Source organism: Streptococcus sp. CCH8-C6 (assembly GCF_001557225.1).
GTDB lineage: Bacteria > Bacillota > Bacilli > Lactobacillales > Streptococcaceae > Streptococcus > Streptococcus sanguinis_C.
Window position 1 is genome coordinate 1 of the sequence record NZ_LSJN01000060.1, and the last position, 50,533, is coordinate 50,533.

The 50,533-nt window shown below is 43.3% G+C and carries 53 protein-coding genes, 1 pseudogene and 1 other annotated feature; of the genes and pseudogenes, 14 read left to right on the top strand and 40 right to left on the bottom strand.

Annotated features, from left to right (window positions below):
* From AX677_RS05420 to typA, 12 genes are all read right to left on the bottom strand, one after another.
* The coding region (locus AX677_RS05420; RefSeq protein ID WP_156445993.1) for a DivIVA domain-containing protein at positions 1 to 258 on the bottom strand (258 nt) is incomplete at its 3' end.
* Between the two features lie 9 nt (positions 259 to 267).
* Positions 268 to 1,053: an RNA-binding protein gene (locus AX677_RS05425; protein ID WP_060976430.1), complete on the bottom strand. Its 786-nt coding sequence runs from the start codon at positions 1,051 to 1,053 to the stop codon at positions 268 to 270.
* Positions 1,050 to 1,325 (bottom strand): YggT family protein, encoded by a 276-nt coding sequence (locus AX677_RS05430; RefSeq protein WP_002896162.1) that lies wholly within the window; start codon positions 1,323 to 1,325, stop codon positions 1,050 to 1,052. Before AX677_RS05430 ends, AX677_RS05425 begins: the two co-directional genes overlap by 4 nt.
* Positions 1,326 to 1,330: 5 nt before the next feature.
* Complete coding sequence (locus tag AX677_RS05435; RefSeq protein WP_060976431.1) at positions 1,331 to 1,906, bottom strand: cell division protein SepF; 576 nt, start codon at positions 1,904 to 1,906, stop codon at positions 1,331 to 1,333.
* A gap of 9 nt (positions 1,907 to 1,915) precedes the next feature.
* Positions 1,916 to 2,587 carry a YggS family pyridoxal phosphate-dependent enzyme gene (locus AX677_RS05440; protein WP_060976432.1) on the bottom strand — a complete coding sequence of 224 codons (672 nt, stop codon included), beginning with the start codon at positions 2,585 to 2,587 and terminating at the stop codon, positions 1,916 to 1,918.
* 8 nt (positions 2,588 to 2,595) lie between these two features.
* A complete protein-coding gene (gene ftsZ / locus AX677_RS05445; protein ID WP_060976433.1) occupies positions 2,596 to 3,873 on the bottom strand; it encodes a cell division protein FtsZ in 1,278 nt (425 codons plus the stop codon).
* A gap of 16 nt (positions 3,874 to 3,889) precedes the next feature.
* Positions 3,890 to 5,248, bottom strand: a complete 1,359-nt coding sequence (gene ftsA / locus AX677_RS05450; RefSeq protein ID WP_060976434.1) for a cell division protein FtsA — start codon at positions 5,246 to 5,248, stop codon at positions 3,890 to 3,892.
* A 121-nt stretch (positions 5,249 to 5,369) separates the two neighbouring features.
* Positions 5,370 to 6,575, bottom strand: a complete 1,206-nt coding sequence (locus AX677_RS05455) for a cell division protein FtsQ/DivIB (protein ID WP_060976435.1) — start codon at positions 6,573 to 6,575, stop codon at positions 5,370 to 5,372.
* Positions 6,572 to 7,642: a UDP-N-acetylglucosamine--N-acetylmuramyl-(pentapeptide) pyrophosphoryl-undecaprenol N-acetylglucosamine transferase gene (locus tag AX677_RS05460; RefSeq protein WP_060976436.1), complete on the bottom strand. Its 1,071-nt coding sequence runs from the start codon at positions 7,640 to 7,642 to the stop codon at positions 6,572 to 6,574. The genes AX677_RS05455 and AX677_RS05460 overlap by 4 nt, the downstream gene beginning before the upstream one ends.
* A gap of 1 nt (position 7,643) precedes the next feature.
* A complete protein-coding gene (murD, locus tag AX677_RS05465) occupies positions 7,644 to 8,996 on the bottom strand; it encodes a UDP-N-acetylmuramoyl-L-alanine--D-glutamate ligase (RefSeq protein WP_060976437.1) in 1,353 nt (450 codons plus the stop codon).
* Between the two features lie 216 nt (positions 8,997 to 9,212).
* Entirely contained in the window at positions 9,213 to 9,482 is a 270-nt protein-coding gene (locus AX677_RS05470) for a DUF3165 family protein (protein WP_002898040.1), read from the bottom strand.
* 23 nt (positions 9,483 to 9,505) lie between these two features.
* Positions 9,506 to 11,353, bottom strand: coding sequence for a translational GTPase TypA (typA, locus tag AX677_RS05475; RefSeq protein WP_060976438.1), 1,848 nt, complete (start codon positions 11,351 to 11,353; stop codon positions 9,506 to 9,508).
* Between the two features lie 180 nt (positions 11,354 to 11,533).
* Here typA and AX677_RS05480 point away from each other — a divergent pair, with 180 nt between their 5' ends.
* Positions 11,534 to 12,259 (top strand): 16S rRNA pseudouridine(516) synthase, encoded by a 726-nt coding sequence (locus AX677_RS05480; RefSeq protein WP_060976439.1) that lies wholly within the window; start codon positions 11,534 to 11,536, stop codon positions 12,257 to 12,259.
* A 33-nt stretch (positions 12,260 to 12,292) separates the two neighbouring features.
* On the opposite strand, the gene AX677_RS05485 is transcribed toward AX677_RS05480, so the two are convergent.
* The 4 genes from AX677_RS05485 to AX677_RS05500 form a co-directional block, all read right to left on the bottom strand.
* Positions 12,293 to 12,532 (bottom strand): DUF4190 domain-containing protein, encoded by a 240-nt coding sequence (locus AX677_RS05485; RefSeq protein WP_002896181.1) that lies wholly within the window; start codon positions 12,530 to 12,532, stop codon positions 12,293 to 12,295.
* Positions 12,533 to 12,621: 89 nt separating this feature from the next.
* Complete coding sequence (locus tag AX677_RS05490) at positions 12,622 to 13,002, bottom strand: rhodanese-like domain-containing protein (RefSeq protein WP_002900929.1); 381 nt, start codon at positions 13,000 to 13,002, stop codon at positions 12,622 to 12,624.
* Position 13,003: 1 nt separating this feature from the next.
* On the bottom strand, positions 13,004 to 13,222 hold the full coding sequence (locus AX677_RS05495) for a YqgQ family protein (RefSeq protein ID WP_002898045.1): 219 nt from the start codon (positions 13,220 to 13,222) through the stop codon (positions 13,004 to 13,006).
* A 92-nt stretch (positions 13,223 to 13,314) separates the two neighbouring features.
* Positions 13,315 to 13,830: a DNA starvation/stationary phase protection protein gene (locus AX677_RS05500; protein ID WP_002911956.1), complete on the bottom strand. Its 516-nt coding sequence runs from the start codon at positions 13,828 to 13,830 to the stop codon at positions 13,315 to 13,317.
* Positions 13,831 to 13,996: 166 nt separating this feature from the next.
* On the opposite strand from AX677_RS05500, the gene AX677_RS05505 reads away from it, so the two are divergent.
* On the top strand, positions 13,997 to 14,656 hold the full coding sequence (locus tag AX677_RS05505; protein ID WP_060976440.1) for an A24 family peptidase: 660 nt from the start codon (positions 13,997 to 13,999) through the stop codon (positions 14,654 to 14,656).
* Here AX677_RS05505 and trpA read toward each other — a convergent pair.
* The 15 genes from trpA to AX677_RS05580 all read right to left on the bottom strand — a co-directional run bounded on the left by trpA (position 14,628) and on the right by AX677_RS05580 (position 27,830).
* Positions 14,628 to 15,407, bottom strand: a complete 780-nt coding sequence (gene trpA, locus AX677_RS05510) for a tryptophan synthase subunit alpha (protein ID WP_060976441.1) — start codon at positions 15,405 to 15,407, stop codon at positions 14,628 to 14,630. The genes AX677_RS05505 and trpA overlap by 29 nt on opposite strands.
* Positions 15,400 to 16,623, bottom strand: coding sequence for a tryptophan synthase subunit beta (gene trpB / locus AX677_RS05515; RefSeq protein ID WP_060976442.1), 1,224 nt, complete (start codon positions 16,621 to 16,623; stop codon positions 15,400 to 15,402). The genes trpA and trpB (AX677_RS05515) overlap by 8 nt, the downstream gene beginning before the upstream one ends.
* Positions 16,613 to 17,200, bottom strand: coding sequence for a phosphoribosylanthranilate isomerase (locus AX677_RS05520; RefSeq protein WP_060976443.1), 588 nt, complete (start codon positions 17,198 to 17,200; stop codon positions 16,613 to 16,615). Before AX677_RS05520 ends, trpB (AX677_RS05515) begins: the two co-directional genes overlap by 11 nt.
* Entirely contained in the window at positions 17,187 to 17,954 is a 768-nt protein-coding gene (gene trpC, locus AX677_RS05525) for an indole-3-glycerol phosphate synthase TrpC (protein WP_060976444.1), read from the bottom strand. The genes AX677_RS05520 and trpC overlap by 14 nt, the downstream gene beginning before the upstream one ends.
* Positions 17,951 to 18,955 (bottom strand): anthranilate phosphoribosyltransferase, encoded by a 1,005-nt coding sequence (trpD, locus tag AX677_RS05530; protein ID WP_060976445.1) that lies wholly within the window; start codon positions 18,953 to 18,955, stop codon positions 17,951 to 17,953. Before trpD ends, trpC begins: the two co-directional genes overlap by 4 nt.
* A gap of 10 nt (positions 18,956 to 18,965) precedes the next feature.
* On the bottom strand, positions 18,966 to 19,529 hold the full coding sequence (locus tag AX677_RS05535; RefSeq protein WP_060976446.1) for an aminodeoxychorismate/anthranilate synthase component II: 564 nt from the start codon (positions 19,527 to 19,529) through the stop codon (positions 18,966 to 18,968).
* A complete protein-coding gene (gene trpE, locus AX677_RS05540) occupies positions 19,526 to 20,884 on the bottom strand; it encodes an anthranilate synthase component I (protein WP_060976447.1) in 1,359 nt (452 codons plus the stop codon). The genes AX677_RS05535 and trpE overlap by 4 nt, the downstream gene beginning before the upstream one ends.
* A 401-nt stretch (positions 20,885 to 21,285) precedes the next feature.
* Positions 21,286 to 22,467, bottom strand: a complete 1,182-nt coding sequence (gene trpB / locus AX677_RS05545) for a tryptophan synthase subunit beta (protein ID WP_060976448.1) — start codon at positions 22,465 to 22,467, stop codon at positions 21,286 to 21,288.
* A 62-nt stretch (positions 22,468 to 22,529) separates the two neighbouring features.
* Positions 22,530 to 22,761: a binding site (T-box leader), on the bottom strand.
* Between the two features lie 75 nt (positions 22,762 to 22,836).
* Positions 22,837 to 23,376 carry a VanZ family protein gene (locus tag AX677_RS05550; RefSeq protein WP_060976449.1) on the bottom strand — a complete coding sequence of 180 codons (540 nt, stop codon included), beginning with the start codon at positions 23,374 to 23,376 and terminating at the stop codon, positions 22,837 to 22,839.
* The gene (gene rlmN, locus AX677_RS05555; RefSeq protein WP_060976450.1) at positions 23,363 to 24,451 is read right to left on the bottom strand and encodes a 23S rRNA (adenine(2503)-C(2))-methyltransferase RlmN; all 1,089 of its coding nucleotides are present in this window, start codon (positions 24,449 to 24,451) and stop codon (positions 23,363 to 23,365) included. Before rlmN ends, AX677_RS05550 begins: the two co-directional genes overlap by 14 nt.
* Positions 24,448 to 25,029: a YutD-like domain-containing protein gene (locus AX677_RS05560; RefSeq protein WP_060976451.1), complete on the bottom strand. Its 582-nt coding sequence runs from the start codon at positions 25,027 to 25,029 to the stop codon at positions 24,448 to 24,450. Before AX677_RS05560 ends, rlmN begins: the two co-directional genes overlap by 4 nt.
* A 180-nt stretch (positions 25,030 to 25,209) precedes the next feature.
* Positions 25,210 to 26,253, bottom strand: coding sequence for a SepM family pheromone-processing serine protease (locus AX677_RS05565; protein WP_060976452.1), 1,044 nt, complete (start codon positions 26,251 to 26,253; stop codon positions 25,210 to 25,212).
* A complete protein-coding gene (gene coaD, locus AX677_RS05570) occupies positions 26,240 to 26,734 on the bottom strand; it encodes a pantetheine-phosphate adenylyltransferase (RefSeq protein WP_060976453.1) in 495 nt (164 codons plus the stop codon). The genes AX677_RS05565 and coaD overlap by 14 nt, the downstream gene beginning before the upstream one ends.
* Entirely contained in the window at positions 26,724 to 27,272 is a 549-nt protein-coding gene (gene rsmD, locus AX677_RS05575; RefSeq protein WP_060976454.1) for a 16S rRNA (guanine(966)-N(2))-methyltransferase RsmD, read from the bottom strand. The genes coaD and rsmD overlap by 11 nt, the downstream gene beginning before the upstream one ends.
* A 69-nt stretch (positions 27,273 to 27,341) precedes the next feature.
* A complete protein-coding gene (locus AX677_RS05580; protein ID WP_002921995.1) occupies positions 27,342 to 27,830 on the bottom strand; it encodes a YcxB family protein in 489 nt (162 codons plus the stop codon).
* A gap of 141 nt (positions 27,831 to 27,971) precedes the next feature.
* On the opposite strand from AX677_RS05580, the gene AX677_RS05585 reads away from it, so the two are divergent.
* Genes AX677_RS05585 through AX677_RS05600 form a run of 4 tightly spaced genes read left to right on the top strand, consistent with a single transcriptional unit; the run spans position 27,972 to position 30,710 of the window.
* Entirely contained in the window at positions 27,972 to 28,649 is a 678-nt protein-coding gene (locus AX677_RS05585) for an XRE family transcriptional regulator (RefSeq protein ID WP_009659906.1), read from the top strand.
* A 3-nt stretch (positions 28,650 to 28,652) separates the two neighbouring features.
* Complete coding sequence (locus AX677_RS05590; RefSeq protein ID WP_060976455.1) at positions 28,653 to 30,068, top strand: Y-family DNA polymerase; 1,416 nt, start codon at positions 28,653 to 28,655, stop codon at positions 30,066 to 30,068.
* On the top strand, positions 30,065 to 30,439 hold the full coding sequence (locus AX677_RS05595) for a hypothetical protein (RefSeq protein ID WP_002932650.1): 375 nt from the start codon (positions 30,065 to 30,067) through the stop codon (positions 30,437 to 30,439). The genes AX677_RS05590 and AX677_RS05595 overlap by 4 nt, the downstream gene beginning before the upstream one ends.
* Complete coding sequence (locus AX677_RS05600; RefSeq protein ID WP_060976456.1) at positions 30,417 to 30,710, top strand: DUF5960 family protein; 294 nt, start codon at positions 30,417 to 30,419, stop codon at positions 30,708 to 30,710. Before AX677_RS05595 ends, AX677_RS05600 begins: the two co-directional genes overlap by 23 nt.
* A gap of 76 nt (positions 30,711 to 30,786) precedes the next feature.
* Here AX677_RS05600 and AX677_RS09430 read toward each other — a convergent pair.
* The 8 genes and pseudogenes from AX677_RS09430 to AX677_RS05640 all read right to left on the bottom strand — a co-directional run bounded on the left by AX677_RS09430 (position 30,787) and on the right by AX677_RS05640 (position 40,059).
* Positions 30,787 to 31,169 (bottom strand): annotated as a pseudogene (locus AX677_RS09430) (DUF6290 family protein).
* A 58-nt stretch (positions 31,170 to 31,227) separates the two neighbouring features.
* Positions 31,228 to 33,987, bottom strand: a complete 2,760-nt coding sequence (locus AX677_RS09540) for a hypothetical protein (RefSeq protein ID WP_060976457.1) — start codon at positions 33,985 to 33,987, stop codon at positions 31,228 to 31,230.
* Positions 33,988 to 34,058: 71 nt separating this feature from the next.
* Entirely contained in the window at positions 34,059 to 36,710 is a 2,652-nt protein-coding gene (locus tag AX677_RS05615; protein WP_060976458.1) for a valine--tRNA ligase, read from the bottom strand.
* Positions 36,703 to 37,281 (bottom strand): AAA family ATPase, encoded by a 579-nt coding sequence (locus AX677_RS05620; protein WP_060976459.1) that lies wholly within the window; start codon positions 37,279 to 37,281, stop codon positions 36,703 to 36,705. Before AX677_RS05620 ends, AX677_RS05615 begins: the two co-directional genes overlap by 8 nt.
* Positions 37,281 to 37,841 (bottom strand): GNAT family N-acetyltransferase, encoded by a 561-nt coding sequence (locus AX677_RS05625; protein ID WP_060976460.1) that lies wholly within the window; start codon positions 37,839 to 37,841, stop codon positions 37,281 to 37,283. Before AX677_RS05625 ends, AX677_RS05620 begins: the two co-directional genes overlap by 1 nt.
* 342 nt (positions 37,842 to 38,183) lie before the next feature.
* On the bottom strand, positions 38,184 to 38,438 hold the full coding sequence (locus tag AX677_RS05630) for a DUF1912 family protein (RefSeq protein WP_002899692.1): 255 nt from the start codon (positions 38,436 to 38,438) through the stop codon (positions 38,184 to 38,186).
* 26 nt (positions 38,439 to 38,464) lie between these two features.
* A complete protein-coding gene (locus AX677_RS05635) occupies positions 38,465 to 39,826 on the bottom strand; it encodes a DUF438 domain-containing protein (RefSeq protein WP_060976461.1) in 1,362 nt (453 codons plus the stop codon).
* A gap of 2 nt (positions 39,827 to 39,828) precedes the next feature.
* Positions 39,829 to 40,059, bottom strand: coding sequence for a DUF1858 domain-containing protein (locus AX677_RS05640; protein ID WP_002894544.1), 231 nt, complete (start codon positions 40,057 to 40,059; stop codon positions 39,829 to 39,831).
* 253 nt (positions 40,060 to 40,312) lie between these two features.
* Here AX677_RS05640 and AX677_RS05645 point away from each other — a divergent pair, with 253 nt between their 5' ends.
* The 4 genes from AX677_RS05645 to AX677_RS05660 all read left to right on the top strand — a co-directional run bounded on the left by AX677_RS05645 (position 40,313) and on the right by AX677_RS05660 (position 46,074).
* The gene (locus AX677_RS05645) at positions 40,313 to 41,740 is read left to right on the top strand and encodes a helix-turn-helix domain-containing protein (protein ID WP_060976462.1); all 1,428 of its coding nucleotides are present in this window, start codon (positions 40,313 to 40,315) and stop codon (positions 41,738 to 41,740) included.
* Between the two features lie 157 nt (positions 41,741 to 41,897).
* Positions 41,898 to 43,406, top strand: a complete 1,509-nt coding sequence (gene glpK, locus AX677_RS05650) for a glycerol kinase GlpK (RefSeq protein WP_060976463.1) — start codon at positions 41,898 to 41,900, stop codon at positions 43,404 to 43,406.
* Between the two features lie 68 nt (positions 43,407 to 43,474).
* Complete coding sequence (glpO, locus tag AX677_RS05655) at positions 43,475 to 45,301, top strand: type 1 glycerol-3-phosphate oxidase (protein ID WP_060976464.1); 1,827 nt, start codon at positions 43,475 to 43,477, stop codon at positions 45,299 to 45,301.
* A gap of 68 nt (positions 45,302 to 45,369) precedes the next feature.
* Positions 45,370 to 46,074 (top strand): MIP/aquaporin family protein, encoded by a 705-nt coding sequence (locus tag AX677_RS05660; RefSeq protein ID WP_002899687.1) that lies wholly within the window; start codon positions 45,370 to 45,372, stop codon positions 46,072 to 46,074.
* A 184-nt stretch (positions 46,075 to 46,258) separates the two neighbouring features.
* Here the strand turns inward: AX677_RS05660 and rlmD are convergent, their stop codons facing one another.
* A complete protein-coding gene (rlmD, locus tag AX677_RS05665) occupies positions 46,259 to 47,629 on the bottom strand; it encodes a 23S rRNA (uracil(1939)-C(5))-methyltransferase RlmD (RefSeq protein WP_060976465.1) in 1,371 nt (456 codons plus the stop codon).
* 55 nt (positions 47,630 to 47,684) lie between these two features.
* On the opposite strand from rlmD, the gene AX677_RS05670 reads away from it, so the two are divergent.
* The 4 genes from AX677_RS05670 to AX677_RS05685 all read left to right on the top strand — a co-directional run bounded on the left by AX677_RS05670 (position 47,685) and on the right by AX677_RS05685 (position 50,329).
* On the top strand, positions 47,685 to 48,461 hold the full coding sequence (locus AX677_RS05670) for an aminoglycoside 3'-phosphotransferase (protein WP_060976466.1): 777 nt from the start codon (positions 47,685 to 47,687) through the stop codon (positions 48,459 to 48,461).
* A 26-nt stretch (positions 48,462 to 48,487) separates the two neighbouring features.
* Complete coding sequence (gene recX / locus AX677_RS05675) at positions 48,488 to 49,264, top strand: recombination regulator RecX (RefSeq protein ID WP_060976467.1); 777 nt, start codon at positions 48,488 to 48,490, stop codon at positions 49,262 to 49,264.
* Between the two features lie 86 nt (positions 49,265 to 49,350).
* The gene (locus AX677_RS05680; protein ID WP_002896978.1) at positions 49,351 to 49,884 is read left to right on the top strand and encodes a DUF402 domain-containing protein; all 534 of its coding nucleotides are present in this window, start codon (positions 49,351 to 49,353) and stop codon (positions 49,882 to 49,884) included.
* Positions 49,885 to 50,011: 127 nt separating this feature from the next.
* A complete protein-coding gene (locus AX677_RS05685; RefSeq protein ID WP_060976468.1) occupies positions 50,012 to 50,329 on the top strand; it encodes a DUF960 domain-containing protein in 318 nt (105 codons plus the stop codon).
* The last annotated feature ends 204 nt before the right edge of the window (positions 50,330 to 50,533 follow it).

The window sequence follows — 50,533 nt, forward strand, 5'->3', positions numbered from 1 at the left end:
GTTGGCAGCAACTTTAACGCGCTCAGCCGTATCCTGAGCAATCAAGACAGACTGGCTGAGAGAGTCTTTCATCTCATCAAAATATGTCAGACGTTCTTCCAGATTACGAATTTTTGCTTCTTTTTCGTGGTTTTCACGAACCAAGTCCTCATAATCGCGGACAACGATGTCAAGGAATTCATCTACCTCTTCAACATCATAGCCTCTAAACTTGGTACCAAAGGATTTATCTTTAATTTCTAATGCTGTAAGTGTCATAGTTCCTCCTCATTTACTAGCTAATAATTCAACGGTTAACTTATGTTTTCCATTCTTGGAAAGGCCATTTTCTCTTAAAACCTTAAATCTTCCAAATCGTCTAACACTAATCAAGTCTTCAAGTCCGACCTGCTGGCTGGGATTGTCATTAACAGCATAGTTCATTTTCACATGCTTGCCAGAAATTAGCTGAGCAGCCTGGCTTCTTGACAACTTAAAGGTGCTGGCTACCAACTTATCCAAGCGAAGACTAGACGCTAAAATTTCTCTGGTGACAGCCTGCTTCTGCTCTTTCAGCAGCTCTGCAAAGGAAACTTCCTTTAGTTTGACAGGCATCTTTGCAACTTTGGAGACATGATCTATAAAATACTGAGCCAGTCTTTTATCTACAAAGAGCTGAGCACGGTCTCCAACTACAAGAATATCGCCAAAGGTCCGTCTTTCAATCCCTAATTGATTGAGAAGAGTCCCCATAATCTGCGAATGACTGATTTTATAAAATTTGCTTGCATAGGAAATTTCCAGCAAGCTCAATTCAAAATCATCCATATTCAGTTGGTAATAGGAAGGCGTCACAAGAACTCTTGCCAGTTCACTTGGAAAATAATCTGAACTAGCAAAGACTTGCACATCATATTGCTTGCCAATATTCTTCAGGATTGAGACCTGATGGGGATTCAGAAAAGACGTTGTTTCAAACACATAGGTATTTTGAACCCGCTGAAGCAGCTCCAGACTCCTATCAATAAACTCTCGATCCTCATGCGAAAAATGTTGATATAAATCTTTCATCATAATAACATTAGTAAGACGCTTATTAAATAAAAGACCACACGATTTAAAAGGTTTAAAGCCAGAATTGCAACCCAAACGGTAAAGTCCAGCCCTGCAAACTGCAAGGGAAGACGGCGGAAAAGTTTTAAATACGGTTCTACAATTCGTGTTAGAAACTCTCCGAATTTGGTTTGATAGGCTCCCGGAAACCAAGATAGAAGTGCATAGACAATCAAGGCAATGCTATAAAGATCAAAAAGATTAGAGATGGCACGAATTACAAAATATAACATATCTCTTATCTACTGCGCTTCATATCAAAGTCGAATTCGCTGATTTCAACATCGTTAGGCAGGCGGATATCTTCCACATTTACCACTACATTAATCGGAGTCAGCAAATACATAGTGCTTGCAACTTTTTTCAAATTTCCAGCCAAGACATAACGCGCACCGTCTAGGTAGTCTAAACAGCGACGAGCCTGTACCTCAGTCATATACTGGAAGTCAATCAGAATGCTTTCATTGGCCAAAAGCAGGTCAACAATTTCAGTCGCTTCCTCATATCTCCTCGGATAACGAACATCAATCGTAATCTTCTCATCCGCATTTGCACGGTGCTGAGCCAATTCCTGCTGACGTGCATGCAGTCTGGTAATATTCTCTGTCGAAGATTTCTGTTGTGGCTGTGGCTTCGCCGCAGCAACCGGACGAGGAGCTGGCTTGCTCTCTCTGACTTGCTTAGGCTGAACCAATTCAGGCTTCTGCTTAACAGGCGCTGCAGGTCTGCTGACAGTCTGCTCCTGAACCTCAGTCTCATCTCCATCTTCTGTAAAATAATCTATAAATTTATCAAATCTATCTTTTAATGACATATTTCTTTCCTATTTAAAAAATGCTGTACCGATTCTGACATAGGTCGAGCCATGGGCAATTGCTTCTGGATAATCACGGCTCATTCCCATGCTTAATTCAGAAAAGGGCATATTATTTAACTGTTTCTTTTTTAATTCTTTTTGTAGTTGATAAGCCTTTTCAAAAATTTGGTTCAGCTCTTCATGACTAGCGTCAAACGGAGCCATAGTCATCAATCCCACAATTTGAACATTTTCTAATTTTTCAAGTTCAGGCAGGACAACTTCAAGATCTTCAACTAAAAAGCCATGCTTGCTCTCTTCTTTAGAAATATTCACCTGTAGGAAACATTTAATCACATGTTCAGCCCGTTTGTCAATCTCCTTGGCCAATTTTACAGAATCTAAAGCGTGAAAGTAATCAACATAGTTAATCACATCCTTGACTTTTCTCCTCTGCAAACTGCCGATCAGGTGCCAGGTCAGATTCTCATCTTTCAGAGCATGGTATTTATCTAGAAATTTATCTACCCGATTTTCTCCGATATGCTGAATACCTGTACGAACAAGCTCCTGAGTTGTTTCGCAGTCAACATATTTGGTAACTGCAATGATATTTACTGAATCTTTCAAACGTTGTGCTTGCTCCGCCGCTTGAGCGACGGACTGAAACACAAACTCTTTATTATTCTGCAAATTCATGATTTAGATTAACGATTTCTGAAGAATGGAGGTGTCTCCAATTCATCATCATCTTCATCAGTTTGTGCATAGCGCTCCACGCGAGCTGACGAACTTGGTTCAGCCTGACGAACAATAGCTTCGCGGCGAAGATCCCAATCACCAAAGGCTGAACCTTTAGGCGCATCCGTTCTTTGACGGCTTGGAGCAGGAATATCAACCGTTTCGGTCATATCAAAGTTTCGTTCAAACTGTCCTGATCGAACTTCGCGATTTGGCTCAACTTGCTGCGGACGGCTTGGACCGGTAGGCTGCTGTGTCTGACGAATACCGCTGACATTTTCAACCTTGTCCTGACGGACACCAGTAGCTACAACAGTCACGCGGATTTCATCCTTCATAGACTCATCAATCGCAGTACCGAGCCAGATGTTCACGCCATGACCTGCTGCTTGGTTGACAATTTCTGAAGCTTCTTCAGCTTCAATCAGAGTCATATCTAGGCCACCAGTAACGTTGACAATTACGTCCTCTGCACCATCAATGGTTGTTTCCAAAAGAGGTGAGTAAATAGCTTTGCGAGCAGCTTCGATGACGCGTTCTTCGCCACTACCAACACCAATTCCCATCAAAGCATTACCCTTGTCTGCCATAACTGTTTTCACATCGGCAAAGTCAAGGTTAATCAGTCCTGGACTAGTAATCAAGTCAGTAATCCCTTGGACACCTTGGCGAAGAACATTATCTGCTTCGCTAAGTGCTTCAAGGAGCGGAGTCTTCTTATCTACAATTTCAAGCAAGTTGTTATTTGAGATAATCAAGAGTGTATCTACGTGCTCGCGAAGTTCATTGATTCCCTCTACCGCAAAAGTGCCACGCTTGCTTCCTTCAAAACCGAAAGGACGTGTAACTACAGCAACAGTCAGAGCACCAACATTTTTTGCAATACGAGCAATCACTGGAGCAGCACCTGTTCCAGATCCACCACCCATACCAGCAGTGATGAAGACCATATCTGCTCCTTGCAGAGCTTCTGTAAGAACTTCTTCACTTTCTTCAGCAGCCTTACGGCCTACTTCAGGCTGACCTCCGGCACCGAGTCCGCGAGTTAGCTTAGGACCAAGCTGAATAACTGTTTCAGCTTTGGCACTACTAAGCGCTTGAACATCAGTATTTGCTGCGATGAATTCAACACCCGCAACACCTTCATCAATCATTCGGTTGATGGCATTACCGCCACCTCCACCGACACCAATAACTTTAATTACTGCGCCTTGTGCAGCAGCAGCGTCAAATGAAAATGTCATATTCTCTGTATTCTCCTTAATCAAACATTTTGCCAATTAGGTTGCGCATCCGATCTGTAATACCGGTTTTTTGCTCTTGTTTTGATACATCAGCACTGGCAACTGGAACTTCCTGAATCGGTTCCTCAAGAATTTCAGCTGCTGGTTGAGGTTCAAAGTGTGGTACTGACTGAGCAGAACGCTCAAAAGATACAGGTCGATGACGCAACTGCTCATCACCATGGACAGCAACCTGAGCCAACGAGTCTACATCCGTTAAGTTCCCAGCGTATTCTGATAGGCTGATAACATGCGCAAAGGCTGGGTTACGAATTCCAATTTGATTTGGTACATATAGCTTGACATTTACGCCAAACACTTCGTGAGCAAGCTCAACTACTCCTGGAAGAATAGCTCCTCCACCAATAATCACAATGCCACCTGGTAAATCTAGAAGGTGTCTTCTATCCAAATCTCGTTTGATTTGCTCAAAAATGTGTTGGATACGAGCAGAAATAATCTCAGCCAAATACTTCTCAGTTACTTCAACCGGCTCAATCTCTCCAATCACTTCTACTTGGAAGGACTCTGTCCCAGCTTCTGGAACATAAGCAGAACCATAGTTAAACTTGAGACTTTCAGCCAACTTTTGCGAAGTCTTCAAAACCTTGGAGATGTCCTTGGTTACGTAGTCACCGCCTTCTTGGTATATATTCGTATATTGAAGTTCTTGACCTCTAACAGAAGCTACTGTAGTTTGGCCGCCGCCCATATCAATGACAGTTGCCCCAAACTCACGTTCCCCTTCGTTCAAGATTGACTTAGTCATAGCCAATGGGGAGATAATAACGTTCTCAAGCTGAACTCCCGCACGCTCCACTGTCTTGCGGAGGTTGTGGAGAATAGTCCGTGGTCCAGTATAGAGAAGACCACGCATTTCTAAGCGAATCCCCATCATGCCGCGTGGGTCACGAATCCCTTGGAAACCATCCACTACAAACTCTTCTGGGATGAAAGTAATCACTTCGCGGTCAGGAGTCATACTTTTAGTCAGAGCAGATCTAACAACATTCTCTACATCTGTATCTGTGATTTCCTTAGAATCACTAGTCACAGGAATCATACCCTGAGTAGGCTCAATCTGTAAGAGATTAGCCGGAAGTCCGACATTAACTAAACCAATTGAAATGCCTGCCTTTTCTTCTGCTTGAGAAATAGCTGTCTTAATGGCAGCAGCAGCAGCCTCAATATCAACAATAATTCCATCTTTAACGCCAGCACTTTTTGCATTGCTGACCCCAATAACATTCATTTCATTGTTGATGTGCTCTGCCACCAACACTTTAATTGAGCTAGTTCCTATATCTAATCCAGTAAAAAAGCCGTCTCTAGCCATTACACCAGTCCTCTCTATCTTCCATGTTTCCGGTCTATACTAATAACGCTAAAAATTAGAGTTACCCAAGCTTTATTATAACATAAAGAAAATGAAAATGTGCAGTTTTTCTACATATAATTTAGCGATTTTCGGTATTTCCCGGGTTTTCTGTCGAATTTTGCGGCTCTGCAGATTCTTGTTCTTGACTTTCTGTCACCTGCTCAGCCGCTTGTTCTGTTGGCTGTCCCGTCGATTCCTCTTCTGCTTTCTGCTTTTCTTCGTCAGAAGAAGACGACTCGTTTTGAGCTCCTTCAACATAACTAAAAATCCCTGCTTCCATATCTACAACACTAGGTACACCCTCTTCCAATTGCGATTGTATTCCCTTGTAATATGGCAGTTTTTTGGCAATATGCGAAATTGGTACCAAGACTTTGTTGCCATCATGCATGGTAAGCGTAACCAAGTCCGGTGTCACCTTGCTTGGAGTCAACTGAACTGTCTTAATATTTTTCTTGACCGAAGCCGGTACCTTTTCAATTTGAAGGGCAAATTCCTTAATCAATTTTTTATCTGAAAACTCTATCGAAATATGGGTTTCCGGCAAAGAATCTGCAGCAGTCGGGTCCGAAATAATCTCCCCATTTGTCAGAATAGGATAATACTGACCACCCTCATGCAGATAGGCCAGAACTCCGTACTCCTTGACCTTTACCTGAAAAGTAATCGGAAACTGATAAGCCATCTCCAGATTGTTAATCCAAGGACTAGAAGCTTTCATATTGCGGATATGATTGCCGCCATTGATAAAGGTTGTTAAAGTATAGTCCTTTTCATCAATCTTACTGCTTTTGAGCAGTTCTTCCTGACTGACCATTTGGTTCCCTGAAAATTTGATAGTCTTCATGGTCGCTAGTGGTGTCAAAAAATAAACTGACAGGAGAAAAATCAAGCCACTGCCTAGCAAAACTGGCAGTGCTCGATAAATATGAATCCTCGAGATATGCACCTTAGCAGCTTCTTTTTCTGCCTTTTTCTGAAGTTTCTCAAGTTTTTTGCGCTCTTTCTCGCTCAATTCGGTCTCTAGCTCAGATTCGGATGACTCATCTTCCAAATATTCTGTTTCTTCCTCTTCATAAGATAAGTCATCTTCTTCCGTCTCTTCAGCTATTTCTCCGCCTTCGATTGAGTCCTCAGCTTCTTTTACTTCCTCTTCTTCCAGCTCCTTTTGTTTGCTGGCCTCTTCCTGAGCCTTCTTTTCAAGATATTCTTTATTTCGTTTCTGCCATTCAGAGAGGTGCTCACTTACCTCTTCCTTTGGCTCATCGTGGTTTTTCTTGCTCATTTCTTTCCTTTATCAATATCCGCTTTCAATAAAGCATAAAATTCATCTACAGACTTGATTTCCTGAGAATTTTTCATAGCTTGATGATAAGAAGCCTGGTTCGCCAAAAGGTCATCAAGTGCTGCCTGTAAATTGCTCATATCCAGCTGTTCCTCTGCCAATTGCTTGGCATATCCCTTTTTCACAAAATAATCCGCATTTTCAATCTGATCGCCGCGGCTTGCTTCGCGTCCTAAAGGAACGATAATGTGCAGCTTAGCCATGGCCAAGAGCTCAAAGATTGTATTGGAACCGCCGCGAGTCACCACTACATCTGCCAAGTCCATCAAAGGCTGGTAGAGGTCGGTTACATAGGCTCTGCGAAAGAGACGGTCAGACAAAACATCTAAACTTGCATCGCCTGTCAGATTGATGATGTTATAACGCTCGGTCAGTGCAGCCTGATTCTGGCTGACAAAGTCATTAAAGACCTTAGCACCAGCAGAACCACCGACGAAAAGCAGGGTTGGCAGTTCCTTATCAAAATACTGACGAATTTCTTCTAGTTCCTGCGGTAGAACTGACTCTTGGTTACCGACCTTGGTCACAGCTCCGACATGCTCAATCTTGGTTAGACTGGAAGGTTGCTCAAAGGTTGCATACATCTTGGTCGCACACTTATAGGCGATTTTATTGGCCAAGCCAATGGATAGATCCGACTCATGAACATAGACAGGCACCCCAGACAGGCGAGCTGCAATCACAGACGGAACGGACACAAAGCCTCCCTTAGAAAAGAGAGCCTGTGGCCGTACCTTGAGCATGATGCCCAGCGACTGGAAAATGCCCCAGACGACCTTAAAGCCATCCAGCAGATTCTGCCAAGAAAAGTAGCGGCGAAGCTTGCCCGTAGCTACCGAATGGAAGATCACGTCAAGTCCTGACTTTTGGATTTCCTGGTACTCAATACCACGCTTATCGCCAATATAATGAACCTGCCAGCCTTCTTTGATAAATTTTGGAATCAGGAGAAGGTTGAGGGTTACATGCCCGACCGTTCCTCCACCTGTAAATACAATCTTTTTCATCTTAACCTTTTAATTCTTCAAATGCAGCGAGAAATTCATCGCCACGGACTTCAAAATTACTATACATATCCCAGCTGGCATTGGCAGGACTGAGCAAGATAATGTCTCCTGGCTCCGCTTGAGCAAAGGCCTTATGAGCTGCATCCCGGACATTAGTCGCATCCAGATAAGAAACACCAGCCTGATCAGCGGCTCTCTTTACACGCGGAGCTGATTGCCCTAAGATTACCATCTTCTTGAGCCCTTTGAGGTCAGGCACCAACTCGTCAAATTCATTGCCTCGGTCCAAGCCACCTGCAATCAGAATCACCTTGCTATTGTCAAAACCGGACAAGGCTTTCTGGGTTGCCAAGATATTGGTAGACTTACTGTCGTTGTAAAAGGCAACCTCATTTACCTGCCCCACATACTGGAGACGATGCTTAACGCCTCCAAAAGCTGACAAGACTTCTTTGATCGTCTGATTATCAATACCACGAAGTTTAGCTACTGCAATAGTAGCCAGAGCATTTTCGACATTGTGACTGCCAGGAACACCGATTTCAGCCACCTTTATAATCGCTTCTCCACGGAAGGTCAAGACATCACCATCAAGATAGGCACCATCCACCTTTTCAGTTGTTGAAAAAGGAACAACAGTAGCCTGAGTTTGGCTAGCCATTCCCTTGGCCCAATCTTGATTGAAATTCAAAACAAGATAATCATCAGCTGTCATGTTTTTCTGGATATTCCACTTGGCAGCTGCATATTCCTCAAAAGAGCCATGGTAGTCCAGATGAGTCGGCATGAGATTGGTGATCACAGCTATCTGTGGATGAAAAGCCTCAATCCCCATCAACTGGAAGGAAGACAGTTCCATGACCAGTGTATCTTTGCCACTAGCTGATTGGGCTACTTGACTGGCAGGAAAACCGATATTACCAGACAAAAGACCATTTTGACCACCAGCCGTCAAGACTTGCGCAATCATGGTTGTGGTCGTCGTTTTGCCATTTGATCCCGTAATACCAATAATTGGAGCTTCAGAAATCAGATAAGCCAACTCAACTTCAGTGATAACAGGAATCTCCTTCTCCAGAGCCCGAATAACCATAGCATTATTATAAGGAATACCTGGATTTTTAACCATCAATTCAAAGTTTTCATCCAGCAACTCCAGAGGATGGCCTCCTGTCACCACTTTAATGCCTTCTTCTAGCAAGGATTGAGCAGCAGGATTTTCCTCGAAAGGTTTACCGTCGTTAACTGTCACGATGGCTCCTAATTTATCTAAAAGGCGAGCAGCAGATTCACCTGACTTAGCCAAACCTAAAACCAAGACTTTCTTGTTAGCAAAACTTGCTATATTCTTCATAAAAAACCTCTTTAATTGTACTTCATTCTATTTTACCCTTTTTTAAAGAAATAAAAAAGACATAGGAGTCTTTTATTTTCGACTGTAAGCAAGTTTTGAAAAAAATGATATGTTTTCATCTATTTGAAATATTTTGTAACATAAACCTATTGTTTTTGTAAAGAAAAAGAGCAAAAGCCCAAACGTCTATCCGACTTTCTAAGCTCTTGCTCTTTTTTATTCTTCATCAAAATTCTTTTTTGATTTCTTAGGCGGCTTGAGGCGATTAATATCCCGCAAAGCCAAGACGGTCACTACGGATAGGCCGAAACCTACAAAATATTCAGCCGGCAACTGGAAAATTTTAAAAATGCCTAAACCAAATAAGATAATCAAGGCCACAATCAGTAAAACCATGGTCACAGCATTAACAGTCCCTTTAATACTGGATGGAACAGCAAAAATGTAGAAAAAGAGGATTAAAATCCCAATGATAAGATAAACCATCTTGCTGCTCCTTTCCATTTTGCTTATTCAGCTGCAGCTGATTTTTTCTTTTTATTGGCTTTTTCGCGTTCTTGTTTGTTCAAAATTTGCTTACGCAGACGAATAGATTCTGGTGTTACTTCCATGTACTCATCGTCGTTCAAGAATTCCAAAGATTCCTCCAAGGTCAAGATACGAGGTGTCTTGATAACTGCTGTCTGGTCCTTGGTTGCAGAACGAACGTTAGTCATCTGTTTAGCTTTGGTGATATTAACAGTCAAGTCATTTTCACGAGAGTTTTCACCGATGATCATTCCTTCGTAAACCTCAGTACCTGGGTTGACAAAGATAGTTCCGCGCTCTTCGATAGACATGATTGAGTAAGTCGTTGCCTTACCAGCATCAATAGATACCAGAGCACCGCGGTGACGGCCACCAATTTCCCCTGGAATCAATGGCAAGTATTGGTCAAATGTATGATTCATAATCCCATAACCACGAGTCATAGATAAGAACTCAGTTGAGTAACCAATCAATCCACGCGCTGGAACGAGGAAGACCAAACGAGTTTGACCATTACCAGTTGAAATCATATCCAACATTTCACCCTTACGTTCAGAAAGACTTTGGATAACAGATCCTTGGTACTCTTCTGGAGTGTCGATTTGGACACGCTCAAATGGCTCACATTTGACACCGTCAATCTCTTTCACGATAACTTCTGGACGAGATACTTGCAGCTCATATCCTTCACGGCGCATGGTTTCGATTAGGATTGATAAGTGCAATTCGCCACGACCTGAAACGGTCCACTTATCTGGTGAATCTGTTGGTTCAACACGAAGGGATACGTCTGTTTGCAGTTCGGCCTGCAAGCGTTCTTCAACCTTACGAGAAGTTACCCATTTCCCTTCGCGACCAGCAAATGGTGAGTTGTTGACCAAGAAAGTCATTTGAAGCGTTGGTTCATCGATGTGAAGGATTGGAAGAGGTTCAATGGCATCTGTCGGTGTAATGGTTTCACCAACAAAGATATCTTCCATACCGGATACGGCAATCAAGTCACCCGCTTTCGCTTCATTGATTTCACGACGCTCCAAGCCAAAGAAACCAAAGAGTTTTGTGACACGGAAGTTCTTCGTTGTACCGTCTAGTTTAGAAAGAGTTACTTGATCACCAACCTTAACAGTACCACGAAAGATACGTCCGATACCGATACGACCTACGAAGTCATTGTAGTCCAAGAGTGAGACTTGGAACTGCAAAGGCTCATCTGAGTTGTCCACTGGAGCAGGGATATGGTCGATAATGGTATCAAAGATTGGTGCCATTGTTTTTTCTTGATCAGCTGGATTGTCTGACAATGAAGAAGTTCCGTTGATAGCTGAAGCATAAACAACTGGGAAATCAAGCTGGTCATCGTCTGCACCAAGCTCAATGAAGAGCTCCAATACTTCGTCTACTACTTCTGCTGGACGAGCAGATGGTTTGTCGATTTTGTTGACAACAACGATTGGGACAAGGTCTTGTTCCAAGGCTTTTTTCAATACGAAACGAGTTTGTGGCATGGTTCCTTCGTAGGCATCTACCACCAAAACAACACCGTCAACCATTTTCATGATACGCTCAACTTCTCCACCAAAGTCCGCGTGTCCTGGTGTATCCATGATGTTGATACGAGTCCCGTTGTAAGCAACGGCTGTATTTTTAGCAAGGATCGTAATACCGCGCTCTTTTTCGATATCGTTTGAGTCCATAGCACGCTCTGCCAACTCTGTACGAGCATCAAGAGTTTCAGATTGCTTCAATAATTCGTCAACGAGGGTTGTTTTCCCATGGTCAACGTGGGCGATAATCGCAATGTTACGGATATCTTCTCTTAATTTTGTCATGATTTCCTCTGAATTTTTAAATTTTATTTCTAACTGAACAATTATACCACAGACGCAGGCAAAAAACACGGCTTTGATAAGTGTAAATGTTTTCATTAAAAAATATGGGAGCTGCATGAGGATTTGCATTTCCCATCCTGAAAATTTATGATATGATTTAGAAAAAAATAAGGAAAATAGATGCGCCTCGACCAACTGCTAGCTGCCAATCATATCAGCCGAAAAAAGATGAAACAAAGCCTTTTACAAAAACAGATTTTAGTGGATGGTAAGCCCGCCTACAAACTCAGCCAAAACGTTGATACCGGCCTGCAGCAAATTACTTTTCAAGGCAAACATGTCAGCGACCCTGCCCACCGTTACTACATGCTGAATAAACCCGCAGGTGCAGTCACTGCCAATCGCGACGCTGAAAAATTAACTGTTCTGGATTTGCTGGACAAGGAGGTAGAGAAAGAAAATCTTTACTCTATCGGACGGCTGGATAGAGATACCGAAGGGCTTCTTCTGATTACCGACAATGGTCCTTTGGGATTTCAGCTGCTGCACCCTCAATACCATGTTGAAAAAACTTACTATGTAGAAGTCAATGGACCTTTGACCCCTCAGGACAAAATTGCCTTTCAAGAAGGCATTCGCTTTTTAGACGGTACTGTCTGTCAGCCCGCCCAGCTCACTATCTTCTCTAGCCGCTCCAGTCTGAGCCGTGCTAGCGTCAGGATTTCTGAGGGGAAATTCCACCAGATCAAAAAGATGTTTCTGGCAGTTGGTGTCAAGGTCACCTATCTCAAGCGAATTCAATTCGGAGATTTTACATTAGACCCAGATCTAGCAAAAGGCGATTACCGTGCTTTGAACCAAGAAGAATTAGGGGTTATTAAAAAATATTTGGAGAAAAGTTGGTAAAACAAAAAAGCTTTAAAAAATAAAGCTTTTTTGTTAGTAGCCTGCTCCGTTCATAAGTACCATGACATTTAGAATCCAAACAATTACGGAAATTACAATCCCTACGATACCCAGAATTTTTTCTGTTTTATAGTCTAATTTAGACTCTTTTTGATGTGAATTAGCCAACACCAAACCGATAATACCCAAAATAAGACCTACCAATGGAATGAAAAAACCAAAGATGATAGATAGGATACCTAAAACAAGTGAAGATTTTTTCTTTTCTTGCATGTTCTAAAAACTCCTTAAAATTAATATTAATTTATTATAACATAAGAAACTGGCTTTGTATATATAGTGCGACAAATTTTTGATTTATGTTAACTAGCCTTCACCTTGCCATTCCAAGAATCCAACCCATAAGAAAGAATATAGATTTCTTTAAATCCTTGTTTTTTCAGATACAGAGCCGCATTGGTTACGCGCTGACCACGACTATTTTCATAGAGGAGAACAGCCTTGTCCTTGCGAAGTGCACCGACACTATCCTTGAGCTGCTGAGATGGAATATTGCGAGCGCCTAAGATATGCTTCCGGTGAAAATCTGATGGATCCCGCAGATCAACCAACTGACCTTGGCGAATCAAATCTTCAAATTCCCCGTTATCCACGATTTTTGCTGCCTGACGAAGGCGCAAATAATTAAAGCCCATCCAGCCAATTATTCCTAAAAGTACCGCCCACAAAATCCAAATTGTCATCTCAAGTCTCCTTTTTCTTTTCTAAATATTCTAACTCTAAGCGATGTTCTCGTCGCAAGACTGCCTCCGCCTCAAAATAAGCTAGCTTATCCATTAGACCGGCATCGTAAATCCTCTTCAGCTCAATTTTCATCATCTCAATATCGTAAAGGCGCTTGCCCATATAGATAATGATTCCGAAACTTTTAAGAAATTGCTGAACATCATACAGGGTTTTCATGAGCTATATTTTATCAGATTTTCTAGCGCTTTTCAAGATGAAAAAAGCAGAAAGGAAAGCCTGTTTCCTTTCTGCTTGGCATGGATCATTTTTTATAAACCTGGCGCTTGACCAATTTCAGCTGTCAACATCCAGATAGTCTTTTCAAGGTCTGCCTTGGCACCGACAAAGATATCATTGGTTACATCGTCCCCTTCTTGGTCTGTTACATCCAAAGCTTCCTGGTAAAGACCTGTCAGATAACGGAAAATCTCAATCACACGCGCCAGACTTTCTTCTACATTCTTGCTGAATTCACCAGCTTTTTCTTCAATCTTACTGTGTTGGATAAACTCGGTCAAGGTAGAATAAGGCTTGCCTCCCAGTGTAATCAAGCGCTCGCTAACTTCATCCAAAGTTGTATCCAAAGTTTCCATGTATTCATCCATTTTTGGATGCCAAACCATGAAGCCTGCGCCACGCATATACCAGTGAACTTGGTGAAGAGCGATATGAGCTGTATAAAGGTCTGCCACTACTTGATTAAGAATAGCCTTAGTCTTTGGCAAAGCCTTTTGATTGCTGAAAGTTGCTACGTCAGTTGCTGCACCATTTTTTACTTGTGTCATTGTATTTACCTCGTTTTTATTTATAATGATTCTAATCTTTTTAGATTATGGTTTAATTATAATGCTTCTAAATAAGAAAGTCAAGACAAAAGATTCAAAAAAAGACTTTATTAGAAAAGTTGCAAAATTTCAGAATTTTTCTGTTTAAAATTACGAATAAATAAGTATGATTCATCTATACTTTTTTCTTGTTGGTACCGTCTTTGCCTCATTCCTAGGCTTGGTTATCGACCGCTTCCCAGAGCAGTCTATCATCACTCCCGCTAGCCATTGCAATGCCTGCGGGAAAAGATTGGCACCGCGTGATTTGATTCCTATTTTTTCTCAAGTCATGAACCGTCTTCGTTGCCGCTTCTGTGGAGACAAGATTCCCTTACGCTATTTATTTTTTGAATTTATATTAGGCAGTCTTTTTCTGGCAACTTCGCTTGGTACGATTTCTATCAGTCAACTTCTACTGCTCACTATGGGCTTGATCCTAGCCATATACGATCAAAGAGAGCAGCAATACCCTTTGATGGTCTGGCTGTTTTTTCAGCTTTCGCTGATGATGATAACAAGTGTCAATCCTCTCATGTTCTTCTTTTTAACCCTAGGACTTCTAGCCTCCTTTTATAATCTTCGTATTGGCGCTGGAGACTTTCTATTTCTTGCTTCCTGCTCAGCCATTTTAAGTCTGACGGAAATTCTCATTCTTATCCAAATCGCTAGCTTCTCTGGCCTCGCCTGCTTCTGCTTTAAAAAGAAAAAAGACAGGTTGGCATTTGTACCCTGTCTTTTGTTTGGTGTTGTGGTTCTTATTTCTTATAAGCTGCTGCTTCTTTGATAAAGGCTGCTATACTGGCGTCCTTTTCATGAAGAGCTTTGACAATCTTAGATCCGACAATGACTCCATCTGAGACTTGATTGAAACGGTCAACATCTTCTAAAGTCGAAACGCCAAAGCCCGTCAGTACTGGAATCTCTGCAATATCATGAAGCTTACTCAGATGCTGGTCCAAATCATTGCGGTAGCTTCCGCTCTTACCTGTCACACCGTTGATAGCTACAGCGTAGATAAAACCTTCAGCTTCCTTGATCAGCTCCTGCTGGCGTTCTAGGCCAGTCGTCAGACTTACTAAAGGAATCAAAGCAATGTCTGTATTTTCCAGCAGGGGCAGAATTAAGTTCCTATGCTCGTAGGGCAGATCCGGAATAATCAATCCTTTAACCGGTGTCGTAGCCAAATCCTTGACAAAATCTTTGAGCCCGTACTGGAAAATAGGATTAAAGTAGGTCATAATGATGAGAGGCAGCTGAGTGTCCAAATTCTGCAAGCTTGCCACTAAAGACTTGGCCGAAGTATGATGGCCCAGGCTTCTCAGACCGGCTTCTTCAATAACCGGCCCATCTGCAACAGGGTCTGAAAACGGCAGACCGATTTCAATGGCTGACACGCCCAAGTTTTCCAAAAATGAGATGGTTTCTGGTAATCCTGTCAAACCTTTCTCGTGATCACCAGCCATGATATAAGGAAGGAAAATTCCCTTGCCTTCTCTTTTGATGGTTTCTAAATGCTGAGTGAGTGTTTTAGTCATGGGAACCTCCTTTTTGAGCCGCTTCTCTTTCCAAGCGTTCCTTTACCTGAACGACATCCTTGTCACCACGGCCGGATAGGCAGACAATCATTGATTTATCTGGTCCCAACTCCTTAGCCAGCTTAACTGCGTAAGCAATAGCGTGGCTAGACTCTAGAGCAGGGATAATCCCTTCAATACGAGACAGGAGCTGGAAGGCTTCCAAGGCTTCTTCATCCGTGACTGGGACATAAGTGGCGCGCTTGATAGCATTAAAATGAGAATGTTCAGGACCGATGCCCGGATAGTCCAGCCCGGCAGAGATAGAGAAAGCCTCAAGAATCTGCCCTTGCTCATCCTGCAAGACATCCATCAAGGCACCGTGCAAAACACCTGGGCGGCCTTTGGTTAAGGTTGCAGCGTGTTCATCTGTATCCACGCCTCGCCCAGCTGCTTCTGTTCCATACATAGCCACTGTATTATCATCTACAAAGGGATAAAAGAGTCCAATAGCATTGGAGCCACCGCCAACGCAGGCCACTAAAGCATCTGGCAGGGCACCTGCATTTCGCTCAGCAAACTGACGCTTGGCCTCACGACCAATCACGCTCTGATAGTCGCGGACAATCTCTGGAAAGGGATGAGGTCCTAAAGCTGAACCCATAATATAGTGAGTATCATCCACCTGAGCCACCCAAGCTCGCAAGGCAGCATTGACTGCATCCTTGAGGACTCGAGAGCCATCGGTCACAGACTCCACCTTGGCTCCAAGAAGTTCCATCCGAAAGACATTAAGAGCTTGGCGCTTGACATCTTCTTCGCCCATATAGATAGTACAGTCCATGTTGAAAAGGGCTGCAGCTGTGGCGGTGGCCACTCCGTGCTGACCCGCACCAGTCTCTGCAATGATTTTCTTCTTGCCCATTCGCTTGGCTAATAGGACCTGGCCTAGGGCATTATTGATTTTATGAGCTCCAGTATGGTTGAGGTCTTCCCGCTTCAGATAAATCTTAGCACCACCAGCATAGGCTGTCAGATTTTTAGCAAAATAGAGAGGATTCTCCCGCCCCACATACTGCTTCAGCAACTCGTCCAGCTCAGCCTGAAAGGCTGGGTCTTTTTTACTCTCACGGTAGGCTTTGTCTAGCTCCAAAACTGCTGTCATCAGCGTTTCGGGAACAAAGCGTCCGCCAAACTCACCATAAAATCCTTCTTGATTGGGTTGATTATATGCCATCTTTCACTCTTTCTATAAATTCTGTTATCTTTTCTAAGTCCTTCTGGCCGTCAGTCTCAACACCGCTTGAAACATCAACTGCGTAAGGAGCGAAGTGCTGAATCGCTTCTCGGACATTTCCTGCATTCAAACCACCGGCGATAAAGAAGGGCTGGTGGATTTGATTCTTGTCAAAAGATTGCCAGTCAAAGGTCTGGCCACTACCAGCAAGAGGTGCATCAAAGAGCAGGTAGTCCGCTTGTTGGCTAACATCTTTTAACGCTCCCTTGACCTGATAAGCTCGAATAACCGGCCGGCCAATCTGAGTCAGGAACTCTTCATCAAAATCACCATGAATCTGCACCAAATCCAGATTTACCACTGAAATAGCTTCCTGCAACTCTGCCAAGCTCGGAGAGACGAAAACTCCTACCTTTCGGACAGCAGGCGGCACCAAGGCAGCTAGCTCCTGAGCTTGCTCCAAACTGACCCTCCGACGGCTCTCAGCAAAGACAAAGCCAATGTAATCTGCACCAGCCTGGCATGCTGTTTCCACAGCGCTAGCCGTTGATAAGCCGCAAATCTTAATCTTTGTCAATTTTCAGCTCCTTAATTTTTTCTGCCACATCCTCTGCCTGCATCAGGGCTGTTCCGACTAGAACCGCATGGAAATAAGGAGCTACCAGCTCAGCATCTTCCTTGCTGAAAATCGCTGACTCTGATACGTAAACCCTATCATCTTTGAAATGGGCAGACAGCTGGAGACTTGTATTGATATCTGTCTCAAAAGTAACTAGATTGCGGTTATTAACACCGATAATCCGAGCTCCTATTCTATGGGCAATTTCCAGCTCCGCCAGATTATGGGTTTCGACCAGAACTTCCAAGCCTAAACCTGTCGCAAAATCATAGAGTTCTTGCAGCCGCTTTTCAGGTAAGGCAGCCACAATCAAGAGAATAACCGTTGCTCCTGCGTTGCGAGCGCGAACAACCTGCTTTTCATCAATGATAAAGTCCTTATTGAGGGTTGGAATGGACACTTGACTGGAAATCTCTCTCAGGTAATCCAGATGTCCTTTGAAGTAAATCTCATCTGTCAGGACCGAAATCATGGCTGCACCACATCGTTCATAGGTGCGAGCCTGCTCCACAATATCCACAGCAAGATTAATATCTCCCAGACTGGGGCTGGCTTTTTTGACCTCAGCAATCAGTTGCAGCTCTTGAGGATGGCTTTTGAGATACTCATAGAGGGAATAGGTCGAGCGCAGGGGTTGCAGCTCTTCATAGGACATAGCCGCCACTTCCTGCTCTTTTTGCTTTAGAATGGTTGGGAGAAATCCTTTGCTCATTTCTGATACTCCTGTAGTTGCTTGAGTTTTTCATAGGCTGCGCCACTAGCAATCACTTGGCGGGCCAAAGCTATTCCTGCTTCTATGCTGTCCGATTTTCCATTAGCATAAAATCCCAATCCCGCATTCAGAACTGTCGTTTCTAGATAAGGGCTGGCTTGATTTTGCAGGACAGATAGCAGAATTTCTGCATTTCTCTTGGCATTACCCCCACGAATCGCTTCAAGAGGTATCTCTTTCATGCCAATATCTGATGGCAGAAAGCTGTGCAGGCTGATTTGCCCATTTTCCAGCAGAGCATACTGGGTACGGCCATGAAGACCCGCCTCGTCCAAACCATCTGAACCCGACACAACTACTGCACGTTTGCGGCCCATATTTTTCAAGACCTCTGCCGTACTCTCTAGCATATCTGGTCGGCTGGTCCCCAAAAGCTGAGTTTCTAGACTCATGGGATGGATGAGCGGGCCAGTTAGGTTCATAATAGTGGGAATGCCAAGGCTAAGACGGGCTGGCATAATGTATTTCATAGCTGGATGCATATTTTTTGCAAAGAGAAAGACGATACCTGTCTGCTCAAAAACCTTGCCCAAGCTAGCAGCGTCCAAGTCTAGATTGATACCCAGAGCTTCTAACACATCAGCTGAGCCTGACTTAGAAGAAATGGAGCGATTGCCGTGCTTAGCCATCTTAATCCCGCCACCCGCTAGTACAAAAGCTGCTGTAGTCGAAACATTGAAGCTGAAAGACTTATCCCCACCCGTACCGCAATTGTCCATAGCAGTGCGAATAGTGGTCGGAATCTGCTTAGCATGGCCTCGCATTACCTGAGCCAAAGCAGTTCGTTCCTCAATCGTCTCCCCCTTCATCTTAAGCCCCAGCAAGAAAGCTACAATTTGAGACTCTGTCACCCGTCCGGTGACAATACGCTCAATCACATCTGTCATCTCAGCACTGCTTAAATCCTTAAAATCAGCTAGTTTTGCAATAATCTCTTTCATACATCCTCCTTTACTTTACTAAGTCGATGAAATTCTTGATAGACGACAAGCCATCCGGCGTGCCGATACTTTCTGGATGATACTGAAAACCATAAATAGGCAGGTTCTTGTGCTGGATAGCCATGATTGAGTTGTCATCAACCGCTCGAGCTGTCACTTCAAAGTCCTCTGGCATCTCCTCAATCAAAATCGAATGATAGCGCATGACCGGTTGCCCATCTTCTATCCCTTGATAGATAGGAGATTTGCCCTCAAAGCGCAGAATACTTTGCTTGCCGTGCATGACTTTAGGAGCCAATCCTAGCTTTCCGCCAAATACTTCTGCAATGGCTTGGTGCCCTAAGCAAATTCCCAAAATCGGTTTTTTACCAGCAAAATCGCGAATAAGCTCTTCCATCCGTCCTGCATCTGCCGGCCAGCCTGGGCCTGGAGACAAAACCAAAGCATCAGCTTCTTCTGACGCTTGATAAAGGCCCGCATCATCATTTCGCAAGACTTTAACTTCTGCGAAATTGCCGATATACTGGGCTAAATTGTAAGTAAAAGAATCATAATTATCAATCAATAAAATCATTGCATCTCTCCTATCTTGGTCATTGATTTGGCCTTATTGATGGTTTCTTGGTATTCATTAGCAGGGATCGAGTCAAAAACAATACCCGCTCCAGCTTGAACGTAAGCTCTACCATTTTTCAAAATCATGGTTCGGATAGCGATGGCAAAATCCATATCGCCTGTCGCAGACAGATAGCCAATAGCCCCCGCATAAACGCCACGTTTTTCCTGCTCCAGCTCATAAATGCGTTTCATAGCTCGAATCTTAGGCGCACCCGAAACGGTGCCGGCCGGCAGGGTGGACTTGAGCGCATCCATGGCTGTCAGTTGGGGCAAAAGCTGACCACGGACTACACTGGTCAGATGCATGACATAGCGGAAATACTCCACTTCCATGTACTTAGTGACTTCCACGCTGTTATTCTGGGCAATTTTACCGATATCATTACGCCCCAAATCAACTAACATACGGTGCTCAGCCACTTCCTTCTCGTCAGCCAGCAGCTCCTTCGCCAAGGCTTTATCTTCTCTTTCATCCTGCCCGCGCGGTCTGGTCCCAGCAATAGGATTGGTCGTAACCTGCCCCTGCTTGACAGACACCAGACTTTCCGGACTGGCTCCGATAATCTGATAATCCCCGAAATCATAAAAGTAGAGATAGTTGGAAGGATTGGTCACGCGCAGATTGCGATAGTAATCCAGTGGCCTACCAGAATATTCTGCTGAAAACCGCTGACTGAGCACACATTGGAACATGTCGCCCTGCCGAATCAAGCTACGCGCTTCTTCCACCATTTTTTCAAAAGCTATCTGCTCGATATGACTCTGGAAGTTCAAACTGGACAGTTCCAGTGGTGAAAATTCATCTGCCGCAGGCTGCGCCAGCTCAGCCATGATATGCTCCAGACTAGCAGCCAAATCAGCTTCGCTTCTATTACTGTAGAGCGCCTCCTCAAGGATATAGACCTTGTCTTTTTTATGGTCAAAAACCATGTAACTCTCATAGACGAAAAAGTGCATATCCGGCGTCCCAATCACATCAGCTGGAATCTGGCCAATCTCTTCATAGAGGGAAATCATATCGTAGCCGACAAAACCGATGGCTCCGCCTCCAAAAGGCAGGTCTGAATGATGAGCTTTTTTTACTGCCAACTCATGCAGATAGTCCAATGGATCTGCCTCGATAACTTGCCCATTCTTTGTTAAACGGCCATTTTCATAGCGAACTTCAAAGACTGGGTTATAAGCTAGGATAGAAAAGCGAGCTGTCTCGCTATCTCTTGGAATACTTTCCAAAATCACCTTGTGGTCGCCCTGAATCCGCATATAAGCCAGAATCGGCGATAAAATATCAGCTGGTAAAATCTTTTGCATAATGTTTCTTTCTATTTAATCAGAAGCGTTTAGGTAGGAGCAATTTGCTAGCCATGACTGCATTCACAAGAACAGATAGCACCTGTCCACTGTCATAACTTGCCTCAGAACTACAGAAAAACGCCCGCACAGTTCATCCTGTGAGGGCGTATCATCGCGGTGCCACCTCAGTTATGGAGTTTTCAAGCTCCACATCTCATTTACCTATTTGCAGTCATTTAGATCCCTTTTAGCACAAGGCAGCATACTATTTTACAGCAAAGTAAGCTAACAAAGTGATAAAAGTTCAACTAAAGGACTAAATGTTGACTCCAGCAGCCCATTTCATAACTTCTCCTGCCTGTTTACAGCACCACAGACTCTCTGAAAGGAGGGGTGTTACTACTCTTCTGCTGGGTATTTTATTTTCGTTTTTCTAGATAGTCGGCAATAGCTGCCACATCCTTATCACCACGACCAGATACATTGATAATGATGATTTGGTCAGATGACAGTTGCGGAGCTCGCTTGATGGCTTCAGCAATGGCGTGAGAGCTTTCAATCGCTGGTAAAATCCCTTCCTTTTGTGTCAAGAGGAGCAAGGCATCCACAGCTTCATCATCTGTCGCTGCTACGTATTCTACTCGACCAGAATCTTTAAAGAAAGCATGTTCAGGACCAACTCCAGGATAGTCCAAGCCTGCTGAAATAGAGTAAACTGGCGCTACCTGACCATCTTCAGCAAAGACAGCGTAGGTCTTCATGCCATCCACTACTCCGACACTTCCCTTGGTCATGGTCGCCGCATGCTGGTCTGTATCAAGACCCCGTCCAGCCGCTTCAACACCAACCAGCTTGACTTCTTCATCCGCCACATACTGGGAGAAGGCGCCGATAGCATTGGAGCCACCGCCTACACAGGCAATGACATAGTCTGGCAAGCGGCCTTCCTTGTCCAAAATCTGACGGCGAGATTCTTCACTAATCACCTTTTGGAACTCATGGACAATCGTCGGATAGGGGTGAGGACCGACAGCTGAGCCCAAGACATAAAAGGCTTCCAAATCGTTCATCCAAGCTCCAAAGGCTGCATCCACTGCATCCTTGAGGGTTTTGGTTCCTGTTTCCACAGCGTGAACAGTCGCTCCCATCATTTCCATACGGAAAACATTGAGGCGCTGGCGCTCTACATCCTCTGCACCCATGTAAACATCGCACTTCATACCAAACTTAGCTGCTGCTGCCGCAGTTGCCACACCATGTTGGCCAGCTCCAGTTTCAGCGATGACTCGGGTCTTGCCCATGCGCTTAGCTAGAAGAATCTGCCCCAAAACATTATTGAGCTTATGGGATCCCAGATGATTGAGATCTTCCCGCTTCAGATAAATCTTAGCTCCACCCAGATGCTGGGTCAGACTTTCTGCATAGTAGAGCGGGGTTTCCCGGCCTGAATAATCCGCCAAATAATGTCGGTATTCATTTAAAAATTCTGGATCATCCTTATACTTCTCAAAAGTCGCTTCCAATTCATCCAGCAAGGTCTGAATAGGCTCCGGTACAAAGGAGCCGCCGAATTGTCCAAAATATCCTTTAGTTTCTGTCATCTTGATTGCCTCATTTCTTTATTTTCAAGCAAAACAAAAGCCCACACACAGAAAAAACTCTGTGTGAGGGCGTAAAATCGCGGTGCCACCTCAATTATGGAGCAAAGTATAGACTGCCTCCATATCTCTGTCTTGTCTAACAACAAGTTGCACTGTAAGGTGTGCTCACCGAATTTTTATTGCTTCAAATTCATTTTTTTGCATCAGCCCACTTCATAATCTTCCACTACCTGTTTCCACCAACCACAGGCTCCCTGAAAGTAGAAAAAAATTATTACTTTTCTGATGATTTATTTTATTATAGGCCTTTCCCTTTTTCTTGTCAAGAAAAATTTATATTTTTTCTCCCAAATCCGAACCTTTCTCTCGCTAATCTCTTTTGAAAGCGTAATCTTGACGATTTTTCCAGATTTTCTGACCAAGCTGAAATGCCCGCCAAGCCAGATAACCACCCAAAGTATTGGTCCAGAGATCATCGATTTCAAAGACCCGATTGGCGTTGATAAGAAGGTCCAGCAGAATCTGAGTCACTTCGATAGACAGACTCATCCCAAAGCTCAGCCATACAACCTTCTTGGTCTTCCGCAATTTCGGAAAGAGGTAAAGCAATTGAAAGATTAAGGGCGACAGCAGAAAGATATTGGCTAGATTTTGGATAAAGACCTTGACTAGCTGAAGCCAGGAAGTAATCTCGCCAATATTGACAAAGGAATTAAAAGGGATTAACAAAACCACTATTCGACCAAAATACTGGATTCCCGGCGTTTCCATTCCTGGCTCTGGAACCTGAGGAATAAAGCACAGAACGCAAAGCATCAAGAAATAGAGCCAGCTTCCCCCTACCAGCAATTTCCGCCCCTTAGCAGTCAACTCACCGTCTGAAGTCAGGTAGTTCTTAAGGCTGAACATTTTCTACCAATGCTTTCTCGCGATCACGCTTCATAGTATTAGAGCGCAGCTGGCCGCAGGCTGCATCAATATCTGTACCATGTTCCTGACGAACCACACAGTTGACTCCGTTTTTCTTGAGGGTATCGTAGAAGGCCATCACGCGCTCTTTGGGACTGCGGCTGTATTGGTCGTGCTCGCTAACGGGGTTGTAAGGAATGAGATTGACATAAGACAACTTCTTAATGTTCTTAAGCAGCTCAGCCAGTTCCTTGGCCTGCTCTACCCCGTCATTGACTTCATTGAGCATGATGTACTCAAAGGTCACTCGACGATTGGTCGTCTCAATATAGTATTCGATAGCTGCAAAAAGCTTTTCGATAGGGAAGGACCGGTTAATCCGCATGATGCTGGTCCGCAGATCATTATTCGGGGCATGGAGGGATACAGCTAGATTGACCTGCACACCTTCATTGGCAAAGTCACGAATCTTATGCGCCAGTCCTGAAGTTGAAACCGTGATATGGCGGGCACCGATAGCCAAACCTTTGTCATCATTGACTGTCCGGACAAACTTGAGCACATTGTCATAGTTATCAAATGGCTCGCCGATTCCCATAACCACGATATGGCTGACCCGCTCATCCTGACCACGCTCGTCAAAATACTTCTGAACCAGCATAATCTGAGCTACAATCTCACCGTTATTAAGGTCACGTTGTTTTTTAATCAAGCCAGAGGCACAGAAAGTACAGCCGATATTGCAGCCAACCTGGGTGGTCACACAGACAGAAAGCCCATAATGTTGGCGCATGAGCACCGTCTCAATCAGCATACCATCCGGCAGCTCAAAGAGGTACTTGACCGTACCATCAGCTGACTCCTGAACAATGCGCTGTTTGAGCGGATTGACGACAAACTGATTATTTAGCTTGGCAATCAAGTCCTTGGACAGATTGGTCATCTCTTCAAAAGACTGGACCCGCTTGCGGTAGAGCCACTCCCAAATCTGGGCGGCACGGAATTTCTTTTCTCCCTGAGCTTCCGCCCATTCAATCATTTCCTGACGCGTTAAGCTATAAATAGATGGTTTCATTTTTCTCCTTTATTCTGGCGAATCACAAAATGGCGATTGCTGTTTTTTTGCTTTTTCTGCCTATCTTGCTGGGAATTGTTGCGAGAGCGCTTATTGTCCCTTTTAGAACGACTGTCTCGGTCTCGATCGCTTCTGCGATTGCGGTTGCTGCCTGAACGGCTATTGCGAGAACGTTTTGACCGACCTTCTGTCTCTTTCTTGCCATGCGATTTCTTATCAAAAGAAGCGCGCTGGGGATTTGGATTTTCCAAGACAAAATAAGCACAGCCATAGCTGCAGTACTCCAGCAAATAGTCTTCTAAGCGGCTGATCTTCTCATCGTTTTCATTAGCCCGCTCGTCCTTGTAAAAACCGCGCAGGCGTAGCTGCTCGTTGCCCCAGTCACCGACAATATAGTCAAACTTGGTGAGAATTTCTGAAAAGCGCTGATGAAAGGCAGTCAAGTCAAAGCCTTCCTTATAGTTCTCAATCAATTCAAACTCGAATTTTTCTGCAACAATCTTGCTATCAATCTGTTTAAACTCTGGTCCTGGGAATTTATTATAATTATACAATTCAGGTGAAATATCTTTACGCATACTCTTCCTTTAACGTTCTTGGATAGTTTATCTACAACACTTTATTTTATCATAAATCAGCCAGTATTTCGCGGACTTTTCATCAAAAATATCTTTCTGAAAAAAGTCTGACGATTTAAAGTAAAGAAAGCCAGATAACTTTGTCTATCTCACAAGAAAAATCTTAGCAAAGCTAAGATCTTACTTGTTCTTTTTCAGATAGTCAATGGCGTCTTGCAGCGTTTTAACTGGAACAATTTTCATATCCGTTTTAATCTTCTTGGCTGTCTCCAGAGCCGTTTGGTAGTTGTTTTTCCCATTAGGAGAAAGCTTTTTCTCTTCCTCTGTCAGTTCATTGTTCGGTGCAAAGAAGATGTCTGCTCCGCTTTGGGCCGCTGAAACGACTTTCTTATCGATTCCGCCGATTTCACCAACTTCACCTTCACGGCTGATGCTGCCGGTCCCTGCAATATCGCGGCCGTCACGAAGGGTCGGATCAGCCAACTGAGTATAAATGGCTAGGCTGAACATGAGACCAGCACTAGGACCGCCAATACCCTCAGTTGAAAATGTAATCGGAATACTGCTGCTGACCTCCGTCCGGTCTATCAGACTAATCCCAATCCCGTTCTTACCGTTCTCCAACTTGATGACCTTACCGGTTGCCGATTTCTCCTGACCATCTTCTTGGAAAGTCACCTTGATTTTATCCCCAAGCTTCTGCGAGTTGACATACTTGACCAGTTCCTCAGAGCTTTCAAATGTCTTATCATTGACACCAGTTACCGTATCAGCAATATTGAGAATTCCCTTGAAGGTTGAGTTATCTGCCACCTGCAGGACATAAACCCCTAGATAGTCCATTTTAATCTCTTTACCAGCTGTCGTCAACCCCTGATATTTGGCCATATTTTGCGATGTTTCCATGTAAAACTGGTTGATCCGATTGAATTCCTCATCCGTGGAGCCACCCGTCATATCCTTGGCGGAATAAATATCTGTAAAAGGAGTCAGCCAAGCATAGACCAGATGAGCAAAGGTTGCCTGCTCTACTCCGACTGTCACAAAGTTGTAGGAACCTGCTTCCTTGTCAGCATTATTATCAACCAGCAAGACCTGCCGAACATCCTCGGCACCACCAGGAACTTCTATATAATAAGGCAGACGAACGCAAAGAGCTGCTATAAAAAAGGCAATAGTGACGCCAATGACCGTCGGCAATATAAACTTCTTAATTCTTTTCATTGTTGATTCTTTCTAATTCTTTGATTACACTTTGGGGCACATAGGCCGCGATATCCTGCTGAAAAGCAATCAGCTCACGAATACGTGATGAACTGATATGCTGATAGACTGGTTTGCTGAGCAAGAAAATCGTCTCCATTTCTCCTGCCAATTCCTGATTGAAAAAGTTCATATTGGCTTCATAGTCTAGGTCTTGACTGTTACGGAGACCACGCACAAAGACCTTGGCTCCTAGTCTTCTGGCCACTGTCACTGCTAGCTCATTCTGAGAAGTAATAACCTCAACATTATCCAAATGCTGCAGAGCTTCTTTGACCATGCGCTCTCTGGCCTCAATTGTGAAAAAACCAGACTTTTCTCGGTTATAGAAAATCCCTACATAGAGCTTATCAAAGAGCCTGCTGGCCCGCTCAATCAGGTCCACATGGCCCTTGGTCATCGGGTCAAAAGACCCTGTGAATAATCCTATCTTATCTGACATACACTGTTACCTTTGAAATTCCATATATCTTCTGCTTCCAAATGCCCAGCCCGGCAATTTCTTCTGGTAATTCCACTTCCTTGTCTGTCTCACAGACTACTAGGACATCTTGACTCAATAGCTGGCCTTCCTCTAGCTTCTCAAGGTCTGCCACAATCTGCTCCTTGGCATAAGACGGATCTAAGAGAACCAAGTCAAAAGTCCCCGTCAACATTTCCAAGGCTCGGCCAGACTCCATCTTGAGCAAGTCAAAACGTTCCGGCTCCTTGGTCATCTGAATATTTTCTGAAATAATAGCCTGAGCTCTGCGATCCTTTTCGACTAAGACAGCTGTCTCCATACCTCGCGAAATAGCCTCAATGGCCAAACTCCCGCTCCCAGCATAAAGATCCAGCACCCGACCTCCGTCAAAATAGGGACCAATCATATTAAAAATTGCTCCCTTGACCTTATCAGTCGTAGGCCTAGTCGTTTTGCCGTCCAAAGTCTTGAGGGGCCTGCCCCCATATTTACCTGCCACAACTCTCATAAAAAACATTATAACACACATCGCACAGGAGGCCAATTTTTTGAAAACTTGACAGATTAAAAACAGAAGCACCCCAAATTAGAGACTTCTGTTTTCTTTTAATTTCAGTAAAAAATCAATTAATTCAGGCTGACAGTCTGCCTTATCCAAGATCAGTCCCATTGACCGACCAACCATAATATAAAAAGTTTCTGGCTTGTCTATAATCGCCATAATATCTTGGTAGTCAAATCTGGCATTGTTATTCCGATTAACGACACGAAAGTCTGTCTCATAGAAGCTAAACTCCTGCTCTATATCATGCCAGAGGGGGTTGCCTCTATAAAACTTTTTAATATGTCGATTCATGGACAGATAGTAAAGAAAAGGAAGGACTGCCACAGTAACAAGAAAAGCTACGCCTGGCAAAGGTTCCCCGATAAAAAAACAGATTGCACCGCATATCAGCACCACTATCTCAGGGAGAATCAGTGAGAAGATGCCATTCTTTTTATACCAGAAATTGGTCCAAGCGAAACGGCGATAAGCTTCTTCTGTCATGATCGTTTTTGCTGTCATAGGAAACATCTCGCTACCTCCAGGTTATATTCCTCCCTACAGTTTACCACACTATTGCTAGAAATAACAATACTCAAAAAAGAACTTGCTTTTCTTGATTCCATTTGTTATACTATATGTAACTTTTAAAACGTTACATAGGAGGTGGATATGTTTTCTCATGAAAAATTAAAAAAACGCCGTTTGGAGCTTAATCTGGCACAGGCTTCCATTTACCAAGAGCTGGGCATCTCTCGAAAGACTTACTCTGCTTGGGAAAATGGTCTAGCAGAACCCCACGCAAAAAATCTCAGGAGGTTAGCCACCTGTCTCAAGGTCCAAGAGAACTACTTTGTGGATGAGACCAGCGCGCTCTACACCTACCCTTTACTAACCCCACCGCATAAAAAAGAAGTAGACCAGCTCGCTAGTCAGCTCCTAGAAAGACAGCGCAAGGTTAGCTCTCTTACAGCCTATAAGGTTCTATCAGTTGAGCTGGCTGCAGGTCTCGGTCACAGCTACTATGACAATGAAACAGACTACGAAACTGTCTACTTTGATCAAGATATCCAGCACGACTTTGCATCTTGGGTCTCTGGGGATTCTATGGAGCCCAAGTATCCAAATGGCTCTGTTGCCCTTATGAAACAGACAGGATTCGACTACGATGGGGCAGTCTATGCTCTCATGTGGAATGGCAAGACCTATATCAAAAAAGTCTATCGTGAAGCTGAAGGTCTACGCTTAGAATCTATCAATCCTGACTACGAGGATCTCTTTGCTCCTTATGAAGACCAACCTAGCATTGTTGGTATCGTAGTCGGACATTTTCTGCCAATTGAGGTATAAGCTATGGTCCTATTTGATTATTCACGCGAGCCTCGTTCAGACATCGCTTTTGTGGATATGAAAAGTTTTTATGCCTCTTGCGAATGCATTTCCCTCGGCCTTGACCCTTTAAAAACCTCGCTCTGTGTCATGAGCCGAATTGAAAATTCTGCTGGACTGATATTAGCTGCCACTCCTCTCTTTAAAAAGAATTTCGGCAGCCAGAATGTCAGCCGAAGCTATAATCTTCCTTTTGATGTCCACACCCGCAAGTTCAACTATGCTGCTGCCCACAAGCAGGGACTGCCTATTACAGCAGATTATGTGCGCTTTATTGAAGATGCTGCTCAAAAGACCTTATTGGTCCCACCTCGGATGAACTACTACATCCAGAAAAACATGGAAATCCAAAAAATTTTCCAGGATTTCGCAGCTCCCGATGACATTTTCCCCTACTCAATCGATGAGGGCTTCCTAGATTTGACAAGCTCTATCAACTACTTCATTCCTGATCAGACGCTGGACCGCAGGACCAAACTGGACCTGCTGGCTGCCCGCATTCAACAGGCTATCTGGAAGAAGACCGGGATTTATGCCTCTATCGGCCTGAGCAACGCCAATCCTCTTCTAGCCAAATTAGCCTTGGACATTGAAGCCAAACATACAAAAAAGATGCGGGTCAACTGGTCCTATGAAGATGTTCCCAGTAAGGTCTGGACTATTCCAAACATGACTGATTTTTGGGGCATTGGCCACCGAACGGCCACTCGTCTTGAGAAACTAGGCATCCACTCCATTTATGATTTAGCTCACTTTAACCCCGATATTCTCAAAAAAGAAATGGGGGTTATGGGTCTGCAGCTTTGGTTTCACGCTCATGGCATTGATGAAAGCAATGTTCACAAGCCTTATCAGGTCAAGTCGCATGGATTAGGGAATTCGCAAATTCTCCCCCGAGACTATAGACAGCAGGCAGAGATTGAGCTTGTTTTCCAAGAAATGGCTGAGCAAGTTGCCATTCGGCTCAGACGGTCTGGTAAGAAGTGCCAGTGTGTATCCATCTATGCCCGCTATTCCAAGCAGGAGCGCCTGCCTTCCATTCATACACAGAGAAAAATTGAGCCTACCAATAACAGCGATCGATTGGCTCAAATCGTCGTTCAGCTTTTTCGTTCTAAATATCAGGGCAGGGCTATCCGACAGATTGGCGTTTTTTACAGTGACTTTGTCGATCAAGGTTATGGTCTGATTTCTCTCTTTGATGATCCTCTGCAAATTCAAAAAGAAGAGGAGCTCCAGCTGACGATTGACCGCATCAGAGATCGCTTCGGCTTTGCCTCTTTGCTTAAGGGATCGGCCTTGCTGGAGTCCTCTCGTGCCATCGCTCGAAGCAAGCTAACAGGTGGCCATTCAGCTGGAGGGCTGGAGGGCTTATCATGACCGACCGCTCTTATCTCCCCTACCAGTCGGCTCGTGACTTTCAGGATCGAGGCATGGCGAAATGGGCTGGCTTTTTTCTCTCTGAACACAGCACTACTCTGGCCCAAAAAGAACTAGATATCAGTCGCCTGACCCAGCTTGACAGACAGGAAAAATTCCACTTGCTCAGTCAAGCCTACAGCCAGCAAGTTCCCATCCGAATCACCTTTCTTAATAAGGAAAGGCTGACCGACATTAATGCTACCGTCTTTCATCTGGACTGCAAGCGAGTCCTCCTGCAGGAAGGTGACCATTACAAAGGCCTTGCTATCCACCAGATTCTTTCGATACAAGCCCTAGGAGGCACAGATGACTACTCAGAATCTACATGAGGAACTTCAATTTGACTATTTTTCCCAGAACTACTATCAATTTCAAGAAGATTTTTATCAATTCTCCAATCTTCCCCAGCCTCTGATGGTCATGGAAGACGATATCCTCCGCCACATGGCCAGCCGCCAGGTCACTTATTTCAAACTCTCTAAGGCCAAAAGTTTAGATCAGAAAGACCATTACTTCCACTTTACCATCAGCCGTCCCGAACAGACAAAGCGACTCTGCATTTACCACTATCAAGGCCAAACAGAAGATATAAATTACTAACCTCCCAAACTGAGTTTGGGAGGTTAGTGTATGGTTGGTGCTGGGAAAGGAGTCTAGTATAGGAATTATTTAAAAACTAAAGGCTCCTTTTACTTACCCAACCGATGGCATCGCTAGGTGGGTTTTCGGTATCAATCCAGATGAATTCAATTCCAATTTCGCCATTTTAAACTTAGTCAAACGAATACCATTGATTTCCAGTTCATTGAGCCGTTTTCCCGTCAATAGCTCCCGTTCCTTCAACTGGAAAACACCACGTAAGATCCAATTTCCAAGAATTTCTTGCTTATCAGTTGACTGGATCGCCTTACCAGCTTCTTGGATGTCATAAAGATACTCTAACTTTTCTGCCAAAATCTGAGCAATAAACTCCGACTTAGAGATATTGTGGGAACTCGTCCATAAAGTCAGCTTTTCATTTAACTCATCTGATAAACGGACTGAAGTTGGTACAGCCATGAAATTATGTCTTGTTAAATTTAATGGTGTTAACTAATGATTTAAAAGTATGAATCCATTATTTATATCGATATTTTTTTCTAACTTTTGATTCAGATTGTTTATCTTCGTAAAATAAAATATCATTTAATCTAGAAATGATTTGTCCTTTCTGTAGGATTGAAATATTATCAACCCCAGAATCTTTTTTAACAATTGACTCTACATATTCTTCAACAGTTTTATTATGCGAATTCAATATAAATATCAATTTACATTTAATCCCCTCTAGAAATTGAGTATCCATATATAACTCTTGATAAAAACTGTCAATAATTTTTAGGGTATAAAATTCTAACACTCCTTCCCCACCAGACCAATAAAATGGACTATTTGAAGTCATGGCATCAAAAATGGTTCTTCTAGTATAGCTAAAATCTCGATTGTAACGGTGAACCCTGAATCTTAATATCCATTCTAGACGTAATAAACTTGATACTGATAGATTTGCTATTACATTTGATAAGTCAACTTTATTCGTACTCAAAAGATATTCAACTGATAATTGTATATCATTTTGCTTGTACGAATAAAAATCATTTGTGAAAATAGAATCTAACTTATCAGTAAGAAGCAAATATTCTCTACAGAAGTTATCAATTTTCTCTTTATTTCTAACACGTTTCCAATGTAATTTATTACTGGAGACTTTTATACTTTTTTCACTTTGATTCGCTCTTGTTACTACCTTACCAAAGCTGAATGAATCATTTATAAAGCTAAATCTGCTTGAGAATGAAAATTTTTTACCTGACAATAACCATTGAACATAGACAATTTTAAGTTCTGACATTTGATGACTTCTACCAAACTGATTAAACCAATAAAAATCTGTTATTTTTTCATTTCGTTTTGTCCATAATTTATCTAAAATTTCATCTGTAATACGATAGCTAATATTTGTTCTTAAGATTATCTCTTTAGCTTGCTCGAAAAGGTAGTTTTGTTGCTCTTCATCGCAGCTCATTAATTTTTTAAACTCAGCATCATAAAATTCAATGTTATCATCCCATTGTGTATAGTCGGTGTAGATTAACCGATATAGCATAAAAGCTAATCGATATTCTTCATTCATACTTAATATTAAGTTTTGAATTTTTTCAGCTCTTCTTTTTTGTTTTATTTCTTCTTCACTCTCAGCTTCTGTAATTTTATTTTGGACGAAAGTTCCAATTATTCCTCTATCCAAATAATTAAAACAGATTTCTGAATACAACATACTGTTATGGAAATCATTATATTTTCTCCCATCAGACTCATAAGACAACTTTTTAAATTCTGGAAGAGAAAACTCTCTCTCTCCTTTCTCGTATAGCTTGAATAGCTGATTTAATTTAAAACGTAAAAAATCTTCATTTTGCTCTTGCAACTCTTTTTCTTCTTTGGAATTCTTAATAGAATGTAATTCATTCTTCAATTCATCAACTATTACATTTAGTTCGATAGCTTTATTGTTAATAAGAGTCTCAAATAAATATTCTTTGATTTTATAATCACTTGATTGTCCCAAATAGAGACTCGTAGGTTTCTCGATTTGTAAAACTTCAAATGTATCATCCTTTTTCTCAAGATTTTGGAAAACTCTAAGATCCTGCTCAATTAGTTCTTTCCATGTATTTGAAAGAATATTATCCTGAAATTTCTTCAAAAATTCCCATTTATATTTGCAATACCTTCTATAGAAGTTATAGAAACCAGAAATTTGCTTAGATGAAAGCTCTTCTAAATATTCATCGATTGAGTAAGCTAAGTTATAGTTTTCCCAGTATTCTTCATGAAAGATAGAATATACAAAATCATTACGCTCCTCTACATCAATTAATAAAAACCGATTTTCTAGAAAGACAGATACAAAATTATCGACATATTCATCTGGTTTTTTATATACTTTCCAAAATAACTCCTTCATTTCTCTTTGAAGATAGATAGAAATTTCCTCATCAACACTTGTTTTCCGTAATTCCCTCAATTTCTTTATCATCTCAGCCGATGACGAATCTTGATTTTGAATTTTTTTATGAATCACTTCAGCATTTAGCCTAAAAACATTATAAGCAACACTTATATTCAGTTTTAGTAAATAGATATAAATAATGACTACTATTCCTGAACTTGCTTGCCAAATATATTCAAGATAATTTGTCTGATGAATAAAATTACTTAAAACAGGCATTGCAACTGTAAGGAATAAAAGGATATGGAAAAATTTTGCCCGAGTGAATCTTGACCAAATTGATCTATCTAGCATGAATTTAGTCTTGCTTACTCCTAGATAATAAGCCTTATCATTTTCCGTTAAAAATTGAAGAAAACCAACGTATATACCATACAGACCAAATACTCCAATTTCAAAACTAATTAACTCAACGATATTGGTATTTTGAAACGAAACTGTGGGCACTTTGAAATACTCTTGAACATAGATTAATATTATCAGCAATAAAAGCAAGACAACTTCACTTATATCTCGAATATAAATTCTAATTTTATATTCGAGATAATCCTTAAAATTAATGTACCTCAATATAATATTTCGAACTAGAGGTATGGTTAATCCAACAATTCTTAATCCCCACAAAATATCAGATATAGAATAGAACAGTAATATAATGATAAGAGCAATATCTAAATTTTGCATTGATGTAAAACTTAAATTACTTGATTGTTTACATAACAAATACAAATAACCAATTACTATCACTATGTCCAGTTTTCTCCACCCATTAATAAACGAATTAATAGAGAATAGAAATAAGAAAATCCCGATTAAAATAAACATATACCCTCCGAGATAAGTTTTCTCTCTTCAAATTATACCAAGAAACACGGTTTATCACCGTGTTTCTATGTTTATTTCACCAACTTTTTCATCTCATCAATACGTGCGACCGTCGCGTCGTATTTGGCTTGGTAGTCGGCTTGTTTGTCGCGTTCTTTTTGGACGACTTCTGGTTTGGCATTGGCTACGAAGCGTTCGTTAGAAAGCTTCTTACCAACCATGTCCAGTTCTTTTTGCCATTTAGCCAGTTCCTTGTCGAGACGAGCCAGTTCCTCTTCGACATTGAGGAGGTCTGCCAGTGGCAGGTAGATTTCTGCTCCTGTGATGACGCTTGACATTGCGAGTTCAGGTGCAGGGATGGTTGATGCGATTTCCAAGTGTTCTGGATTTGTGAAGCGTTTGATGTAGTTGACATTGCTGTTAAAGAAGGCTTCCAAGTCGCTATCGCTTGTCTTAACAAGGATTGTGATAGGCTTGCTTGGTGCAACGTTTACTTCGGCACGCGCATTCCGAACAGAACGGATCAGGTCTTTAAGGCTTTCCACACCTGTGTGGGCAGCAAGGTCTTCAAAGGCTGGGTTAACAGTTGGGTATTCCGCTGTAACGATAGAGCCTTCTGAGATTTGCCCAAAGATTTCCTCTGTCACGAATGGCATGATTGGGTGAAGGAGTCGAAGGATCTTGTCCAAAGTATAAAGGAGAATAGAACGTGTGATGACTTTCTCTTCTTCGTTATCGCTATAAAGGACTTCCTTGGTCAACTCAACATACCAGTCCGCAAACTCGTCCCAGATAAAGTTATAGAGGATGTGGCCAGCCACACCAAACTCAAACTTATCAAAGTTTTCAGTGACTTTGCCGATCGTTTCATTGAGGTTGTGGAGAATCCAGCGGTCAGTGACATTTCCAGCTTCCTTGTTGGTAACTTTTTCGACATTGGCAGTTGCTTGCTCAAGGGTCAAGCCTTCATTGTTCATGAGGATATAGCGAGAGATGTTCCAGATCTTGTTAATGAAGTTCCATGAAGCATCCATTTTCTCGTAAGAGAAGCGCACGTCTTGACCTGGCGCAGAACCGTTTGAAAGGAACCAACGAAGGGCATCGGCACCGTATTTCTCGATGACATCCATTGGGTCAATCCCGTTCCCAAGAGACTTAGACATCTTGCGTCCTTGCTCGTCACGAATAAGACCGTGGATAAGGACGTTTTGGAATGGCTGACGGCCAGTGAACTCCAAAGATTGGAAGATCATACGAGACACCCAGAAGAAGATGATATCATAACCTGTTACCAAGGTTGAAGTTGGGAAGTAACGTTTGAAGTCTTCTGAGTCGACATCAGGCCAGCCCATGGTTGAGAATGGCCAAAGGGCAGAACTGAACCAAGTATCCAAGACGTCTTCGTCCTGAGTCCAACCGTCACCTTCTGGAGCTTCTTCGCCGACATATATTTCACCCTCAGCATTGTACCAAGCAGGGATTTGGTGCCCCCACCAAAGCTGACGAGAAATCACCCAGTCGTGGACATTTTCCATCCATTGGAGGAAGGTATCGTTGAAACGAGGTGGGTAGAATTCTACCTTGTCGTCTGTGTCTTGGTTGGCAATGGCATTTTTAGCCAATTGGTCCATCTTGACGAACCATTGCGTAGACAAGCGTGGCTCAACCACAACACCTGTACGTTCTGAGTGACCAACGCTGTGAACACGTTTTTCGATTTTAACGAGGGCACCGATTTCTTCCAACTTAGCAACGACTGCCTTACGAGCTTCGAAACGATCCATGCCTGCAAATTCGAAGGCCAAGTCATTCATGGTTCCGTCATCATTCATGACATTGACTTGTGGCAAGTTGTGGCGTTGTCCAACCAAGAAGTCGTTTGGATCGTGGGCAGGTGTGATTTTCACAACACCAGTACCAAACTCAGGGTCTGCGTGTTCGTCTCCAACGATTGGAATCAATTTATTAGCGATTGGAAGGATGACATGTTTACCAATCAAGTCCTTGTAGCGTGGGTCTTCTGGATTGACCGCAACTGCAACATCCCCAAACATGGTCTCAGGACGAGTGGTCGCAACTTCAAGGGCGCGTGAACCATCTTCTAGCATGTAGTTCATGTGGTAGAAGGCACCTTCAACGTCCTTATGAATCACCTCGATATCAGAAAGGGCTGTGCGAGCTGCGGGGTCCCAGTTGATGATAAACTCACCACGGTAGATCCAGCCTTTCTTGTAAAGGTCCACAAAGACCTTGCGAACAGCTTTTGACAAACCTTCATCAAGAGTGAAACGCTCACGAGAGTAGTCTACAGAGAGCCCCATCTTGCCCCATTGTTCCTTGATGGTAGTGGCATATTCGTCTTTCCATTCCCAGACTTTCTCTAGGAATTTTTCACGCCCCAAATCGTAACGGCTAATACCCTCACCACGCAAGCGCTCCTCAACCTTAGCTTGAGTCGCAATCCCAGCGTGATCCATCCCTGGAAGCCAAAGGGTGTCAAAACCTTGCATCCGTTTTTGACGGATGATGATATCTTGTAAAGTCGTATCCCAAGCATGACCAAGGTGAAGTTTACCAGTCACGTTTGGTGGTGGAATCACGATTGAATAAGGCTTAGCCTTTTGATCGCCTGAAGGCTTGAAAACATCAGCATCAAGCCATTTTTGGTAACGACCAGCCTCAACCTCGGCTGGATTGTATTTAGGTGAAAGTTGTTTAGACATGTGTTTGTCCTTTCTCTATTGTATTCATTTTATCTTGAATCTGCTTAGCAACTTCTTCTGCAGACAGATTCGTATTATTTATTTTAAGGTAGTGGTGCAACTCATTCGGTTGATGTTGGGAATTTAATTGAAGTGTTTCAGCTGTCTCTAAAATTTCTCTTTCAGATACCTCAATATGTCGTTTTAAGGGTTTGTGCTTTAATCGATTCTCCGTTCGATTTCGATGTAAACGCTCTTCAAGACTTGTTTCCAACTCCACAAAAAGAATCTCTTGATGATAGTCATCCAACAAATCCTGAATTTTCTTCAAATACAGCAGCTGGTACTGATTTGAAAAATCAATTACGTCTGTTAAAATCACCGATCGATGATTCCTAGCTCTTGCTCCAAGGAAAGAAAAGGTAAGCCCTCGAACAAACTCCCACATTTCCTCTGTAAAGTCCGGATAGATTTCCAGTGCAAAATCTATGGCTTGATGGTTATAAAAGAGGGTAGCATCCGTCAGTCGAGATAACTCTTGACCAATCGTCATTTTCCCAGAAGCCGGAGCCCCAATGATGAAAATGTGCATCAAACCACCTCCCACTCACTCCTCAGTAAGCCATATATCAAACTGTCACAGCGATTGCCTTGGGCATCTTTGCGGTCTCGAATGCGAGCTTCGAGGGTAAAGCCTAATTTTTCAGCGACTCGTTGACTTTGGATATTGTAGCCAAAGCAAGACAATTCTATCTTGTGAAGATTCAATTCTTTAAAAGCTAGGTCAATCAAGGCACGCGCTGCTTCGGGCACATAGCCTCGTCCCCAGTAGTCTGGGTGCAAGATATAGCCAAGCTCCAAGACATCATCCTCATGACGACGAGGGAAATCAACAGAGCCGATGACTTTATCTGTTCCTTTGACGACAATTCCATAGCCTGCTGGGAGATTCTCCTTTTTATTACGCTTAGGAAGGGTATGCTCCAGATAATAAATCTCATCTTCCAAGGTCTTGACGGGCGGAAAGCCTGCTGGATAGGAGACTTCTGGCCGACTGGCATAGTCAAAGATATCCACTGCATCAGCCACGGTGCGGACTCGCAAGACTAGCCGTTCTGTTTCTAATCGTTCTGGTAACTCAGCTCTTGTCATCCTTCTCCCTCACTTTCTACAAAAAATCGCCCCTGCCATATCTATGACAGGGACGAATGTGTTTATCCGCGGTACCACCCAATTTCGGGCAGATGCCCGCAACTTTTCTCTTCTTGTTTCTCTTTTATGACGTCGTTAACTCGCTTTGGCATACGCTAGTATAGCCTGCAACTCGCTGCCTAGTCCTAAAAGGAAACAAAAAGACACTTTTATTTCAATTTATCATCTCATCAGCAACCAGTTTTGACACAATTGTGGACTTCTCAGCACCGCCACTTTCTGTAAAATGTGGGATTCAAAACACCTCTGATGAACTTATTCTATCACCTTTCCAGCGAAAAATCAATAATTTCTCTCCCCCAAAAGTCCGTCTGGCAGGTCGTGGAAGCCTTTGCCCGCCTGATAGTTGGCGAATTTTCCTAAAAGGAACTGGTAGGCATCGAGACGACTTTCATAGCGAATGGCTGCTTCCTTGGCTCGCTCGTCCTGGTCCGCCTCGTAGACTGCCTGACTCTCCTTGAGCGCCATCTCGTTAATCATGACCTGGGTCTTGACCCAAGCTTCAAACTCCTGTAAAAATTCCTGTTCGTAACTCATTTTTCTCACTTTCTAACTGCAAATACCTAGTCCAAATCTCGGTAAAAATCACTGTCAATATCGCGGAAGGGCTGAATATCCTGTACGTACTCCAGCACCCCCTGAAATTCACCAGCCTCATCCCGCACCGCTGCATAGGTCACATGAACAAACTTGCCACGTGATTCCGACTTGAACCACATCTCAAACTTGTCCCGCTCTCCCTCACGCAGAGCCTTGAAAATCCGCCGCACCTTGTCCAAAAACTTGGGCGGGTGACAGAGCTCGACATTGCGTCCTATCTGGGACGGCGTCCGCTTGAAAATCATCTCGTCCGCTGGCACGCTGTCATTATAATACTGGAAAATATCGTCCTTATTGACAAAGGTAATCTCCATGGGCAGATGGTCCAAAATCAGATTGGCCTCCGCCACCGACAGATAGCCATGACCAAAAGGCTGCTGGGAGTCCCGATTAAAGTCTTGCTCCTTCTTTTCCTTGGGCTTAAAGGAGATAGTGACCTGACCATCCGGCGTATCAATAACCTGCTCAAACCTGCCATCACTAGTCTGCTCTGTGCTTGCTGGCGCTTCGCTTCCTTCATCAGCAACATCCCCAGCTTCCTCCTCCGAGAATGAGTGCCGCGCAGGAATCCATTTCTCCGTTGGCTTGATGATAGCATAGCCATAAGCATCGCTTTCCTCAGCAATCTTGAGCCAGTCATCCTGATGAAAGGACTCTAGGAGTATCATGAGAAGGATTGATTCTTCCTTGAAGATCATAGCTTCAAACTCAGCAGCAAAAGTCTCAAACTTGTCCTTGACTTCTTCAATAGAAGTATCAGGCAACTGCTCTGCAGCAATCTTAGCCTCTTGAAAAAGTTCTCGAATCTGGTCGTCTACCCCCCACATGACCTTGGGTGGCGAATCGTGGCCGTAGCTCTCCATGATGGGAAACATGAGCTCTTCCTTGCGCTGATAGTGGATATCAAACTGCCCTACCAAACCCAGCTGGCGCTGGAGTCCCTTGCGGATTTCAGGAAGAAGGTCCTCATCTTCTGTGCTTTCATAGGTAGATAGGAGCCTGCGAACCCGCATGAGGGCAGCCCGCAAGGCTAGATTTTCCTGCTTAAAGATCTGAACCGGATGACCCGGATGGTCGGTATCAGCCACCTCTACATTCTGAATGGCACCTTTAAAGAGGTTGGCATGGACATTGCAGAGGGACATGACATCTTCAAAGGTCACTCCCGTATCTGAGTTCATTAGCTCATGCTCCATCAGGCTGATCTCGATAGCGGACACACCTGCAAAATGCTCGTTGAAGAGCTCCTGAACGGACTCTGCAGAAGCACCGTTATGTAGGTCCAGCAAGATAGACTTGAGGACTTCAATGCGTTCAGTAGCCATGCCTAAATCCCCACCACTTCATAGCCGTTTAATTCCAAAGTTTGCTTGATTTTATTCAGGTCAATGCCGTTCATACCAGCTCCTTTTTTGATAGAAACCACGCGCCCGACTGTATTGCGCATAACAGGATTGGCCAGAGGCGTAAAGCCTAATTCTACCAGAACATCCAAAACTTCTGGCTGCTTCTCAATCACTTCTGCCACTGGGATAGACAAATCAATCACATTATCCATAGCTGCTCCCTCGTCGTCACTTTTCTACAATTATACCATAAAAAAGCGATCAGACTCAAAGCAAAAAAGTGTGAGTATCTGCTCCTCTTATACTTGTTCAAAAGAAATAGAATAGCGAATTAAGATAGACATGATGGCAGATTGTTTCAGTTTATTATTTCCTTAGACAACGATAAGAAAATATAAAGCACATTGCTTCGTCTTTTTTCTCTTTTGTGATAAGCTAAGATTAGTGAATTGAGAGGGTTTTCGTATGTATCTTGCAGACTTAATGGAAAAGAGTGAAGCGGGGCAGTTTATTGTCCTGTCTTATTTACAGCAGCATTCTACATCCAGTTTGAAGGACGTTATGTCTGAAACAGGCTTCTCGAAAGCAACCTTGACCAAGTACATTAGCTTGATTAACGACAAGGCTATGGACCATCATGCAGCCTTATCCATCCAGCTTCAGGACGAAACACTCAGTCTGTCTGTCGGACCGGATACCAAGGGACGGGATATTTGCAGACTCTTTTTGGGGAATTCTATCAAATACCAGATTTTAAACTACTTGCTTTACTATCAGCAGTTTCTAGCCCATCAATTAGCCCAAGAGCTCATGATCAGTGAAGCAACACTCGGCCGTCATATATCCGGTTTAAATCAGATTTTATCAGAGTTTGAGCTATCTATCCAAAATGGCCGCTTGAAAGGGCCTGAGCACCAAATCCGCTATTTTTATTTCTGCCTCTTTCGTAAGGTCTGGTCAAGCCAAGATTGGGAAAAAGAACTTCAAAAACCAGAAAGAAGACAGGAAGTTGTCGTTTTAGAAGAACTTTGCGGAGCCCAACTCTCTCAAGGGCAGCGATTGGACTTGGCTCTTTGGGCACATATCACCCAACAGCGCCTAAGAGTCAATGCCTGTCAATTTCAAATCATTGAGCAGAAAATGCAGGGCTATTTTGAGAATATCTTCTATCTACGCTTGCATCGCCGGACAAATGATTTCTTTGCCGGTCAGCACATTACTCTGAGTCAGGAAGACGGGGAAATGATGATTTTCTTTTCATTTCTGCTTTCCCATCGGATTCTGCCCCTGCACACCATGGAGTATATACTGGGCTTTGGCGGTGAAATTGCCAGTTTGATTACGCAACTGATTCAAGAGATGAAGGGCCAGGACTTGCTAGGTGACTACATTGAAGACCAAGTGACCTACGAACTCAGTCAGCTCTGCGCCCGCGTCTTTCTTTTCCGAGGCTATCTCTTGCAAGACAAATACAAGCATGACTTGGAATTGCGCCATCCTTACTTATGGAGCGAAGACGATTATCGACAAGTGGCAGACACTATTTTTAGCAAACTGCCTATTTTCCAGCAGGGAACATCTCTGGATAAAAAGGTTTTGTGGGAATGGCTCCAGCTGATGGAGTACATCGCTGAAAACGACGGTCAAGTCATCAAGATAGGAATGGACTTGACAGATAGCTTTATCGTTGTTTCCAGAATGACGGCCATTTTAAGACGGTATTTAGAGTACAATCGCTTTATTACGATTGAATCCTACGACCTTACTAGAAATTATGACCTCATCATCACCAACAATCCTATTCATCAGGCCCAGCAAGTTCCCATCTATTATTTAAAAAATGACTTAGATTTGGAAGATTTGGCTCAAATCCGTCACATGATATTTCATTAAGAAACTTGGAGAAATCCAGGTTTCTTTGTGATTTTCGCACAATCTCCTCAGATTTTTTTAAAATTTAAAAAAAGTTGATGAGCAAGAAAGCGCTTTATTTTATATACTAGTTACTGTAGAGGAAACATCCTCAAGATTTTTACTAGGAGGACAGTTCATGTCACAAGAAAAATACATCATGGCCATCGACCAAGGAACTACTAGTTCCCGCGCCATCATCTTTAACAAAAAAGGAGAAAAAGTTAGCTCCAGTCAAAAAGAATTTACTCAGATTTTCCCTCAAGCTGGATGGGTTGAGCACAATGCCAATGAAATTTGGAACTCTGTGCAGTCCGTTATCGCCGGCGCCTTCATCGAAAGTGGAGTCAAACCTAACCAAATCGAAGCCATCGGAATCACCAACCAGCGTGAAACAACTGTCGTCTGGGATAAAAATACAGGTCTTCCTATCTATAATGCTATCGTTTGGCAGTCTCGTCAGACTGCTCCTCTGGCTGAGCAACTAAAAAGCCAAGGCTATGTGGAAAAATTCCACGAAAAGACTGGTTTGATTATTGACGCTTACTTCTCTGCTACCAAGGTTCGCTGGATTTTGGACCATGTTGAGGGAGCACAAGAAAGAGCTGAAAAGGGCGAATTGCTCTTTGGGACTATCGATACCTGGCTGGTTTGGAAATTGACTGACGGTGCTTCTCACGTGACCGACTACTCAAATGCAGCCCGTACCATGCTCTATAACATCAAGGAACTCAAGTGGGACGATGAGATTTTGGAAATTCTCAACATTCCAAAGGCCATGCTTCCTGAAGTTCGTTCTAACTCAGAAATTTATGGTAAGACTGCTCCATTCCATTTCTACGGCGGAGAAGTTCCAATCTCTGGTATGGCTGGTGACCAGCAGGCGGCTCTCTTTGGACAGTTAGCTTTTGAGCCTGGCATGGTTAAGAACACTTATGGAACTGGTTCTTTCATCATCATGAACACTGGTGAAGAGATGCAACTGTCTGAAAACAACCTCTTGACAACTATTGGCTACGGTATCAACGGCAAAGTTTACTATGCCTTAGAAGGTTCTATCTTCATTGCAGGAAGTGCTATTCAATGGCTACGCGACGGTCTTCGGATGGTTGAACATTCACCAGAATCTGAAAAATATGCCCTTGATTCTCACAACAATGACGAAGTATATGTCGTACCTGCCTTCACAGGTCTGGGCGCTCCGTATTGGGATCAAAATGCCCGCGGATCTGTCTTTGGTTTGACCCGCGGAACCAGTAAGGAAGACTTTATCAAGGCTACTCTGCAATCCATCGCTTACCAAGTACGCGACATCATTGACACTATGCAGGTTGACGCTAAGACAGCTATTCAAGTCCTCAAAGTCGACGGCGGTGCTGCTATGAACAACTTCCTCATGCAGTTCCAGGCGGACATTTTGGGAATCGATATTGCCCGCGCTAAAAACTTAGAAACAACTGCTCTCGGTGCAGCCTTCTTGGCAGGACTGTCCGTAGGCTACTGGAAAGACTTAGACGAACTCCGTACTCTCAATGAAACTGGAGAACTCTTTGAACCATCTATGAATGAATCCCGCAAGGAACAACTCTACAAAGGATGGAAAAAAGCCGTTAAGGCAACCCAAGTCTTTGCAGAAATCGACGACTGATACTGATTCATATTTTGATAATCAAGTCAGTAGAAGCATGAAATGACTAAGTTAGAAAGTGTATAAATATGGAATTTTCAAAGAAAACACGTGAATTATCGATAAAAAAAATGCAGGAACGCACCTTGGACCTCCTGATTATTGGCGGCGGGATTACCGGTGCTGGAGTAGCCTTGCAAGCAGCTGCAAGTGGCCTGGAGACTGGTCTGATTGAAATGCAGGACTTTGCAGAAGGGACTTCTAGCCGTTCTACCAAGCTGGTCCATGGTGGTCTTCGTTATCTCAAACAATTCGACGTAGAGGTGGTCTCAGATACAGTTTCTGAGCGTGCTGTAGTTCAGCAAATTGCCCCTCATATTCCAAAACCAGATCCAATGCTGCTTCCTGTCTACGAAGAAGACGGCGCTACCTTCAGCCTCTTCCGTCTCAAAGTAGCTATGGACCTCTACGACCTCTTGGCTGGTGTCAACAATACTCCTGCTGCCAACAAGGTCTTGAGCAAGGAAGAAGTGCTAGAACGGGAACCTGAACTTAAGAAGGAAGGCCTGGTCGGCGGCGGTGTCTATCTTGACTTCCGCAACAACGACGCTCGCCTCGTGATTGAAAATATCAAACGCGCCAACCAAGACGGTGCCCTGATTGCCAACCATGTCAAGGCAGAAGGCTTCCTCTTTGATGAAGCTGGAAAGATTACAGGCGTTGTTGCGCGTGACCTCTTGACGGATGAAGTCTTTGAAATCAAGGCTCGCTTGGTCATCAACACAACTGGACCTTGGAGCGACAAGGTGCGCAATCTGTCAAATGATGGTGAGCAATACTCACAAATGCGTCCAACCAAGGGTGTTCACTTGGTGGTTGACTCTAGCAAGATCAAGGTTTCTCAGCCAGTCTACTTTGATACAGGCTTGGGAGACGGCCGGATGGTCTTTGTTCTTCCACGTGAAAATAAAACCTACTTTGGTACGACCGACACTGACTACACTGGCGACCTAGAGCATCCAAAAGTAACACAAGAAGATGTAGATTACCTCTTAGGCATTGTCAACAATCGCTTCCCAGAAGCAAACATCACAATTGACGATATCGAAAGCAGCTGGGCTGGCCTGCGTCCTCTAATCGCAGGAAACAGTGCTTCTGACTACAACGGCGGAAACAACGGTACCATTAGCGACGAAAGTTTCAATGCACTGATTGCGACCGTTGAAAGCTATTTGGCTAAAGAAAAATCCCGTGAGGATGTTGAAGCGGCTGTTATGCAACTCGAAAGCAGCACTTCTGAAAAACACTTGGACCCATCTGCTGTGTCCCGCGGTTCCAGCTTGGAACGTGATAACAATGGCCTCTTGACCCTTGCTGGCGGTAAGATTACGGACTATCGTAAGATGGCTGAAGGCGCTATGGAGCGTGTGGTTGAAATCCTCAAAGCAGAATTTGACCGCAGCTTCAAGCTCATCAACTCTAAGACCTACCCTGTTTCAGGCGGAGAGCTCAATCCAGCAAATGTGGATTCCGAAATCGAAGCATTTGCTCAACTTGGTGTCTCACGTGGCTTAGACAGCAAAGAAGCCTTCTATCTTGCAAATCTTTACGGTTCAAATGCTCCTAAAGTCTTTGCCCTCGCTCACAGTATCGAAGAAGCACCAGGTCTCAGCCTAGCGGATACCTTGTCACTGCATTATGCTATGCGTAATGAATTAGCGCTCAGCCCAGTTGACTTTTTGCTTCGCCGGACAAATCACATGCTCTTTATGCGGGATAGCTTAGATGCTATTGTAGAGCCTGTTCTGGATGAAATGGGACGATTCTACGACTGGACAGAAGAAGAAAAAGCAGCTTATCGCAATGATGTTCAGGCTGCCCTTGCAAATAACGATTTAGAAGAATTAAAAAAATAGAAAATACGAGAAGAGGCGGTAGGCAAAACAACTGTCTGCCTCCCCTTCTTTTAAATGGAGTAACATAAATGATGAAAGAAATATTTGGCGAATTTTTAGGAACACTGCTCTTGCTCCTTCTGGGAAATGGTGTAGTTGCAGGTGTGGTTCTTCCCAAAACTAAGAGTCACAATTCAGGCTGGATTGTGATTACTATGGGATGGGGGATTGCTGTTGCCATTGCTGCTTTTGTATCCGGCAACCTTGGCCCAGCCCATCTGAACCCTGCCCTAACTATCGGAGTAGCTCTGAAAGGTGATTTGCCTTGGGCATCTGTTCTTCCTTACGTCCTTGCTCAGTTTGCAGGTGCTATGGTCGGACAGTTCCTCGTCTTCCTGCAGTTCAAACCTCACTATTTGGCTGAAGAAAATCCGGCTAACGTCCTGGGTACATTTAGTACAGGCCCAGCTATCAAAGATACCTTCTCTAACCTGATTAGCGAAATCCTTGGAACTTTTGTCCTTGTGCTGACTATCTTCGCTCTTGGACTTTATAAGCTGCAAGCAGGCATTGGCACTTTTGCTGTCGGAACACTCATTGTCGGAATTGGTCTTTCACTTGGTGGAACAACTGGCTATGCCCTCAATCCAGCTCGTGACTTAGGACCTCGCATCATGCACAGTCTCCTTCCGATTCCAAACAAAGGAAATGGCGATTGGAGCTATGCTTGGATTCCAGTTGTCGGACCAATTATTGGTGCCGTCCTTGCAGTCCTAGTCTTCGGTTTATTCTAATATAACCGATTGCCATTGGAGAACACTTAACGAGTGTTCTCTTTTTTTGACTAATAGATTAGGAGGAGACTAATCTTCCTATAAATCCGTTGCAATTTTGACAAAAGAAAAGACTTAGACCTGTATTAGAGAAAACTAAGTCCTTTTTAGAATGATTTTGTCAGCTCTTGCGAGCTGCTTACGATTAACTCGAACGAGAGCTATCTCGCTTGGATAATTTCACCACTTCCTCGGTCCGAGCAGTATGCGGAAACATATCAACCGACTGGATATAGTGAACATCGTAGACCTGACAGAGCTTGACTAAATCCCGAGCCAGAGTTGAGACATTGCAGGAAACGTAGACCATCTTTTCAGGTGCATAACGAACAATCGTCTCCAGTAGCTTATCGTCCAGACCTGTTCGCGGCGGATCGACAATCAAGGCATCCGCCCGATAGCCCTCAGCGTACCAGCGAGGAATAATCTCCTCTGCCGTCCCAGCCTCGTAGAGTGTATTGTCAAAGCCCATCCTTTTCGCATTACGCTTAGCGTCTTCAATGGCCTCAGGGATGATGTCCATACCTCTCAGAGACTTGACCCTTTTAGCAAAGGCAAAGCCGATAGTCCCCACTCCGCAATAGGCGTCAATCAAATGATCTTCTTTCGTTACATCCAGCGCCTTAACCGCCTCCCCATAGAGCACCTCTGTCTGTTCAGGGTTGAGCTGATAGAAAGCTCGAGGCGATAGGGAGAACTCATAGTCCAGCACTCCTTCTTGGATAGCCTCCTCGCCCCAAATAATCTCTGTCTTATCCCCATAAATCTCACTGGACTTGCTCGTATGATAATTGACCGCTACTGTCTCCAACTCTGGAAATTCAGCCACTAGATCTCGAACGACTGGAGAAAAGTCCAGCTTACGCCCTGTCACAAAAATCATCTGCACCTGCCCCGTCTTTCTGGCCCTGCGAATCATGACAGTGCGTACTCCAGCAATCTTCCTCTCATCATAGATAGGCAGCCTATACTTGCCTAAAAGCCTAGCCACCTTATTGATGATCTTTTGCGTTACCTTGTCCTGAACCAGACAGTTTTTCAGCGAGACCAGATAGTGGGAATTCTGGGCATAAAGCCCAGCCTTAACCTCATCCTTGAACTTCCGAGTCTGAAACTGTAGCTTGGCCCGATAATAGAGCGGCTCCTGCATACCAATGGTCGGACGAATCTCGTAGTTTTCGTAACCAGCTGGCGCAAATTTTTTCAAGGCCTGACGCAGCAAATCTTCCTTAAACTCCAACTGCTTGTCATAGTGGAGGTGCATGATTTGACAGCCCCCACAGCTATCATAAATCTCACAAGGCGCTTCCACCCGAAATTTTGACCGCTTGTTGATAGTCAAGAGCTTAGCCTCGATGAAATTACGCTGAACCTTGGTCACCTGACAGTAGACTTCCTCACCCTTCAAAGCCCCTGGCACAAAGACCAGCGTTTTCTTATAAAATCCAATCCCTTCCCCATTGATTCCCATTTTCTTAATTTTCAAAGGGATTCTTTGCTTCACTTTCACATTCATGCTTCTATTATACCACGCCGCCTCGCATTAGTTGAGAATATGTTACAATAAAAGTATGAAAGCAGAAAAAATATCCCTTCCACTAGCCCAATTCCCTGAGCAAATACGAACTTATCTAGAGGGAGCCAATTTTTACGACAGCTCCTCACATTCTGCAGCCAGTGTTTTCTATGCTGATACGGGCTATTATTTGAAAATCGACCAAAAAGAACAGTTAGCCCAAGAAGCCACACTTGCCAAATGGTTTGAAAAGCAAGGACTCGGTGTACCTGTCATCCACTACCTAGCAGCAGATAAAGACTACCTGCTGACTAAAGAAGCCAAGGGTAAGGACGCCCTAGCCTTTCTCCAACAGCCAGAAGAACTTTGCCAAACGATGGTTGCCGCACTCAAAAGACTTCACAGCCTCCAAGCCCAGCATTTCCCAATCCAGCATCACCTCCAACACTATAAAGAGCAAGTAGAGGAAAATTATCGGAAAGGTTGCTTTTATCAAAAAGCCTTACTGCCTCAGTTTTATATCCAAAGCCGTGAAGAAGCCTACCAGCTTATCCAAGAGCAGGGACACCTACTGACGTCAGACTCCTTGATTCATGGAGATGCCTGCTTGCCTAATTTCATTCTGAAAGACGCAGCAACCTTCTCCTGCTTTATTGACGTTGGCCTCGCTGGCCTTAGTGATCGCCACATTGATCTTTACTGGGCAACCTGGTCTCTTACTTATAATTTATCTGACCCCCAATACGCAGAGCTCTTTCTTGACTACTATGGCAGGAAAGATGTTGATACAGACAAACTGCGCTTGATAGCTGCCTTTGAAGCATTTGGCTAAAAGAAAGGATTCTACCAAAATCTCTTATGAAAATCACAAAAATCGAAAAGAAAAAAAGACTCTACCTCTTGGAGTTGGACGACAGTGAAAAGCTCTATATTACAGAAGACACCATCGTCCGCTTCATGCTGTCTAAAGGAATGGAAATCACAGAGCAGGAGCTATCAGAAATTCAAGACTATGCGCAATTTTCCTACGGGAAAAATCTAGCCCTCTATCATCTCTCCTTCAAGCAAAGAACTGCTAAGGAAGTCAAAGACTACTTAACGCAGCACGACATCCAACCAGAAATCATCAGCCAGGTTTTGGACAATCTAAAAAAGGATAATTGGATAAATGATAGAAAGTATGCTCATTCTTTTATCCAATCCAACCTTCTCACTGGTGACAAAGGCGCTTTTGTTCTCAAGCAAAAACTCAGTCAAAAAGGGATTTCTAGCACTATTATTGAAGACGAATTGAGCCAGTTTGATTTCACTGAACTAACAGACAAGGTTGCCCAAAAGCTGCTCAGAAAATACCAGGGAAAACTGCCCAGCAAGGCCTTACAAGATAAAATTCTTCAATCCTTGATAAACAAAGGTTTTTCCTATAGTCAAGCCAAAACCGCCTATCAGCATTTGGAAATCGAAGAAGACCAAGAAAACCAGCAAGAACTGCTCTATAAAGAGCTAGAGAAGCAATACCGCAAGTACTCAAAAAAATACGACGGCTATGACTTAAAACAGCGTCTGACCCAAGCTCTAGCTCGCAAAGGCTATGATTTCTCCGACATCGCCAGCGCTCTGAGAGAATATCTTTAAGATTTTCTATGAAAACTTATGCATTTCTATGAAAATATGTTACAATAAAGAAGATAAACTTATAAATTGTAGAAAGTTGGTAAGTTATGAAACTTCCAAAAGAAGGCGACTTTATTACAATTCAAAGTTATAAGCATGATGGGAATCTTCACCGCACCTGGCGAGATACCATGGTACTAAAGACAACAGAAAACGCCATTATTGGTGTTAATGACCACACACTGGTAACAGAAAGTGATGGCCGACGTTGGGTAACACGTGAACCAGCCATTGTCTATTTTCATAAAAAATACTGGTTTAATATCATTGCCATGATTCGCGACAATGGAACTTCATACTACTGCAACCTAGCCAGCCCTTACTATCTGGATAATGAAGCTCTAAAATACATTGACTATGATTTAGACGTCAAAGTCTTTGCTGATGGTGAAAAACGCCTGTTGGATGTAGAAGAATATGAACGTCACAAAAAACAGATGCACTATTCTGATGATTTGGATTTCATTCTCAAAGAAAATGTCAAAATCCTAGTTGATTGGATTAACAACGGAAGAGGTCCATTTTCAGATGCTTATGTCAATATTTGGTACAAACGTTATGTTGAACTAAAGAATCGATAAAGTTGTCAAAGAGCGTAAGCTCTTTTTCTTTTGTCTAATTCAGACCTGCCAGAGGTCAAATTCTTGCAATCTCAAGCATTTTCGGGTATCATATAAGAAAATCCAGACTGTAAGAAAGGAGTCTCCCATGGCATTTACAAATACTCTCGGCCGATATGCCAGCTTTGGCATCATGACGAGCCTCCCTGAAGAAATTGTCGATTCATTGTGGTATATCATTGATAACAATCTTAAAGGTGTCTTTGAACTTCGCCCAGTCCTCAAGTTCGAAATCATCAACCGACAAGGAAGAGTATCCCTACGATTCTCACAAAAAAACTTCAACACCATTATTTCATTTGACTTAAACTATCAATTTGACCCTTTCTTTCCTAGAAAAGTCTACATCGTTGATAACAAGGGTAAAGAAACCATTATGCTATCTGACGAATACTCTTTGATGTAGTAAACCAAACTCAGCACATATAAAAACCTCTGAAGGCAACTATTCACTGCTATCAGAGGTTTTTATCTTTAGAATTATTCATCTCAACACACACAATTTTATTAAAACAAAAAAGATAGATCAGAATATCTATCTTCTATCTTATCTAGTCGGGAAGACAGGATTCGAACCTGCGACACCTTGGTCCCAAACCAAGTACTCTAC

Excerpts from the sequence above, each read along its gene's own strand:
- AX677_RS09540 (WP_060976457.1), bottom strand. The coding sequence starts at position 33,987 with ATGTTTATTTTAATCGGGATTTTCTTATTTCTATTCTCTATTAATTCG.
- trpB (WP_060976442.1), bottom strand. The coding sequence starts at position 16,623 with ATGGCATATAATCAACCCAATCAAGAAGGATTTTATGGTGAGTTTGGC.
- AX677_RS05550 (WP_060976449.1), bottom strand. The coding sequence starts at position 23,376 with ATGTTCAGCCTTAAGAACTACCTGACTTCAGACGGTGAGTTGACTGCT.
- AX677_RS05615 (WP_060976458.1), bottom strand. The coding sequence starts at position 36,710 with ATGTCTAAACAACTTTCACCTAAATACAATCCAGCCGAGGTTGAGGCT.
- rlmN (WP_060976450.1), bottom strand. The coding sequence starts at position 24,451 with ATGAAACCATCTATTTATAGCTTAACGCGTCAGGAAATGATTGAATGG.
- rlmD (WP_060976465.1), bottom strand. The coding sequence starts at position 47,629 with ATGAATGTGAAAGTGAAGCAAAGAATCCCTTTGAAAATTAAGAAAATG.
- AX677_RS05625 (WP_060976460.1), bottom strand. The coding sequence starts at position 37,841 with ATGACAAGAGCTGAGTTACCAGAACGATTAGAAACAGAACGGCTAGTC.
- AX677_RS05500 (WP_002911956.1), bottom strand. The coding sequence starts at position 13,830 with ATGACACAAGTAAAAAATGGTGCAGCAACTGACGTAGCAACTTTCAGC.
- AX677_RS05440 (WP_060976432.1), bottom strand. The coding sequence starts at position 2,587 with ATGAATTTGCAGAATAATAAAGAGTTTGTGTTTCAGTCCGTCGCTCAA.
- trpC (WP_060976444.1), bottom strand. The coding sequence starts at position 17,954 with ATGAGCAAAGGATTTCTCCCAACCATTCTAAAGCAAAAAGAGCAGGAA.
- AX677_RS05635 (WP_060976461.1), bottom strand. The coding sequence starts at position 39,826 with ATGGCTACTGAACGCATTGAAGTCCTCAAGTCTATCTTGCTGGACCTA.
- trpA (WP_060976441.1), bottom strand. The coding sequence starts at position 15,407 with ATGACTAAAACACTCACTCAGCATTTAGAAACCATCAAAAGAGAAGGC.
- AX677_RS05505 (WP_060976440.1), top strand. The coding sequence starts at position 13,997 with ATGATTCATCTATACTTTTTTCTTGTTGGTACCGTCTTTGCCTCATTC.
- coaD (WP_060976453.1), bottom strand. The coding sequence starts at position 26,734 with ATGTCAGATAAGATAGGATTATTCACAGGGTCTTTTGACCCGATGACC.
- AX677_RS05485 (WP_002896181.1), bottom strand. The coding sequence starts at position 12,532 with ATGCAAGAAAAGAAAAAATCTTCACTTGTTTTAGGTATCCTATCTATC.
- ftsA (WP_060976434.1), bottom strand. The coding sequence starts at position 5,248 with ATGGCTAGAGACGGCTTTTTTACTGGATTAGATATAGGAACTAGCTCA.
- AX677_RS05645 (WP_060976462.1), top strand. The coding sequence starts at position 40,313 with ATGTATCTTGCAGACTTAATGGAAAAGAGTGAAGCGGGGCAGTTTATT.
- AX677_RS05600 (WP_060976456.1), top strand. The coding sequence starts at position 30,417 with ATGACTACTCAGAATCTACATGAGGAACTTCAATTTGACTATTTTTCC.
- AX677_RS05490 (WP_002900929.1), bottom strand. The coding sequence starts at position 13,002 with ATGACAATTTGGATTTTGTGGGCGGTACTTTTAGGAATAATTGGCTGG.
- glpK (WP_060976463.1), top strand. The coding sequence starts at position 41,898 with ATGTCACAAGAAAAATACATCATGGCCATCGACCAAGGAACTACTAGT.
- ftsZ (WP_060976433.1), bottom strand. The coding sequence starts at position 3,873 with ATGACATTTTCATTTGACGCTGCTGCTGCACAAGGCGCAGTAATTAAA.
- rsmD (WP_060976454.1), bottom strand. The coding sequence starts at position 27,272 with ATGTTTTTTATGAGAGTTGTGGCAGGTAAATATGGGGGCAGGCCCCTC.
- AX677_RS05590 (WP_060976455.1), top strand. The coding sequence starts at position 28,653 with ATGGTCCTATTTGATTATTCACGCGAGCCTCGTTCAGACATCGCTTTT.
- AX677_RS05585 (WP_009659906.1), top strand. The coding sequence starts at position 27,972 with ATGTTTTCTCATGAAAAATTAAAAAAACGCCGTTTGGAGCTTAATCTG.
- AX677_RS05685 (WP_060976468.1), top strand. The coding sequence starts at position 50,012 with ATGGCATTTACAAATACTCTCGGCCGATATGCCAGCTTTGGCATCATG.
- AX677_RS05640 (WP_002894544.1), bottom strand. The coding sequence starts at position 40,059 with ATGGATAATGTGATTGATTTGTCTATCCCAGTGGCAGAAGTGATTGAG.
- AX677_RS05620 (WP_060976459.1), bottom strand. The coding sequence starts at position 37,281 with ATGCACATTTTCATCATTGGGGCTCCGGCTTCTGGGAAAATGACGATT.
- AX677_RS05630 (WP_002899692.1), bottom strand. The coding sequence starts at position 38,438 with ATGAGTTACGAACAGGAATTTTTACAGGAGTTTGAAGCTTGGGTCAAG.
- AX677_RS05680 (WP_002896978.1), top strand. The coding sequence starts at position 49,351 with ATGAAACTTCCAAAAGAAGGCGACTTTATTACAATTCAAAGTTATAAG.
- AX677_RS05580 (WP_002921995.1), bottom strand. The coding sequence starts at position 27,830 with ATGTTTCCTATGACAGCAAAAACGATCATGACAGAAGAAGCTTATCGC.
- AX677_RS05470 (WP_002898040.1), bottom strand. The coding sequence starts at position 9,482 with ATGGTTTATCTTATCATTGGGATTTTAATCCTCTTTTTCTACATTTTT.
- AX677_RS05660 (WP_002899687.1), top strand. The coding sequence starts at position 45,370 with ATGATGAAAGAAATATTTGGCGAATTTTTAGGAACACTGCTCTTGCTC.
- AX677_RS05460 (WP_060976436.1), bottom strand. The coding sequence starts at position 7,642 with ATGAAAAAGATTGTATTTACAGGTGGAGGAACGGTCGGGCATGTAACC.
- trpE (WP_060976447.1), bottom strand. The coding sequence starts at position 20,884 with ATGCAAAAGATTTTACCAGCTGATATTTTATCGCCGATTCTGGCTTAT.
- AX677_RS05670 (WP_060976466.1), top strand. The coding sequence starts at position 47,685 with ATGAAAGCAGAAAAAATATCCCTTCCACTAGCCCAATTCCCTGAGCAA.
- recX (WP_060976467.1), top strand. The coding sequence starts at position 48,488 with ATGAAAATCACAAAAATCGAAAAGAAAAAAAGACTCTACCTCTTGGAG.
- AX677_RS05535 (WP_060976446.1), bottom strand. The coding sequence starts at position 19,529 with ATGATTTTATTGATTGATAATTATGATTCTTTTACTTACAATTTAGCC.
- AX677_RS05455 (WP_060976435.1), bottom strand. The coding sequence starts at position 6,575 with ATGAGCAAGAAAAACCACGATGAGCCAAAGGAAGAGGTAAGTGAGCAC.
- glpO (WP_060976464.1), top strand. The coding sequence starts at position 43,475 with ATGGAATTTTCAAAGAAAACACGTGAATTATCGATAAAAAAAATGCAG.
- AX677_RS05480 (WP_060976439.1), top strand. The coding sequence starts at position 11,534 with ATGCGCCTCGACCAACTGCTAGCTGCCAATCATATCAGCCGAAAAAAG.
- AX677_RS05595 (WP_002932650.1), top strand. The coding sequence starts at position 30,065 with ATGACCGACCGCTCTTATCTCCCCTACCAGTCGGCTCGTGACTTTCAG.
- AX677_RS05565 (WP_060976452.1), bottom strand. The coding sequence starts at position 26,253 with ATGAAAAGAATTAAGAAGTTTATATTGCCGACGGTCATTGGCGTCACT.
- AX677_RS05435 (WP_060976431.1), bottom strand. The coding sequence starts at position 1,906 with ATGTCATTAAAAGATAGATTTGATAAATTTATAGATTATTTTACAGAA.
- typA (WP_060976438.1), bottom strand. The coding sequence starts at position 11,353 with ATGACAAAATTAAGAGAAGATATCCGTAACATTGCGATTATCGCCCAC.
- AX677_RS05495 (WP_002898045.1), bottom strand. The coding sequence starts at position 13,222 with ATGAAAACCCTGTATGATGTTCAGCAATTTCTTAAAAGTTTCGGAATC.
- murD (WP_060976437.1), bottom strand. The coding sequence starts at position 8,996 with ATGAAGAATATAGCAAGTTTTGCTAACAAGAAAGTCTTGGTTTTAGGT.
- trpB (WP_060976448.1), bottom strand. The coding sequence starts at position 22,467 with ATGACAGAAACTAAAGGATATTTTGGACAATTCGGCGGCTCCTTTGTA.
- trpD (WP_060976445.1), bottom strand. The coding sequence starts at position 18,955 with ATGAAAGAGATTATTGCAAAACTAGCTGATTTTAAGGATTTAAGCAGT.
- AX677_RS05560 (WP_060976451.1), bottom strand. The coding sequence starts at position 25,029 with ATGCGTAAAGATATTTCACCTGAATTGTATAATTATAATAAATTCCCA.
- AX677_RS05430 (WP_002896162.1), bottom strand. The coding sequence starts at position 1,325 with ATGTTATATTTTGTAATTCGTGCCATCTCTAATCTTTTTGATCTTTAT.
- AX677_RS05425 (WP_060976430.1), bottom strand. The coding sequence starts at position 1,053 with ATGATGAAAGATTTATATCAACATTTTTCGCATGAGGATCGAGAGTTT.